Source organism: Anabaena sp. UHCC 0451 (genome assembly GCF_034931405.1).
GTDB lineage: Bacteria > Cyanobacteriota > Cyanobacteriia > Cyanobacteriales > Nostocaceae > RDYJ01.
Genome location: NZ_JAYGHA010000002.1, coordinates 10,973 through 62,648 on the forward strand (window position 1 = coordinate 10,973; position 51,676 = coordinate 62,648).

The following is a 51,676-nucleotide window of genomic DNA, read 5'->3' on the forward strand; positions in this document are numbered from 1 at the left end:
AAAAAAGTGCAAGTTTTTACGAGGTGGAAACTTAAAAACCTTGCATTTAATTGCTACTCAAAGGAAAAATCGCTCCCATCCAACTCTTGAAACTGTTCCCTGTTCCCTGTTCCCTGTTCCCTGTTCCCTGCCCTCACGGAAAGACTTTCTCAGCAAACCCTAATTAGAACTAACCCAGACAATAGAACACTTTAAATTATCCACAAGTCTATTTACCCAAAATACAGATGGGACTAACTGGTTTATATACCAGCAGAATTAAGCTAAAAATAAATCAGCAGAAAAATTAATCAAAAGATACTGGGCATTTTGTCAAACAATTGTTATCTTTCTTAATACAGAGTCACAAGTGTTGAGGACAAATATCAAGCCCTAGTATTTAGATTTTTGGTTTTTCTGTCACCGATATCACATTTACGCGTTGTTTTTTAGGTTTTAACTATGAATCAACCAATTCAGCTTTCCTTAGAACAGCAATTCAGCATCCGTTCATTTGCGACCCAAGTTAAAGACATGAGCCACGAGCAAGCACAAGACTTTTTAGTCAAGCTCTATGAGCAAATGGTTGTGCGTGAGGCAACTTATCAAGAACTTCTCAAACATCAGTGGGGATTAGATTCCGGTCCCACTATGGCATAGAGTAGGTTTGCTTTTGTCGCAGTGGGCGACCTCCTTCTCTTGCTTGGTTACACCAGAGGAAAGAAGCTGGGGATGTTGGGGCGTCAACTTCGATCACCAATACTAAACTGATAGATTCCACTTACTTCAAGAAGGTACAAAGCAGTAGAGGAGAAAACCAATTTTCTCAGCTTTTTCAGCTTTACTCACTGGATGTATCTCTTCACCCTCTTGAGCTAGTAGCAACAATTATTTCACCACCCAAGTTTTGAGCTTTAATATTCTAACTGTCTTTTAAATTTACAAAAGTCGCATATCAAACCATAAAACTATGACAAATTTTTGTGGCTTGTCTAGTTCAAATAGCTTAACCTGCTGATTTGTCATGTTAAGAGTGCAGTGTGATTAAGCTTCATGTCTTATATAACTATAATTTAGGTTAATCAAGATATTTTGTTTACAAAAGTTTACTTTTTTGAAAATTATACTTTTATACCACATACAACATTTTCACCCAGACAGGTCAAAGGATGAACCAGTATTATTTTTTTCTAGTTTGATTAAGATTTGCTGTTTAATCTTTTCATATTCCTGTTTTAGCAAAGTTTTACTCATTTGGGCATCCGCCGATGATGTTGATACTTTGCTGAGTTTTAGCCATTCTTGCAGCCGTTCCCGTTGAATGGGAGCAATACTGGAGACTAGCACATGACTACAACGGCTAGGTGTTTCTTGTGCAAAAAATAACAAGCGATAATAACCAGCATAGTACAGCAAGCGCATGATTTCCTGACCAAAATTGGTTTTAAGATCAAGGTAATAAGGTAGCCATTTAGGTCCATGTTCACGGTTGTAGATAACGGTAATCCATAACACCATGGGGTGGGGAAGAGAAATAAACAGGAATTGATTATAGCGAGTACAAATTAACCGCTTTTTAATTTCTTGTTGAGATAGCATCACCCACAAAGAGGGAGAAAGTTCACCGTTGTGATGAATGGGTTGGGGAAAAACAATATCAGCGATTGGTTTATTTGTTGGCCAAGCAAGCAACCCTGTAACATCGTCATTGATTGTGGATAAGCGTAGTTCCGTTTTGAGTTTTTTTTCAGGTACGGAAGATAATGGTTGTTCAATTATCGTCTTGTATTCAGGTTGGGAAGGAGTTCTGAAGTTATCATGGGTGAGAGCAGTATTTTGAGAATTGGATTGATTGATTTTGTCTTGCTGTTCTACGGCTATTAAGATATTAAGAATTTCTTGAATAGTTTGGGGGCGATCATTGGGTTTTTTTTCCAAACAACTCATCACCAAATCTTGCACTGGCTTTGGTATTGTTAATTTAGGACTAGCCTCAGCAAAAGAGATGGGTTTTTGAAATTTATGGGCTTGATACCAGGCTCCAAATGAATGGCTTGATGGCATCAGAGGCATCTTAGCTGTGAGCATTTCAAACATCATCACACCCAAACTATAAATATCAGAACGACTGTCTAATTCTTTGCCCTCAACTTGTTCGGGAGAAGAATAAGCCAAAGTACCCAAATAAAATTTCGTCTGATCGCCGTCTGATATCATTAATTTGGCAATTCCAAAGTCTAAGACTTTGACTAATTCTCCAAAACTAGGGTCTTGAATCACCAGCATATTGCTCGGTTTAATATCACGATGAATAATTGGGTAAATAGCTCCGTCTACAGGGATACCATTGTGAGCGCACTGTAAACCCAGGCAGATTTGCCGAGCCATGCTTAAGAATCTAGATAAAGTCAGAATTTGGCTGCGGATGACGGTGCTTAAGCTTTGTCCTTGCAAGTATTCCATAACGTAGTATGGGGTATTATTTTCATCTACGCCATAGTCCATAACACGGACAATATGAATGCTTTTTTGACCTAGCAAGGCACAGGTTTTTGCTTCTCGCTCAAAACGTTCTTGCAAACGCATTTTTTCGTTTTGCATTGATAGAGCAAGAAACTTGATGGCAACTGGGACACCTCCCAACAAAATATCCTTAGCACGATAGACCCGTCCCATTGCTCCAGTACCAATTAACTCTTGAAGTTGGTAGCGGTTGCTAAGTAAGCGTCCAGTGTTGGGGTCTGACATAAAAAATTCGACTCCAGTGTTCAAACATCGTGATGCAAATAGCCCTCTTCTGTCACAGGTTAATCATGAATATGCTTATTGGGATTGACGTTCTAGACTGGCCTCCATTGTACTAGTGAGAAAATGACCTGCGAGAATACCGCTAGAAAGGTAGTAACTATCCTCTGAAACCTGGTGTAGAGTTTCAAAACCGCTGCGACGTTCGCGATCGCCTAATACCCAATAACGTTGGACAATCGTATCTGGACATATCCAACCTTCACCTTCAATCTGTCCCAATATATTATGTTGAAGTAAAAATGTATATTGGCGTTCGCCATCATGCAGTCTGCCTTTATATTGACAAGATATTTCTGGGCGATCGCTACCAGGAAATACCAACTTTGTTGCCATCGAAAACCAGTCATCACGATCCCAAACTACCAAAGTCATCCCTTTAAAGCTGACAGGCATACTATTACGTTCCAGCCAACTTCCTTGCATGAGCCAGCGTCCTGGTTCTAATAAAAAACTGTGAGCCACCTTCTAACGTCCTTTAATTGTTTTAACAAGCAATAATAATTAGTAGTTTAGTAGTTCAGTAGTTAAAAGAGTTACAGGAGTTCAGAAGTATGGCTATAGCTGGCGTAAGGACGTAGCATTTATACGCCACGCTCTGCTATCAGCAGGAAGCAGGATGATTATACCCTACACCCCAAATCCACTTCTTACCCAGTTCCCACCTGATGAATTTCCCCTAAAACCACTTCTTGATCTGCTCCAGTCACGGCGGGTAAATTACCAGGAATAGCTAACTGTCTCCAGTAGGCTAAGACAGCAAAAGCGATCGCTTCTTTAAACGCCGCACTTAAGCCGACTTCATCTGTTGTTAAAACTGCTACTGATTCCAACAATAACTCTAATCTATGTTTTAAGTAAAGATTCCGACTACCGCCCCCACACAATAATACCAGTTCTGGCATTCGTGGTAAAAAAGCACGGTAACTATTAACAATCGAAGCAGCGGTTAATTCTGTAATTGTTGCCAGTACATCTGCGGGACTGAGTTGGTAGGCTTGGGAGTCTTGTAAACACTGATGTAGATAAGTTACGCCAAATAATTCACGCCCTGTAGATTTAGGGGGTGGTAAATGAAAGTAATCTTGACTTAGCCATTGTTCTACTAATGGATAGCAAGGAGTACCACTAGCTGCCCATTTGCCATTTTCATCGTAATTTTTAGCACCATTGCTAAAATGTTGCACTGCTAAATCCAAGAGACTATTTCCCGGTCCTGTGTCCCAACCACGAATTTGAGTCAGCCAGTCATCACACCGAGGCGGTATATAAGTAACATTACCAATACCCCCAATATTTTGAATACAACGGCTCTCCTGGGGATGACTGAGTAAATAAGCATCAACTCTAGGAACTAGGGGCGCTCCATGACCACCAACAGCAATATCAGCTACACGGAAATTACTAATAGTAGTAATACCTGTTAAACGAGCAACAACAGCACCACGACCAAGCTGTAAACTATAGCCGAGTGACTGGGGATTGGGTAAAATATTTCCTGAGACGCAAGACCCTGCTGGCCGATGAAAAACAGTTTGACCGTGAGAACCGATTAACGTAGCAGGTGGATGACCAACTTGAATATTTTGGGCAGCTTGGGCAAAAACGAGTGCGATCGCATCATCTATTTCTGCTAATTCTGCCATTGAAACAGCCGCACCAGCACAAATATCTAAAATTCTTTCCCGCAGTTCATCAGGGTAAGGATAGGTTTCACCTGCGAGTAATTCAACTTGCAGATCCAATTCTGTACCGATAATCTCTACTAAGGCAGCATCTATACCATCCACAGATGTGCCACTTATTAAACCTATAACACGAGTCGGTTGCATTTACGGAGATTTTGGGGTGATTGCAAAAGATAGTTTAACTTAAACTGCCACGACTGGGATTTTATTTAACCGTTCTTCTACTGCTACTTGTGAAATAGTCCCCTCTTTATCAGCAATTTCTAAACCACGACGCACTTTTTCAATTACATATAAATGATATTGAATATCCTCAATTGAGCAATCATCTGGAAGTTGCTGTAAAAGAGATTGTACTTGTTCTTTTGTGGTACTCATAGTTTGATTTTGAGTTAATTTGTTTGTTGATTGGCTGGGATTTACCCAGCCAGGTTTTTTAGAAGTTTTAGAAGCTGCTGAAATTAGAAATCGCTTCCTGTATCTTATTCACAACTTCATCTACAGATATCGCTCCTAACTCCCCAGAAGCACGGGTACGAATACTTAAAGAATTGCTTTCTACTTCCTTCGCACCTACTACGGCCATTACTGGTATTTTATCTTTTTCGGCGTTGCGAATCAATTTACCCAAGCGATCGCCACTTAAATCAACTTCTGCTCTAATTCCCAAAGCTACCATTTTCGCAGCAACTTCTTTGGTAAAATCTAATTGCAGATCACCCACAGGTAACAATCTAATCTGCACAGGTGCTAACCACAAGGGAAAATCACCCGCATACTCTTCAATCAAAATCCCTATTAATCTTTCTAAAGATCCAAAAGGTGCGCGGTGAATCATCACAGGACGTTTACGCGAACCATCTTCAGCAACATATTCTAAATCAAAGCGTTCAGGTAAATTATAATCTACCTGCACCGTTCCTAATTGCCATTCTCGTTCTAAAGCATCACTGAAGATAAAATCAAGCTTGGGACCATAAAAAGCCGCTTCCCCAATACCTTCAAAATAATCCATTCCCAATTCTTGCACAGCACGACGAATCGCACCTTCGGCTTTATCCCAAGCTTCATCACTACCAATATATTTATCACTGGCTGGATCACGAAAACTCAATCGCGCTTTAAAATTCTTCAGTTGCAGACTTCTAAACACCGACAAAATCAAATCGACAACATTGAGAAATTCACTGTCTAGCTGTTCGGGAGTCACAAACAAATGAGAATCATCAACGGTGAAACCACGCACTCTGGTTAAACCACCCAGTTCTCCCGACTGTTCATAGCGGTAAACTGTGCCAAATTCCGCCAACCGCATCGGTAATTCCCGATAAGAGCGTAATTCACTCTTGTATATTTGGATATGGAATGGGCAGTTCATTGGCTTGAGGACAAAACCCTGCTCAATAGCTTTTGCTTCCTCATTTTCAGCCATCATCGGAAACATATCTTCCTTGTATTTCTGCCAGTGTCCTGATGTTTTAAATAAATCAACTCTGGCAATATGAGGAGTGACAACAGGTAAATAACCCCGTTTTAACTGCTCTTTTTTCAAGAAGTCTTCTAAAATCGTTCTTAGTAAAGTTCCTTTAGGAGTCCAAAGCGGTAAACCAGGTCCAACTTGATCAGCGAAAATAAACAAACCTAGTTCTTTACCAAGTTTACGATGATCGCGCCTTAATGCTTCTTCTTTGCGGCGTTTATGCTCTGCTAGTTGTTCGGGAGTTTCCCAAGCTGTAGCGTAAATACGTTGTAGTTGGGCTTTGTTTTCGTCTCCGCGCCAATAAGCACCAGCAACGCTTTCTAATTCTATGGCTTTGGGGTTGATGTCTTTGGTATTTTCGACGTGGGGACCGGCGCACAAATCCCACCATTCTTCACCTAAATGATAAATAGTGATGGGTTCTTGTTTGATATCTGCAAGAATTTCTAATTTATACGGTTCTTTGATTTCTTCAATTCGTTTCTGTGCTTCCTCTCGGCTGACTTCTTCCCGTATTAATGGCAGTTTACGGTTAATAATCTTCACCATCTCTTTTTGGATGACCTTTAAATCCTTATCACTAAAGGGTTCGGGATTATCGAAGTCATAATAAAACCCGTTTTCAATCCAAGGTCCAATGGTAACTTGCGCTTTAGGAAACAGCTTTTGTACTGCCATTGCCATTATATGAGAAGCGGTATGGCGAATCTTTTTTAATGACTCTGATTCGCTGGTACGGGGTAAATAGATTTTCTCTGCTGGTTGGGGTTCTTGATTTGGCGACATCGGCTGTTAAACTTTTGGCTTGGTGATTAAAAATAAATTTGACAAAAAATATCTTTACCTGATAATAGTCCACTGGCTATGGTTTCTCCTAATTTATCCCAACCACAAGCTTCTGGCAAAACAGAGAGTGAAAATAGTTAGCGTTAAAAAACGCATATAAATACTAAAGAGAAGATTTTACTTAAAGCTATTTATTAATACTTCTTTAGATATATCTTTTTATATACCTGGAGAACCATACAAATCCTTTGTCCAGTCCCTACAATAATACTTTGTATATCAGATTACAGATTTTATTTTGTCAATAAGATATTTGGGAAAATTAGAGGATTGTTAAGAATCGTAAATAGCGTTAAGATTAAAAAAGATATTTAGAAATATAATTCTCATATATGGGAGATCCTAGTTTACCAAGTCCTGAATTGCTGCAATCAGTCCTAGAGCCATTGTTAGAGGATTTTGAATATTGGTTTACGCGCGATGCCTACGGCGGGCTTCGCCAACGCGTAAATTATTAGAAAATGAGAGAATAGAATTTATCAGTGAACAAGAGCAGCTGGATTTACTCAGTCGAGTTAATCAAGCACAAGCAGAACTAATTACATCTAAGATGCTATTTACTGCAACTGATAAACAAGTTGGGATTGATATGGCAACATTAATGCCTTGGCATCAATTATTAGGCGAATGTTGGAAAGTAGGAATGCGCTACCGTCAATTAAAGCCAGAGTGACCTACAGCGTCACAAATCAGAACGTTAGGATAAAAACCTTAACATTATTTTCATAAAGAAATAATGTATCTCATGTTACAGTGATCTGAATAGGATTACAAAATATCACATCAAAAATAGTTAATCTAACCTTCGCCACCAACATAAATAGTGGGTGAGCGGAAGTTAAGCACTACGATATAAAACTTTAAAACTTGTTACCCTGGGAGGATAATTATATGCTACACCTACTCTACATTCTAGCTTTCACAGTTCTTGCATTTATAGCTGTGGGTAATTTAATTCGCAATCTGATCATGTTTAGTTTTGATAGGGAGCGTCCTTATCCAGCGAATTCCTCTGGGGGTAATCAAGGTGGTTTTGGTTATTATGCAGCAAGAAGACAATCCATACCCCATCCAGAATTATTAGATAACGCAGGTAATTTAATTAAAGAGCCTTTGTTGGTGATGCGTTCAATTAATGTTGAAGATGCGCGTCAACAGTTAGATGCTCTTTATGAATCTTCCCCTGGTCATAAAATTGAGCGTTCAGAAGAAGCTTAATTAATTCATTATTTTTATAATTTGGGAATCTGTAGGGGTTTAGCAATGTGCTTTACCCCAAATTTTTGGGTTTATATAATTAATAAAAAGATGATTGATGATTTATTTTGTCTGAATCAGGATGTCCAGGATTAAAGGATTTATAGGATGGAAATTGACATTTTTATTTTCAATTAAAAAAATCATTTTTTATCTAAGTTATTCAGGGTGAAAAACAAGATTTTTCAGATTTAAGGATTTAGAGAATTTAGTATTGTTTATTTTGTCAGAATCAGGATGTCCAGGATTAAAGGATTTATAGGATTAAGATTGACATTTTTTTTAAAGCATTAATCCCACCAATAAGCAATAACTACACCATCTCGCTGTTCCCAAAATGACTCACCTTCCAAACCACCTTGTAACCTCATTTGTAACCTGCGCTGAAGTCGCAAACCATATTCTTCATTATTACCATCAGTAATATCTACTGAATCTGCACGCCACTTTTTACCCAAATCTAAAAGCTGAGAAACTATAGTATCTTGGTTTTCTGTTAATATGTAGAGAGTATCCGCAGGATAAGAAATAAAGTGAATTATACTTGATTCTGGCATCGGGCGATAATTTGCCATTGCTAATAAAGTATCAACCAAACCACCAAAACTTAAACCATGTTCATCTGGTGCAAAAATCGGTTTGGTAAACAGAAAACTCGCCCATAGATGAGAATTTTCGATAAGATCCTTAATAACCTCCTCTCCATTAAATTGATTAAAGCGACGTTGCCATACTAAGGCTGCAAAAAGTTCCTGGGGACTGTATTCTTGAGCTAGAGTTTGAATTTTAGAGATGTTTAACATAGGGATTTAATTACAGTTTGACTAAATAGGACGATTTTCTCGACCGTGATAAATGCGTAAAATAATCACATCATCCTCAAGAATAACGTAGTGAATTATAAAACCATATTTACCAAAAGAGACTAAAAGTTTTCGTAATCCTGCTATTTCATCTACAATTGCACCCCGTCGCGGATTTTGTTGTAGACTTTCACCAGAAGAAACAATTGCTTGTACTGCGCGTACTGCTGCTTCAGGATTATTAAGTGATATAAAATCGTAATGACGATTTAAGTCATTAATTGCTGTTTCTGTCCAAACTATCTCCGACATTATATTTATTGTTGATTTCCTAAATTATTTGCCCATTTTTTAACTGCTTCATGTTTGACTCCTGAACCTGTACGCAGGTAGGTCTCTAAAGCAGATTTGCTTTGCTCAATCATTTCTGTTTCAGTCAGGGGTTGAAAATTTAATTCTGTATCTATCTCACCATAATCAAGTGATGCTGCTGTTAAATTTTCTTCTTTAGCTAATTCTGTGGCTAAAAATTGAATGGCTTTGATTTTTTCTTGATGAGATAATTTTTGCAGTGAGGGTAAAATTTCTGTTAATGTCATAGAAATATGGGTTAAAAGCTACTTACATTATACTGCGATACCTTTGGTAAGCTACCGCTAACGCTCTTTATTATCCATAACAAAAGAAAGCTATCGCATACTTAGTGAACTCCATAGAATGATTGATTCTGTTTTAATATCATTCCCTAAAGCTTCCGCGAAAGTAGGGGTAATTCATGAATTACCCCTACACTATTGGATCATGTTTTTTGTGGAGTTCTCTTACCAAATTGTTTTTACATGGGGATAATTTAAAATCTTAGCATCACAGGTAACAAGGGGAATTTGATAACGTCTGGCAATAGCAACTAAAATTCTATCTGCTGGATGGATCTTTATGAAAATCGTCTGGTAATTGTGTACTAGCAATTGCATCTATGGGTGATAAAGGTTCTATGACTATACCTGAATGAGTTTTTGCTAACTGATACCATTCATCAATAGGTAAAGGTACAACTAATTTACCAATACTAGATTTAACTGCTACTTCCCAAACAGAAATAGCAGAAACTAATAAGCCATTTTCCGGTTCTTCATGTTGAATAGCTTGTTGTGCTGCTTGTGATAATTGATTGGGTTCATGAAGCCACCACAGCCAAATATGTGTATCTAGTAAAATCATTCTGCTAATGCTTCCCAAAGTTCAGGCATTGGTTCATCAAAATCACTAGCAATGGTAATAGGTTTTCCTCTCAGTGGGTAATTCTTGGTAGTGCTTATTTGTTGTGAATTTGTTTCACTGTTTCCTGCTTTAAATTCTAAAAACTCGATAAATTTTATTAGTTCATTGCGCTGTTCAAGAGGTAATTTTTGGATTTTAGCGATCGCCATTTCTAAAGTTATCATTTCTTCATTTATCCTGGAACTTAAAACTCTTTCTATTTTAGCAAGCGATACCTTTGGTAAGCTACCGCTAACGCTCTCCATTTTCCATAATTAAAGAAAAGCGATCACTCCACAGCACTTTACTATCGCTTTTATTTCCAATACAAAAAGTTATGAAACAAGTTTTAGTAATGCTTCATTAATAATTGTTTGATATCCAACTCCTTGTTTCTCGGCTTCAGATTTTGCCCAAGCAATCACTTGAGGATGTAACCTAATAGAAACAGATTGATATTTTTCTGTTTCACTTTTCGCAGGTCTTCGTCGTCGAGTGTAATTGATACCAAATTGTTCTTGAATAGCTTGTTCAGCAGCTATTACTTTTGATGGAGTAATTCTTCTGGCATGATTAAAAGGAAATTCAGCTTTCTTCTTCATATTGTTGACGCTACAATAGGGATAGCTATATACATTTAATCAGCAGATTCTTGATATTCTTTGATTTTCTCATATAAACTATCAACAGTTTCTTGAGAAAAAAGGGCTTCTTTTAATTGTAAATAATCACCTTCACCTAGTTTACAAGTAGCCAGAAATTTCATTACTTTTGCTGGTTCTAAATGGGTAAGTAAAACCTGCATAACTTCTTGTAAATTTTGCTGTTCGTTAATAACTTTAATTGTCATCTTCTATTTCCAAAATCAAATCTGTTGGGTTAATTACTTGCAATGATAAATCTTGACATCGGTTGATTAATCTTTTATCACTTGTGATAAAATAATTACTTTGAGATGATTCTGCACAAGCAACATGAAGTGCATCAATAGGTTTAACACCTTGCTTTTCTAGTTGTTTTCCTCTAATTCTAATATTTTCATCTACTAATACTCTTAAAGATGCTAGTTGTAAATATCGTTTCATTGATTGCTGGTTAATGGTAACAGGGTTACGACTATTTTCATATTCTAGAACTGAAGAACTAACTAATTCTAGTATTTTTGCTTCTACCATTTGTAAAATTAAAATAACTGCCTGTGTTTCTAGAAATATTTTTGGTTGTGTTTGGTCGTCAAATGGACGATTATAAATACTGGTGTCTAGATAAACCCTGATCATATTACTGTTTTGACATCTTTCTCTATTTTACAGTAATAATAACCTCAGTTGCTAGTTATAGAGAAAAGCGATACCTACGGTAAGCTACCGCTAACGCACATTCCCAACAACAAAAAGGCGATCGCTCTCCATTTTCCATAATTAAAGAAAGTGATCGCACATCATTCCATAAGCAGACAAGCGATCGCTCTTCATTATCCTAAAGAATAGAAAGAGCGATCGCACATTCCCAACAACAAAAAAGCGATCGCACTCCATTCTCCATAACTAAAGAAAAGCGATCGCTTTCCCCCATCTTCCAAAAAAAATTCGCTATTTCATCATCCACAAACCATACCTAAAACGTAGGGGTTTAGCATTGCTAAACCCCGATAAATCATTGACGACTCACCATTATTGTGATAATCAACTATTTATATTTATTTTTCCATTCCCAGTATGCTTGTAGTGGACTAACTGTTGCAGTTCTGACATTTGTTTCTGTACCTGAAGAAACAGAACCACCACCAGCTTTAGTACCAACTGCTAGATGAAAGTGTGCTTTACTGCCTAGTTGGCTACCAACAGCACCAATTTGATCTCCTATTTTTACGGGGTTGTCTTTTTTCCAGTTACCTAAGCTTTGCAAATGACCATAAACCCAAACTCTGCCATTTGCATCTTCAACAGCTATAAAGAAACCATTACTTGATGAATTTTTAGAATCCGTCCATAAGACTTTACCAGCAGTTGCAGCCTTCACGCTGTCTCCCATAGAAGCCTTAATGTCAATCCCTGAATGTGATTTCTTCTCGCTAGTTTTATAACTGGTGTCGTACAAGTAACCAGCATTCATTGTCCGAGAACTTCCTAAAATAGCTGTACTTAAATCCCGGTAAATTTGTTTTATTGAATCTCTGCTTTCTCCATTTGTTAAGTTGCCATCAAAGCGAGTATCATCTCCGGTTTCTACATCCCAATCATTTTCTGTTAATGAGGAAAGTTCAGAATAATAACCTGAAGCAACAACAGAACCATTTTGATCAAAAAGATACTTAACTGGAATACCTCCATAAGCTACTGATTGCCCAGTAATTTGATAAGCATTACCAATAGTATTTCCAGATAAATTATGCGCCCAAACTTCTCCTTTTTCATTAACTACTAAAATTCGATTATCTTGATAGAATACGGATTTTACAAAAACTCCACTTGAAGCAACAGGTGAACCAGACAGACGATAAGCACTACCAATGTTATTTCCAGATAAATTATGCGCCCAAATTTCTCCTGCTTGATTTAGAACTAAAATCCGATTATCTTGCATAAATACAGCTTTAGGAGAAACACCGCCATTAGCAACCCTCGACCCAGAAAGTTGATAAGCGTTTCCAATGGTGTTTCCATTTAAATTATGCGCCCAAATTTCTCCTTTTTCATTAATAGCTAAGATACGATTACTTTGGTCTTGATTTAAGACAAATTTAACAGGTGTTCCACCATTAGCAACACTTGAACCAGAAAGTTTATAGCCACTTCCAACCGTATTTCCTGAAATATCATGCGCCCAAACTTCACCTTGTTGATTAACAACTAAAACACGATAATCTTCAAAGAAAATATATTTAGCAGGAACACCACCATTAGCAATAGAATTGCCAGTAATTCGATAAGCTGTTTCTATATTATTTCCTATATTTTGACCCCAAAGTTCTCCTTTATCATTTATTGCAAAAAGAGTTGGGACTTGAAAAACTTTCAAACTACTAATTTTATCGTTCCAGCCATTACCAACATAAGACTGTGAACTATCCCAAACTATTTTTTGTCCCCCAAAGCTACTATGTTCATAAGCTTCTACTACCCATCCTGGTTGAACAGAAATAGAGGAAATTTTATCATTCCACCAAATATTCCCTAATTCATAAGAACCAGCACCATAAGTTCTTTGCGATCCACCAAAACTACTATGCTCATAAACTTTTACATTCTTCTCAATCCCAACACTCACCCCATCAACAAATAGAAAACCATGATCATCCTCTACCTTTAACACACCCAAATCTGCACTATCTAACGTATTTCCTAGTACCAACTGCGAGAAAATATAACCTTCATCCCCAGCAGCATCTACCACATTAATCCGACTATCTAAATAATGCCCATACTCTTCTAATAACACCCCAGTTACAGCACCAAAATTACCCAAATTATCAACTACAAATTCCTGAGATAAATAAATAGTATTTGTTTCCTTACCATACGCACCATTAAAGGATTGACTAGATACTAATTTTATATTCGGTGCATTAGTAAAATCATTTTCCGCTAAATGTTGCAATATTTGATCAGCCAAATCTTTTTGATAATCTTGACCAAAAGCAACATTAAAGATTACATCAATTTCAGCATTGCTATTTAGTCCAGTCAGGATATCTTTAGTTGCATCAATTGACTGAATAACAGTATCAAAAAACTGTTGCGTATCAGGAAGTAATGGAGAAGAATCAGAGGAATCTAAAGCATATAAAGGATCTTGATAATCGACTAAACCCTTATGGTTGTAGGGGGGGGGTAGAAATAGGACTCTGCTGAAAATCAAATGTTTGCTCAAACATAGATGCTCCTTGATGTAAAGAGTAATAGATTTGCTACCTTTCATTCTATGTGAGCAGATGTAGAAGTCTGTATACTTTATATTAAAGAGTTAGTGAATTTTATTTGTTGAGTAACTGTAACTTCATCTATAAAAACGTAAAAATTGTCACATTAATTCTATCTAAACGCTTGTTATGGCAGTGACTCAACAGGAATAGAACAAGATGAGGTTTGTTCAATCCCTTGTCATTGTTGAATTACAGGCAGTTTTAAGTGTAATCGCGGCTTCTCAGTAATTTGCCGGAATTTATATGAATTATTGATGAAGAGGATTTGGATCTTTTTGTCTGAATCAGGATATCCAGGATTAAAGGATTAACAGGATTCTTTTTACCGCTAATTTCATGATATTTTGATCCTGATGAGAACCTTACACCTTTTTTCTGATCTGGTGAAAAATATCCTACCTCATGACCAACACTGACATTCACTGTCAACTTAGTAGTATAGCCCAGCAATTCCAAATTTTTGAATGTGTTTCCTGCGCTATTGCGTTGCGGAAATTTCTAATTGATCAGAAAATTCCTGGTAGAGAGATTAGTTTGTTTACAGGGAGTACAGAAGACCCATTTTGTAATATTTACCATGAAATTCTACAACAAAACATCTCAATCAACGGTAGACATTTTGCCATTGCTGTAGAAATTAATGGACAAGAACTCATATTTGACAACATTCACCCCGAAGGAATTTCTAGGGTAAACTGGATAAATAACGTCTATTGTGCTGCACAAGATTTAGGTGGAGAATTTCAAATTACTGAAACAGAATTTTAAGGTGGAGGAATATCATGGTTGATTTGTATGATTTAATTCGTAATATTCAGAAACGTCCGGCTATGTATTTAGGAAGAGCAAATATCACGAATCTTCGTACTTTTATAGCTGGTTACTGTTTTGCACGTCGCCAAATGGGAATACCTCAAACAGCACAAGAACAAAAATTTTCAGAATTTCCAACTTGGATTCAACAGAAATTTAGTATTGTTTCTCATCAAACATGGGATCAAATTATTCTGTTTTTTTCCACAGATGAACACAGTGCTTTAGAGAAATTTTTTCAACTATTTGACGAATTTACTCAAGCTGAGGTTGTTTATGAACAGCAAACTCCTCTACAGGAAAGTTTGGTAAATACATAACTTTGAAAGTAACTTTCAGAATCAGGATATCCAGGATTAAAGGATTTACAGGATGTTTTTCATAAAATCTGCGTTTATCTGCGTTTATCTGCGTTCAATTATTCTAATCCCCAGATCCCCGACTTCTTCAAGAAGTCGGGGATCTATAAACAAAATTTAAGCTTCAATTACCACTCGCAAATTACCCCGTTTTTTCGCAACTCGACAAGCGGTAGTGCTACCAACTCGCTCAAATTCTAAATCAAGAATCGTCGCACCAACACGCAAATTATGCAATGATAAACGATTAATTGATTCTGGCAAAGCCGGATCAATAATTCGTAAACAATTATTCTGTGCGTCTGGAACTAAATTCACCATCATTTGCAATAATTGAAAGATGCTACCTGTAGCCCAAGCTTGCGGTGTACAAGCAACAGGATATTGTACAGGAGTATTATCCCCATTCAGTTCATAACCACAAAATAGTTCTGGTGGACGTTGATAAGATTGCTGGGAAGTCATATTAAACAAACCTTGAAATAACTCCAAAGCTTGATCAATTAAACCGAGCGATCGCAATCCCATTGCAATCAGAGAATTATCATGCGGCCAAACAGAACCAATGTGATAACCCATGGGATTATAAGCCGGAGACAAACTACTTAAAGTTCTAATTCCCCAACCATTAAACATATCAGGCGCTCCCAATCTTTCCGCCACACTATAGGCTTTTTCTGGGGTAAAAATCCCCAAAGATAAACAATGCCCAGGATTAGAAGTAATACTATCTACTTGATTTCCTTCCCCATCTAAAGCCAAAGCACAAAAATCTTGATCTTCAATCCAAAAATCTTTATTAAATCTAACTCGGAGATTTCTAGCTTCGTCTTGCCAACGTTCTGCTAAATCCAGGCGCTTTTTCATCTTCGCAATTTCTGCTAATTTGATTTTCGCAGCATAGACATAAGCTTGCACCTCACAAAGAGAAATTGAACCTTGAGCTAATTCCCCTTTCCTGTTAACAATACAATCACCAGAGTCTTTCCAACCTTGGTTAACCAAACCACCTTTTGATTTACGAGCATAGCTGAGATAGCCAGTTTCTTGAAGATTAATATCAATCCAATCCATTGCAGCTATAGCATTTTGCCAAAGTGCTTCTAGAGTTTCTTGATCATTAGTCCAAGCATAGTAATCAGCATACAGCATCAACCATAAAGGAGTCGCATCCACTGTTCCGTAATAAGGTGTATGGGGAATTTCTTGACAACGTGCTAATTCTCCCATTCGTAACTCATGTAAAATCTTCCCTGGTTCTTCTTCCCGCCAATTATCTTCTTTTTTACCTTGATATGTTGCTAACAGCATCAAAGTTTCTTTAGCAATTTGCGGATTTAACATCAAAGTTTGGGAAGCGGTAATAATAGAATCCCGTCCAAACAAAGTGGAAAACCAAGGAACACCGGCGGAAACAGTTTTCTGCTTGCCAAAAGATTGGCGTAACAAATACATATCGCCTTCAGCCCTTTCAATCACTCGATTGAAAAGACTTTTATCCGAGCTAATGCGGGTAATTTGTTGTACCCAATTTTGCTCTTCCATCAATTCAGAAGCTTTTGCTTGTGCCAAAGTTGTAGCAGCATTCACACCAGAACTGGGCTGATTATTGGTTAACTTCTGCAACCGATAACCCAGTTTTTTAGTTTCGTGAGAAGCTAACTCTAACTGCCAAACAGCAGTGTAACCTTGGAAATAATCTGGTTGTTGATGTTGGAATTGTATTCGGGATTCCATCACCGCACCATCTAAACCTTGATAAGCCAGTATCAGGGATTCTTCCCTGTGTGTTTCTAGGAGTGCGACACCATCAACTATTTTTGCTAACTGTTTTGGCTCTACTAACCGTAACAATTTACCCCGTTGTTTGCGGTTATGACCCCGGACTTCAAATAAATCCACAAAATCCGCATCAAAGCTGAGACTGAGTTCAAAAGTGATGCTGGAGGTGCTGTAGTTAGAAACTTCTATTTCTTCAAATAGTGCGCCATTGAGTACCAATTCCCGACGAATACCAATAGTATCAGCCTTGAGGTGATTGTCAATTTTCGGGTTAGTACATAAGACAGAGAGCGCAAACCCTTTATCAGCAGTGCTACTCAATAAAACAGGCGATCGCCCATTAATCTGCAATTCTAAACGACTCAAAAACCGGGTATCAGCACAAAACAACCCCATGCTGGGATTACCATCCTCAAGAGAACAACTAGAAATGTTCCCTATCGTATCTGTCACCAAAAACAAATCATCATCTTTAACCGTCAAAGTTGGCTGTGGTCTTTCACTGACAACACAAGGCCATTCTGGAATAGGTACTTGTTCTGCGGGAATAAAAGTTTTTCCATCGAGGACGATTTTATCTGGGGTTATCAACGTATCCGGTGTCATGAGCCAAATTTCCCTATACAGGACTGGGGATTGGGGATTGGGAATTGGGGATTGGTGAGAAAAATCGTTACCTATTCCCTGTTACCTGTTCCCTTCTTTTCCAATTACCAAATCTCTATAAATCTATACCTTTTGAATCTGAAGTCAAGGCTGAAAACTGGTGATTTTTAAGTGATTTATGCGTTGATGAGCATTGAGAGATACTAGAACTGGAAAATACTCATAAATATGTTTAGTTAATGTTTAGTTAAAAAAATTTTGAGTTTTGTCAAGGGTCAGCCGTACCCAAACTTACCAAGGTCTTTTTTAGGTATTGGCTCAATAAGTAGGGGTAACATTTCCATGTTAGCAGGCTATTTATCAAACTTGCTGATTAAAAACAAAACCACACTGGTTTTAAAAGTGAGAAAACAGAAGTATATTCGGTAGGACTAGTGAGCGCGTAATATGAGTTATGCCACTCAGACCCTCAAAGTTACTCAGGCTTGGGATACTTTTATGTCTCTTGTGGCTACTATTCGTAAGTTGGGTATCAGCTTTTTTGAATATATCCGTGACCGCATTTCTCAGCTTGGGATATTCCAACTGAACCAAAATGATATTCCCGTAAAAATCAAAACCAACAACAATACCACAACTTGAGAATTTACAGCTTTACCCCAAATCAGAAACTCATTAAAACATGAAAAATCAAATCATCACCAATGACTTTTTCTCCTCAACTATTTTTAGGGTGAGCCTATTTAGCTTATATTTACCAATTACCCTAAATACTGGAATTAGTCTTGCTGCACCAGCCGCAGCACTAAAAAAATGGGAGTTTAACCCCAAAACGCAACAACTAGAAATTACTCTTTCCGCAGCTATAAAACCTGAATATTTCTATCTTGATCAACCCCCACGATTAGTTGTAGATTTACCTAATACCCAATTAGGCAATGTTAATACACAAAAAAATTACTCTGGAACAATCCATAAAATTCGCGTTTCTCAATTTAGCCCTAATATTACGCGTATTGTTATTGATTTAAAACCAGGAAATTTTATTGATGTCAACCAAGTAAAACTCCAACCCATTTCTTCAAAAAATCCCACTCGCTGGGTAATACGCCCCATTATCTCCCCTAATCACACGTCTTTAATCAATCAGCCTTCCCCATCCTCTTTGATGACTCTTCCACCACCAGCCAGCAATTTACCCCTGAGTCAACAACCTTTTGTAATTGTACCACCTCCTAATTCTCAAGACCCTGCTCAACTATCTAACTTAATTATTCTCCCAACTAATTCTCCAAAATCTTCAGAGAATTCCAATACCATTACCATCCCTAATTCTTTACCCAACCTTCCTAATTCCCAAAACTATACAGATCCAATTTTCAACACTCCCATAATTGAATTTGGTCAACCATTACCCATTCATAAATAAAAAGTCAAAAGTCAAAATAGGAAATAGGAAATATTTATTTTTCTCGTGACTCCTGACTTCTGAATTATTAAGTTTTTAGAATCTTTCTGTTTCCTGATTTGGTGCCACTGCGCCTGGTTGAGATAAGAAGAAATTTTGAGCAGATTCATTCTGATATATACACCTAATATCTGGCTTTTCACTGTTTAAATCGCCAGTAAAACCAAAAGTATTCAGGCGGTTTTTACATTCTCTTACCTGATCTGAAGTGACAAGTTTTTTATTTTCTAATATTGCCCAGTTATTTTGTCGGATTACACATCCAGGACGTATATTTGGCTGGGCTACATAGACATTAAAAGGGTTAAGAGTTACAAACAATCTAGCATCCATCACCATCGCACTAGCTCCATACTGCACACAAATTTCCGGGTTTGGTGCTTTAGTATCAATAAATTCACGGGAAGCCACATTTGATGGACTCAATGTGCTTGTAGAACTAAAAGCAATACCAATCCCAATACCCAAAATCAGCACCCCTCCCAAAATTGCAATGGTGGTGAAATTAAATAGAGGGGACTGCAACACAGAGGGTTTAGAAGTAGTATTAGTAGCTGATCTACCAGTTGATTTACGTCTCATTTTTGTTTGATCACCTTTGCGCCAACTTGAGGAGGGAGTCGTTTGTTCTCTTCCTACTTCAGTATAGTATTCGTTCACTGGTTGCAGACATTATGCGATCGCTTAAATATCCTCTGCAAATACAGCGCTTTTTTATTAAATTGCCAAGAGTGAGCATCTAACAAGTGTTTATACTTAAATAATTAGCAAAAAAATCCTGGGTTTTCCCAGGACATTTTAGTTTTTTCTGTTATGATTATGAAATGTGAGATGTACCTGGTTATACCTGAAACTTCACCCTCAGAATACCCAGTAATCGAACTTCAAGACAGTTATCGGTGTTTATTCGGCACTGATAACTGTTGTCTTTAATCTTTTTCTGGTTACAGTTAAGCCTATACCAGCAAGAGCAAAAAGCCCCAACAATGTACTAGATTCGGGAACTCGTGTTTGGTGAACTGATTGTTTGATCACTGAGATACTTGCAAAGCCCCCATTAGCCACTACAGCAATATCTTTGCCAACCGATATTTTCTTTTGATGGGGATTTAGATCTTCAATTACCGAATCAAACGGCGAAACTGATGTAGCCAGTAGATTCACTGAGCCAGTACCAGGATCAAGGAGATCAACTGTATCAACAATTGTTATAAACGGATTACCGACATGACTCACCCCATAAATGTCAAGTTCTAAATCAACCTTCGTAATCCATTGCTTAGGGTCAAGCACTGTGACATCATACTTAAAAGTTGTGTCGATTGCCTGATTTTCACTAACAGTCCAAAAAGGGCTTTGAAAAACCAGGTTATACGCGCTATCAACTATTTCTCCGAATACCGCAATTTGGTTGCTCTGAGGTCCAGTAGCATTACCGAAGTTAACAGTCGAAAAATCCCGAAAATTATCAAAGAGTTTGTCACCAAGTTGATAAGAATTTCCCGCCAGTAGATCACTAAGTAGGACATTGCCATTTAGAATTGCCGCTTGAGCAGAAGCTGACAGCATAGCCACCGTAGCCAGAGTAGCAGTTATTCCCACTGCCAAAGATTTTGCCGCTTTGTGTAATTTCATACTTATTGTTCCTTAACTCAGTTGTCTGGATGAGAAAAATTTACTTAAAGGTCCGCTCTTCTTAATTTAAAAAGAGAAGGACTTTCTGCATTAAAGACACTTTTTATCTCAGTATCCTAATCATAGAATAGATAACTTGAATGTCTAACTCTAGAAGTCTGTATCTATTGTCAATAAGTTAAGACAATGAAACCTCTTCATTCGACATTACAGTGGCTTTTAGCAGTACGTAAGTATCTTTAGATATATATCCAAAGATTGAGATGAAGATGTTATCTATCTAGAGTACATCTACATATAAATACTAGCTGCCTTTATCTAATCTTTTCGGACTTTACAGGATCTTTATTCTGTTAAGCAACGTAAATATTTATGGGTCACTGACAAAGACCCCACTTAAGAAATTTTACTGAACTCCAAAAAATCACCACATATTACTATAGAGAAAATTAGTGAACAGAAAAATTACTTATTTATAGATTGCTGAGGATGTTAACAAATATTACAATGTCAAACATTTGACCATACAAAAATTCATATTTTTGCCAAAATTTGCTAGTATCGATAACTTATATTTATATATTTATTTTCAGAGTTGTAACCTGAAGTTCACAACAAATTCACATAAACTTCATAAAGTCGCACTCACTCAGAAAAGACACCATCTCGTTTGCAGGGGGGGGTTTCCCACCCCTACAGTGCTAACTAGCTAACAGAGTTTTTTCTAGCGGAGTCCATCGGAAATAGCGATCGCCACCCCGTTCAATTACCACTTTTACTCGTGGTTCTAGCTTCGGCAAATTCGCCAAATACTCCACTTCCTGATCAGAAAGAATATGTCCCTCAATAATCCACAGCAATAGACCCTTAGACTTAGGTGGTAGCTGTTCCAGATGAGAACTGATTATAGGTGGCAAATAATATACTTCACCCACCGCTGCACCACTACCAGTGCTTTTTTTACCCAGATGAGGCGGCCTTACACCATGAACTCCAGTCAGATAGGCCCCAACATCTCCTAGACCCCTGGCAGTAATGTGAAGGTTAATATAGCCAGTAGCCCGTAATCGACGACGATAACGACCTTCATAGCCTCCCTCCAAAGGAACATATACACCCAGAGCGCCAAATTTTTCCAAATCCCGGATTAAACCGTTGCCAGTGGTAATTAGTGCCATAGATTTTCGTCTTATCCCACTTAGATATCTCTATTATTCACCCTTTGATGGTAGATTAAGTTAGATTAAGGCACAGAATTTTAGCAATATAGGCATTGAGCGCAGGAGAGTTTCCCCATTCCCCACGTTTCTTACACCTCTTGCAAAATCAACGCATTGACATACTCCCCGCCCTAAAAGTACGGGGATTCTGGGTTCAAACAACAGTTGCAGGTATAGCCCGTCTTACACTATCTCGCCCAACAGACAATGCCCTGCCTGTTTGTACTATTCTATCAAAAAGTCGCCCTAGAAGGGCGAGGAACCTCAAACCCATGTTTTTGGTAAACTACTAGACAAAAATAAATCAATGATTTATATTATTAGATTGTGACCAAACAGTAAAATCAGACTAGCTATCTTAGTGATCACTATCCACCAGCATGAGCATCATCATGATGATTTAAAATTCCTCAAGAATAATCTGGTGGAAATGCACAAGAGACTGCTAAACTAAAAAAGCTTTTAGGTCAAAATCAGGAGCGAATGGCTATCAACCCACAGCCAAATTAAAGCTCCAGCCCATGTTCACTCCCGCAGCCCCTGAAAAAAGGCAAAACCTCAAACATCAAGTTTCAGGTATTATATAGAAGTAGATCCTGAAGAGTAAATTTCAGGAAACGGAAACTAAGTAAAAAACACTTAAGTCCTACTACAACCGGAGAGTGCCAGAGCAATCGCTTGGACGAAAGCATTGCTGCACAAAGCGCAAAGCAATAACGTCTTGATTGATTCCAAAAGTAACACTTTTTCATCAGGAAGGTAATTATTGCCATCCTGCTCAAAAAGTGAATGAAAATAAACGGACTCATCAAACAGTAGGGAAAAAGTTTGTTGTGTCATAAAGGATTTGCACTGTCTAACGCCAGTCCAAATTTGGGAGGAGATTCCCCCCAGTAACGACGCTGACAAAATTACTTCCCCAATAAGTCCGCGTCCAAGGTCAGCAACTAGATAAGGAGAACCAGTTACTGTGTCTGTAGGTATTCTCGGCACCAAGCTGGGCATGACCCAAATCTTTGACGATGCAGGAGTATCAATTCCTGTCACCGTAATTCAAGCCGGGCCATGCACTGTTACACAAGTTAAAACAAAGCAGACCGACGGTTATGCTGCCATCCAAGTTGGCTATGGCGAAGTTAAACCCAAGGCTTTAAATAGACCACTGCTAGGTCATTTAGCAAAATCATCTGCCCCAGCACTGCGACACTTGAATGAGTATCGCACTGATACCTCTGGTGATTATGCTTTAGGACAAGAAATTAAGGCAGATATTTTTAGTGCAGGACAAATTGTAGATGTAATCGGTACAAGTATCGGTCGTGGTTTTGCAGGCAACCAGAAGCGTAACAACTTCGGTCGCGGTCCCATGTCACATGGTTCCAAAAACCACAGAGCGCCCGGTTCCATTGGTGCTGGTACAACTCCTGGTCGTGTTTATCCCGGCAAACGGATGGCAGGACGGTTGGGAGGTTATCGGGTCACAATTCGCAAACTGACAGTAGTGCGAGTAGATGCAGAACGCAACCTCATACTAATTAAGGGAGCTATTCCTGGTAAACCAGGTGCATTAGTGAATGTTGTACCCACAAATAAAGTTGGTAGAAAATAGTTTTAGTTGTTTAGCTGTCAGCATCAACTGACCACTGGCAACCGACAAAGGACAAAAAGATGGTTGAGAGTGTAGTTAAAAATTGGCAAGGAGACCAAGTTGGCCAGACCAGCTTCGAGTTGCGAGTTGCCAGAGAAGAAACAGCGGCGCACATAGTACACCGCGCCCTGGTTAGGCAAATGACCAATTCTCGCCAAGGTACAGTCAGCACCAAAACTCGTTCCGAAGTACGAGGTGGAGGTCGCAAACCTTGGAGACAAAAAGGTACAGGTCGCGCTCGTGCAGGTTCTATCCGTTCACCTTTATGGCGTGGTGGTGGTGTAATCTTTGGACCAAAACCCAGAGACTTTAACATCAAACTCAACCGTAAAGAACGACGTTTAGCACTGCGGACAGCATTCGTTAGTCGCATCGATGATTTGATTGTTGTAGAAGAATTTAGCAACGAACTACAACGACCCAAAACCAAGGAAATGGTAGCAGCATTAGCCCGTTGGGGAGCAGCACCAGAACAAAAATCCTTGTTAATTTTGTCCGAAATTTCAGAAAACGTACTTTTGTCAGCCCGCAACATAGAGAATTTAAAGCTAATTGCCGCTGACCAGTTAAATGTTTATGATTTGCTGCACGCTGACAAAATTGTAGTTACATCCGCAGCTTTAGAAAAAATTCAGGAGGTCTACAGTGGTTAAGTTTGACCCCCGTAATCTTGCTGACTTGGTACGTCGCCCAATTCTGACCGAAAAGGCGACAATCATGATGGAGCAAAACAAATACACCTTTGAAGTAACTCCAAAATCAACCAAGCCACAAATTAGGGCAGCAATTGAAGACCTGTTTCAAGTCAAAGTTGTCAAAGTCAATACCTCCTTACCACCACGTAAAAAGCGCCGCGTTGGTAAGTTTATCGGCTTTAAGCCTCAATATAAGCGAGCTATTGTCACCGTCGCATCTGGGGACGAAGACAAGATTAGACAAGTTCTGTTCCCAGATGTTTAAGAATTTTAGATTTTAGATTTTAGATTTTCAAATAGGCTGGTAAATAATCACCTAGAAATAATCAAAAATCGAAATCAATAAAATTCTCAATCCCAAATCGAAAATAATCCAAAATTACTTATGGGTACTCGTTCTTATCGCCCTTATACCCCCAGTACTCGCCAAGTTATCATCTCCGACTTTGCGGAAATCACTAAAACTGAGCCAGAAAAATCATTAACTGAATCAGTACATCGTCCCAAAGGTCGGAACAATCAAGGGCGGATAACCAGCCGTCGTCGGGGAGGCGGACACAAACAGCTATACCGGATTATCGACTTTAAGAGAGATAAACGCGATATTGCAGCTACAGTAACAGCAATTGAATATGATCCTAACCGGAATGCACGCATCGCTCTAGTTCAATATGAAGATGGCGAAAAGCGTTATATTCTACACCCTAATGGCTTGAAAGTAGGAACAAGCATTATTGCTGGTGTTGATGCTCCTTTTGAAGATGGTAATGCCTTACCTTTGTGGAAGATTCCTTTGGGTACTAACGTTCACAACGTGGAAATGACTCCGGGTAAAGGCGGTCAAATTGTCCGTGCTGCTGGTGCTACAGCCCAAGTTGTGGCTAAAGAAGGTAATTATGTAACTCTCAAGTTGCCTTCTGGTGAAGTTCGCCTGATTCGCCGTGAATGCTACGCCACCATTGGACAAGTAGGCAACACTGACGCGAGAAACCTGAGTGCGGGTAAAGCCGGACGCAATCGCTGGAAGGGTCGTCGTCCCAAGGTCAGAGGTAGCGTTATGAACCCAGTTGACCACCCACATGGTGGTGGTGAAGGTAGAGCGCCCATCGGTAGATCTGGACCTGTAACACCTTGGGGTAAACCAACTTTAGGTGCTAAAACCCGCAAACGGAAGAAAGCAAGCACTAAATTAATTATCCGTCGCCGTCGTAAGTCTTCTAAACGTGGTCGCGGTGGCCGTCAATCTTAGAATTTTAGATTTTAAATTTTGGATTTTAGATTGAATCTACTTGTAGGTCTCCAAATAATCATCCAAAATTCAAAATTCTCAATCAAAAATTGAAAATCAAAAATTGAACTATGGGTCGTTCTCTAAAAAAAGGTCCGTTCGTTGCTGATCACTTACTTAGTAAGCTGGAAAAGCTGAACGCTAAAAACGAAAAGCAAGTCATTAAAACTTGGTCAAGAGCCTCGACAATTTTACCTATGATGGTAGGGCATACCATAGCTGTTCATAATGGAAAACAGCACGTTCCAGTGTTTGTTAACGAACAGATGGTAGGACATAAGTTGGGTGAATTTGCCCCAACACGTACCTACAGAGGTCATGGGAAAAGTGATAGAAAATCAGGCAGGTAAGCTGTCATTAGTCAGTAGTCAGTGGTTAATAAAAAGCAATTGACACCTAGCAACTGACAACTGGCAAAATGGAGAAAATTATGGCAACTGATACTACAGAAGTTAAAGCGATCGCTCGGTTTATACGCATTTCTCCCTATAAAGTGCGTCGTGTACTTGACCAAATCCGGGGGCGCTCATATCGTGAAGCACTCATCATCCTGGAATTCATGCCTTACCGAGCTTGCGATCCAGTATTAAAGGTGCTAAGAAGTGCAGCCGCTAATGCCGAGCATAACGCAGGCTTAGATCGGACAGAACTAATCATTACTCAAGCTTTTGCTGACCAGGGTCCAGTTCTGAAACGGTTTCAACCCAGAGCGCAGGGACGAGCTTACCAAATTCGCAAACCGACGTGTCATATCACTGTAGCTGTCGGTGCTGGTGCTGCTAAATAAGCAAAAACAGACACAAGTAATTGCGTACAGTAAGAAATTTTAGAGGAAGCATTTGTGGGACAGAAAATTCATCCAGTCGGTTTTCGTCTGGGTATTACACAAGAACATCAATCTCGGTGGTTTGCAGTTCCTGACCGTTATCCTGAACTGCTACAAGAAGACTACAAACTCCGTAAATACATAGAGCAAAAATTGGGCAGAGCCGCTCAAAACAATGCTGGTATTTCCGAAATCCGCATTGAGCGCAAAGCTGACCAAATCGATCTAGAAGTACGGACAGCTAGACCAGGTGTAGTAGTAGGTCGGGGTGGACAAGGTATAGAATCACTTCGTACCGGACTCCAAGAAATGTTGGGTAGCAACCGTCAAATTCGCATTAACGTAGTTGAAGTTCAACGAGTTGATGCTGATGCCTACTTGATAGCAGAATACATTGCTCAACAATTGGAACGCCGTGTTTCCTTCCGTCGGGTGGTTCGCCAAGCTATTCAACGCGCCCAAAGAGCCGGAGTGCAAGGAATAAAAGTTCAAGTTAGTGGTCGGCTTAACGGTGCAGAAATTGCCCGGACAGAGTGGACACGTGAAGGGAGAGTACCTCTACATACCCTACGGGCTGACATTGACTATTCTTACTGCACAGCCCAAACAGTTTACGGAATTTTGGGCATTAAGGTTTGGGTATTCAAGGGTGAAATTATTCCTGGACAGGAAGAAACTTCAGCCCAACCAACAACTAGGGAACGCGAACCTCGTCGCCGTCAACAACAACGCCGTCGCCAGCAATTTGAAGACAGATCCAATGAAGGGTGATAGGTCATGGGTGATAGGTAGTAGGAAATAAAAACTAATTACCAATTACTAATTACCATTTACCGATTACCATTTACCAATGAGTAAGTCATGTTAAGTCCTAGAAGAACTAAATTCCGCAAACAACAACGCGGACGTATGGAGGGTCTAGCCACCCGTGGTAGCAGCCTCAACTTTGGGGATTTTGCCCTCCAGGCACAAGAACCTGCTTGGATTACTTCCCGGCAAATAGAAGCTTCCCGTCGGGCTATGACACGTTATATTCGCCGGGGTGGTAAAATCTGGATTCGGATTTTTCCTGATAAACCTGTTACCATGCGTCCCGCAGAAACCCGGATGGGTTCTGGTAAGGGTAATCCCGAATTTTGGGTAGCTGTCGTGAAGCCAGGCCGGATTTTATTTGAAATCGCTGGTGTTTCCGAAGAAATAGCCCGTGAAGCCATGCGATTGGCTGATACTAAGTTACCGATTAAGACCAAGTTTATTGTGCGCTCTCAACCACAGGAGCAGGAGTAGGTTATGCCTCTTCCCAAGATTTCAGAAGCTAGAGAATTAAGTGACGAAAAGCTGTCTGAGGAAATAGTCGCTGTGAAAAGACAACTATTCCAGCTACGCTTGCAAAAAGCTACTAGACAGCTAGAAAAACCCCACCAGTTCAGACACGCTCGCCATCGCCTCGCCCAACTGCTGACAGTAGAGGGAGAACGCCAACGGGCAGCAAGTCAATCGACTCAGGAAGAAAAGTAGGAGATTATGGCAGTCAAGGAACGAGTTGGCTTGGTAGTGAGTGATAAAATGCAGAAAACAGTGGTAGTCGCTGTGGAAAACCGCGCTCCTCACCCCAAGTACGGCAAAATCATAGTTCAAACCCGGCGCTATAAGGTTCACGATGAAGATAATCACTGCAAAGTGGGTGATCGTGTGCGTATTCAGGAAACTCGACCCCTGAGCAAAACCAAGCGTTGGCAGATTACAGAAATCCTCAACGCTAAAGCTACAACATAAAATAGTTGTTATCAAATTAACAACTCTATCTGGGAGACTAAGTTGTGATTCAACCCCAATCTTATCTGAATGTCGCAGATAATAGCGGTGCCAAAAAACTAATGTGTATCCGCGTATTAGGTGCAGGTAATCGCCGCTACGGTGGCGTGGGCGATAAAATTATCGCTGTTGTTAAAGAGTCCTCACCCAACATGGCTGTGAAAAAGTCTGATGTTGTGGAGGCTGTAATAGTTCGTACTAGAAAAAGTATCAATAGGGACAGCGGCATGAGCATTCGTTTTGATGATAACGCCGCAGTCATCATCAACAAAGATGGTAATCCTAGAGGTACACGGGTATTTGGACCTGTAGCACGAGAATTACGCGATAAAAACTTTACTAAAATAGTTTCTCTCGCGCCGGAGGTACTGTAATGCCAAAGCCACAACCGAAAGTTTTTCATAAAATGCACGTTAAAACTGGCGACACTGTACAAGTGATTGCTGGTAAGGATAAAGGTAAAGTTGGTGAAGTAATCAAAGCACTACCCCAACTCAGTAAAGTCCTTGTCAAAGGTGTGAATATCAAGACCAAGCACGTTAAACCTCAGCAAGAGGGAGAATCTGGGCAGATAGTTACCCAGGAATTTCCTATTCATAGCTCTAACGTCATGCTTTATTCCACCAAGCAAAACGTCGCTAGTCGCGTTTGTTATACTTTCACCTCCGAAGGCAAGAAAGTAAGAATGCTCAAAAAAACAGGCGAGATTTTAGATAAATAAGCCTTTGAGGTGAGATTTTAGATTTCCATAGATTTCGATATTTTTAATCCAAAATCCAAAATCTAAAATCCAAAATCTAAAATTCCCTGACCAAGCCCAGGGATAATAAGGACAGAGAACTATGGCGACAACCAGACTCAAAAATTTATACCAAGAGACAATTGTCCCTAAACTAACCCAACAGTTTCAGTATACCAATGTACATCAAGTACCGAAGGTAATCAAAATAACTATTAACCGGGGTTTGGGAGAAGCTGCTCAAAATGCTAAAGCATTAGAAGCATCTTTAAACGAAATTGCACTGATCACCGGTCAAAAGCCAGTGGTGACAAGGGCTAAAAAGGCGATAGCTGGCTTCAAAATTCGTCAAGGTATGCCAGTAGGCATCATGGTGACTCTCAGAGGCGAACGGATGTATGCTTTTCTCGACAGACTAGTTAGCCTATCACTACCTAGAATCCGTGACTTTCGTGGTATTAGCCCCAAAAGCTTTGACGGACGGGGTAATTATACTCTGGGTGTAAGAGAACAGCTGATTTTTCCAGAAGTCGAGTATGACAGCATCGATCAAATCCGTGGTTTAGATATTTCTATCATTACCACAGCGAAAAACGACGAAGAGGGTCGTGCTTTACTTAAAGAAATGGGAATGCCCTTTCGCGATCAATAAGTTCATCTAAAGAGGGAATGATGGCGGCTAACGACACAATTGCAGATATGCTGACGCGCATCCGCAATGCTAACCTGGCAAGGCATCAAAATACACAAGTGCCAGCTACAAAAATGACTCGTAGTATTGCCAAAGTACTACAAGAAGAAGGCTTTATTGCTGAATTTGCAGAATCTGGAGAAGGGATCAAGCGTAACCTAGTGATTTCTCTGAAATACAAAGGTAAAAATCGTCAGCCCATAATTACAGCTTTAAAGCGTGTAAGTAAACCAGGTTTGCGCGTTTATTCCAACAGAAAAGATTTACCCAGAGTACTAGGCGGTATCGGTATCGCCATTATTTCTACATCCAGTGGGATTATGACTGACCGCGAAGCGCGTCGTCAGAACTTGGGTGGTGAAGTGCTTTGCTACGTTTGGTAGTCGTCAAATGCCTCCGGCACGCATTCGCGAACGTCAATAATCAGTTCAACCTAAAACTGATAAATGACAAATGACAAATGACAACTAACAAATGACAACTGACAAAGGACAAAGGACAAAATTAAGTCATGTCTCGTATTGGTAAACGTCCAATTACTGTTCCCGCCAAAGTACAAGTGGCGATTGATGGCACAAAGGTAGTGGTGAAAGGTCCAAAAGGAGAACTTTCTCGCAATCTACCTGTTCATGTCTTAGTTTCCCAAGAAGGGGAAACATTATTGGTGACACGTCGGGATGAAACCCGTATTTCTAGGCAGATGCACGGTTTAAGCCGCACATTGGTTGCCAATATGGTCGAAGGAGTTTCCCAAGGTTTTCAACGTCGGTTGGAAATTCAAGGGGTAGGTTATCGAGCTCAAGTTCAAGGACGTAACCTAGTGTTGAATATCGGTTATAGCCATCAGGTACAAATTGAGCCACCAGAGGGGATTCAGTTTGCTGTAGAAAACAACACTAACGTCGTTGTTAGTGGCTATGACAAGGAAATTGTAGGTAACACAGCAGCTAAAATTCGTGCTGTTCGTCCACCAGAACCATACAAAGGTAAAGGCATTCGCTATGCCGGTGAAGTGGTCAGACGCAAGGCTGGTAAGACTGGTAAGGGTGGTAAGAAGTAAACATGAAACTTACTCGTAGAGAATCAAAACAGCGCCGTCATCGGCGTGTACGTGGTAAAATCAGCGGCTCGGCAGAGCGACCACGTCTAGCTGTATTTAGGTCTAATGAGCATATTTATGCTCAACTGATCGATGATACGCAACATCAAACCATCGTGGCAGCATCCACCGTAGAACCAGAGTTGAAATCTAATTTATCTTCTGGAGCTAACTGTGATGCGTCAGCGCAAGTTGGTAAGTTGATAGCAGTGCGATCATTAGAAAAAGGTATCACCAAAGTCGTTTTTGATCGTGGTGGCAACCTTTATCATGGTCGCATCAAAGCACTGGCTGAAGCTGCACGCGAAGCTGGTTTAGATTTCTAAAGTTATTAGGCATCGGAAATTAGGTATTGGCGAAAACTAATGACTAATGACTAATGACTAATGACTAATGACAACTAACGTTGAGAGAGCATTGATTATGGCAACGGGTCGTCGTAAAGCAAACAAGGCGAAAAAAGAAGAAACTAACTGGCAAGAACGGGTGATTCAAATCTCTCGTGTTAGTAAAGTCGTCAAAGGTGGTAAAAAACTCAGCTTCCGCGCAATTGTAGTCGTTGGTAACGAGCGAGGCCAAGTTGGTGTGGGAGTTGGTAAAGCGTCTGATGTAATTGGTGCAGTCAAAAAAGGTGTCGCAGATGGTAAAAAACATCTCATAGACATTCCTATTACTAAATCCAATTCCATTCCTCATCCTATTAATGGAATTGGTGGAGGCGCTAAGGTAATTATGCGTCCAGCTGCACCTGGTACAGGTGTAATTGCGGGTGGTGCAGTTCGGACTGTATTAGAGTTAGCAGGAGTACGTAACATTCTTGCTAAACAATTAGGCTCTAATAATCCTCTGAATAATGCTAGAGCCGCTGTTAATGCTCTATCTACACTGCGGACATTTGCTGAAGTCGCTGAAGATCGGGGCATTGCCATCGAGAATCTCTATATTTAGTAACGCTTTAAATATGGGATTTTCTATCTAAAATCCACAAGCAAAACGAGATTATCAATCCCAAATCTAAAATCGCAAATCAAAATGAGACTCAACGATGTTAAGCCTCAAAAAGGCTCAAAAAAACGCCGTAAGCGTGTAGGTAGAGGTATTTCTGCCGGTCAAGGCGCTAGTGCAGGTCTGGGTATGCGGGGTCAAAAATCTCGCTCTGGTAGCAGCACTAGACCGGGATTTGAAGGTGGTCAGCAGCCCTTGTACCGTCGTATACCCAAACTCAAGGGCTTTCCTGTCGTTAATCGTAAATATTACACTACGATAAATGTAGAGAAGTTGGCCTCCCTACCTGCTAATTCAGAAGTAACTTTAGTTTCCTTAAAAGATGCGGGTATTGTTACATCTGTCAAGGGACCATTGAAAATTTTGGGGAATGGGGAATTGGGCGTTCCGCTCAATGTACAAGCAGCAGCTTTTACAGGACAAGCTCGTAGCAAAATTGAGGCAGCTGGCGGGAGTTGTCAAGTATTAGACTGAGCCAGGACGGAGCATCCCAAGCTAGTCAACTCGCTTCCAGCGCCTGGTTCACTATAAAGGTAGCACTCTATGATCAGTCGAGACAAAGCCCCAACGGCTCAAGAAACTTTTATGCAGATGGCGCAAGCAGCTGGACTAAGAGGTAGGCTGCTTGTCACTGTCGGTATTTTAATTTTGGTTCGCCTGGGCATCTTTTTACCAGTACCAGGAATTAATCGCGAGAGATTTGCAGAAGCTATATCTGGCAATAATTCCATCTTCGGTTTATTAGATATATTTTCGGGACGGGGACTCTCTACTTTAGGCGTATTTGCTTTGGGGATTTTGCCCTTCATCAATGCGTCAATTATCATCCAATTACTGACTGCGGCTATTCCTTCTTTAGAAAATTTACAGAAAAATGAAGGAGAAGCAGGTCGGCGGAAAATATCGCAAATTACCCGCTATGTGACTGTAGTTTGGGCAATTGTTCAAAGTGTGGCTTTTTCGGCATTGTTCCTGCAACAATTTGCTTTGAATCCAGGTCCAATATTTGTAGCGGAAACAGCGATCGCTCTCACTGCTGGTTCAATGTTCGTGATGTGGGCATCAGAACTGATCACAGAACGTGGTATTGGTAATGGCGCATCTTTGTTGATTTTTGTCAATATTGTGGCTTCTTTACCAAAATCTTTAGGCGATACCATTGACTTAGTACAAGTTAAGAAGGAAGTAGTTGGCCAGGTGATTGTACTGGTACTAGTTTTTCTAGCCACCATTGTTGGTATTGTGTTTGTACAGGAAGGGATGCGTCGTATACCGATTATTTCGGCTCGTCGCCAAGTAGGACGTAGAGTATTAGCAGAACAGCGTAGCTTTTTGCCTTTACGTTTAAATCAAGGTGGTGTAATGCCGATTATTTTTGCTGCGGCTATCCTCAGTTTGCCACTGCTAATTGCCAACTTTACTAAAAATACTGATTTGGCAAATATAGTTAACACCTATCTGAGTCCTAGCGGTTCAGGTTCTTGGGTTTATGCTTTGGTTTACATGGTTTCTATTATCTTCTTTAGCTACTTCTATTCTTCCTTGATTCTCAACCCCGTAGATGTGGCACAAAACTTGAAGAAAATGGGTTCTAGTATTCCTGGTATTCGTCCTGGCAAGGCTACTAGCGAGTATATTGAGCGTGTTAGCAACCGACTGACTTTTTTAGGATCGCTTTTTTTAGGTTTAGTGGCAATTATCCCTACAGCTATAGAAAGTACCTTAAATGTCCCCACTTTTAGAGGTTTGGGTGCTACCTCTTTGTTGATTTTAGTGGGCGTTGCAATTGATACAGCAAGACAGATTCAAACCTACGTTATCTCTCAACGCTATGAAGGAATGGTGAAACAATAGTGACGCGATTAATCTTCTTGGGACCACCAGGGGCAGGTAAAGGAACTCAAGCTAAAAGTCTGGCTGAATTTTTGCATATTCCCCATATATCTACTGGCGACATTTTAAGGCAAGCCATTCTCGACCAAACAAATTTGGGCTTAAAAGCGCAAAGCTATATGGATAAGGGTGATTTAGTCCCTGATCAACTGGTAGAAGATATGGTCAAGGAACGTCTGAATAAAGCAGATACTGAAGCAGGTTGGATTCTCGATGGCTTTCCTCGCACAGTTGCCCAAGCAATTTTTTTAGGGGAACTATTGGTGAACATTAGTCAGGGTCAGGAAAAGGTAGTTAACCTTGATGCACCCGATGAAGTTGTCATCGCTCGGTTACTGGATCGGGGACGTAAGGATGATACTGAAGCAGTGATTCGCCATCGTCTAGAAGTTTATCGCCAAGATACTGCACCGCTCATTAAATATTATGGCAATCTCCATAAACTTTTGACTGTTAATGGCAATCAGTCCCAAGAAGAAGTCACGACTGAATTAAAAAACGTCATAGTTGCTTAAGGGGAAATTCAGGGGAATAATAGGAGCATAGAAAATAAGGCAAGCAAGACAAGGAATAGTTAAGCGCCTTTTCCTGGTCCCTAATCCCCAATCCCCAGTACCCATTCCCTTTTAGCTAAGATATATTAATAAACTGTTGATATATTTCGCAAGTTATGTTTTTGTACCGATTGCATGAGTAGCAATGGAACAGAAGATTGTTGAGTTGAGGAAAAAACAAATTGTCTAAACAAGATTTAATTGAAATGGAAGGAACTGTCACCGAGTCATTGCCCAATGCAATGTTTCGTGTTGACTTGGACAACGGGTTTAATGTCCTAGCACACATTTCCGGTAAAATTCGCCGTAATTACATCAAAATTTTACCAGGAGATCGGGTCAAAGTGGAGTTAACTCCTTATGACCTGACAAAAGGCAGAATCACCTATAGACTACGGAAGAAGTAAACATTATGTAGAAAATCTTACCATAAATCAGCTTTTTTGGGATTTACCCATTTACTTAACTGAAATAATTTCTCTAGAAATGCTATAATTTACTATTTGGAGTCAATTAGAAAAGGCATGAAAGTCAGAGCCTCAGTCAAAAAAATCTGTGAAAAGTGTAACGTGATCAAACGCCGTGGTCGCGTCATGGTGATTTGTGAAAATCCGAAACACAAGCAACGTCAAGGATAGGACTCTGATTACCAGCATCTGGTGCAGTCCAAAATCACCATCAAAACCAAAGGACGTGATTCATCACGTTTTGGTAACTGCGATTAAGAACAAAAGAGGGAGATACTAATTGTGGCACGGATTTCGGGAGTAGACCTTCCCCGCGACAAGCGCGTTGAGATTGGTCTGACTTACATTTACGGAATTGGGTTATCAAGGTCGCATGAAATCCTAGCGGCTACAGGCGTAAACCCAGACACCCGCGTTAAAGACTTAACTGATGCTGATGTAGCAGCCCTGAGAGGCGAAATAGAAAGCAACTATCAAGTTGAAGGAGACTTACGCCGCTTAGAGGCGATGAACATCAAGCGCCTAGTTGATATTGGTTGTTATCGAGGCCGTCGTCATCGCATGGGCTTACCCGTGAGAGGACAAAGAACCCGCACTAACGCCAGAACCCGACGCGGGAGAAGACAGACAGTGGCTGGGAAGAAGAAAGCTCCTGGCAAATAATTTTTCTTGGCTTGCTCATCCAAGCAAGTTTTACCTTAAATTCACCAAACAAATATGGCGAGACAACCAACTAAAAAATCCGGGAGCAAAAAGCAGAAACGGAACGTACCCAACGGCATTGCCTACATTCAGTCTACTTTCAACAATAGCATTGTCACCATTACCGATCAAAATGGAGATGTCATCTCCTGGGCAAGTGCTGGTTCTAGTGGATTTAAGGGGGCAAAAAAGGGAACTCCCTTCGCTGCACAAACCGCAGCTGAAAGTGCCGGCCGTCGAGCCATAGATCAAGGAATGCGTCAAATTGAGGTCATGGTCAGTGGACCTGGAGCCGGTAGAGAAACTGCCATCCGGGCGCTACAAGGGGCAGGACTAGAAATTACGCTGATTCGGGATATTACTCCTATTCCTCACAATGGCTGCCGTCCACCCAAGCGCCGTCGAGTTTAAATATCAAATTTAAGCATCTTCATGTAGGCGGAAGTTAATGCTAAGGAAAATCACCTCAAAGGATGACTGGGACTTCATAGATTATCAACTGCTTTAGCAGAATTAATACTTGTCAGTCTCAGATCCATAAGGTGAATAGGAAGCAAATCAGCTCTTCCTAGAGGGAGGGCTGCTAAACTTTCGACCATCCGCAATATTATTCAGTGCCTGCTGCTTAAATTGGGAGATCAAACTTTAAGACTCTTAGATTTTGGCAGTTTGATCAACCACAGATACAGATCAGATCATAAAGTGAATTCGAGAGGCAAATCATTTGTCTGCTAGCAGCACCTTAAAAGGGAGGCTACTCCGTGGCGCAGTTTCAAATTGAATGTGTAGAGTCTAATAATGAGGAAAGTCGGAGCCATTACAGTAAATTTGTTCTGGAACCGCTAGAACGTGGTCAAGGAACAACAGTAGGCAACGCGTTGCGGCGGGTTTTACTTTCCAATTTAGAGGGGACAGCAGTTACAGCCGTACGTATAGCTGGGGTGAATCATGAGTTTGCCACAGTTCCCGGTGTGCGGGAAGACGTGCTGGAAATCCTCATGCGAATGAAGGAAGTCATCCTCAAAAGCTATTCCTCTCAACCCCAGATTGGTCGGTTACTCGTGAACGGTCCGGCAACGATCACAGCCGCACATTTTGATTTACCCAGTGAAGTAGAAGTTATTGATCCAACTCAGTATGTAGCTACCATAGCCGAAGGTGGCAAGCTGGAAATGGAATTTCGGATCGAGCGCGGCAAAGGTTATCGCACTGTCGAGCGGGGAAGGGAAGAAGCCACTTCTTTGGATTTTCTGCAAATTGATTCAGTGTTTATGCCAGTGCGAAAAGTCAACTATAGCGTTGAAGAAGCACGTGGAGATGGAACACTCAAAGATCGATTACTATTAGAAGTTTGGACTAATGGCAGTCTTTCCCCCCAAGAAGCACTATCTTCATCTGCGGGAATTTTGGTAGATTTATTCAACCCGTTGAAAGATATCTCCCTGGAACCAACAGATACAGGTTCAGAAATTCCAGACGATCCTACTGCTCAGATTCCCATTGAAGAATTGCAGCTTTCTGTCCGGGCTTATAACTGTCTCAAACGAGCGCAGGTTAACTCCGTGGCGGATTTGTTGGACTATACCCAAGAAGACCTCCTGGAAATCAAAAACTTTGGTCAAAAGTCAGCGGAAGAGGTAGTAGAAGCTTTACAGCGCCGATTAGGTATTACTTTGCCGCAAGAGAGAGGATCTAAGCCTAGTTAAGTCAAACCGTTAATAATTCATAGTGCATTATCATGCGTCACCGTTGTCGAGTCAAAAAACTCAGTAAACCAGCTGACCAGCGCCGCGCTCTGTTGCGATCGCTAACCACCGAACTAATTCGGCATGGTCGAATTACTACAACTTTAATCCGTGCTAAAGTTCTGCGGAGTGAAGTTGAAAAGATGATTACCCTCGCTAAAAATGGCTCTTTAGCATCCCGTCGTCAGGCTTTGGGTTACATCTATGATAAACAACTAGTTCATGCTTTGTTTGAGCAAGCACCTACTCGATATGGCAACCGCCAGGGTGGTTATACTCGCATTCTGCATACTATCCCTCGTCGTGGCGATAATGCGGAAATGGCGATTATTGAATTAGTTTAAGGCAATAGGGAATAGGGAATAGGGAAAATATAAATTACACATGATAGAACTATTGCCTTTTGCCTTTTGCCTTTTGCCTCTTGCCTTTTAGCAAAACCAGTATGTTAGAAAGCCGCCAGCCAATACCAACTTATCGAGTAGCCTTGGTCATTCAGTATCTAGGTACTAACTTTCATGGCTGGCAACGGCAAAAGGTGCAGCGAACTGTCCAAGAAGAGATAGAAACAGCTATAGCTACTGTTCTGGGGTATCATGTGACACTCCACGGCGCAGGGCGAACCGATGCCGGAGTTCACGCGGCTGCTCAAGTAGCCCATTTTGATGCGACAGGTTTAATTCCCGCGCACAAGTGGGCAAAAGTTCTGAACAGTTATCTACCCCCGGATATATTAATTAGGGCTTCGGCGGTTGTAAATGATCGTTGGCACTCTCGCTTTAGTGCAGTGTTTCGACGGTATAGATACACAATCCATACTGAAGCTCTACCAAACTTGTTTGTGAACTCCTTCAGTTGGCATTATTATTATGCTCCCTTGGATGAATCTTTAATCCAAGCTGCCCTTAAACCTCTGCTGGGAAAACATCATTTAGCTGCTTTCCATCGTGCAGGATCAGCGCGATCGCATTCCTGGGTAGAAGTACAAGCAGCAGAATGTCATCGAAAAAATCCATTTATCCATATTGAAATTCAAGCAAATGGATTTTTGTATGGCATGGTGCGGCTGTTGGTAGGGATGCTGGTAGAAGTAGGTTCTGGACAGCGATCACTCGATAATTTCACTGAGATATGGAAACAAGAACGCCGGGAAAAAGTGAAATATGCCGCACCACCCCAAGGCTTATGCTTGTTAAGAGTAGGGTATCCAGATTTTCCGTTTCCCCCGGAAGTTTGGTACGACACCCTACCATATTTAGTGTTTGGTCATGATGGAAAGATGACAGGTGACAGGGAACAGGGAACAGTGGAGAATAACCACTGACAACTAACGACTGACAACTGACAACCAGCAACTGACCAAGAACAAAAACAAAGGAAAAATAACAATGAGTAGTAAAACTTACGTTCCTCCTCAAGCATCCCTTGAGCGAGATTGGTACATAGTAGATGCCGCCGATAAACGCCTTGGCCGACTAGCCAGCGAAATTGCTATGGTTTTAAGAGGCAAAAGAAAAGTCGAATACACACCTCACTTAGACACAGGTGATTTCGTTGTTGTCATCAACGCCGAAAAGGTGGCAGTTACAGGTAAAAAGCGGACCCAAAAAGTTTACCGTCGCCATTCCGGTCGTCCTGGTGGGATGAAGACAGAGACCTTTGCTAAACTACAACAACGCCTACCAGAACGGATTTTAGAACAAGCTGTTAAAGGTATGTTGCCTAAAAATAGCTTGGGTAGGCAATTATTCACAAAATTGAAAGTCTACGCTGGTCCTATACATCCCCATGCAGCGCAGCAACCAAAAGAACTCATTATTAATACAATTCCGGGAGAAAACTAATGCAAATAGCAGAAGCTAATAGCGGTCGTGCCGTATATTGGGGTACTGGTCGCCGCAAATCCGCAGTGGCACAAGTACGCCTAGTTCCAGGCGCAGGTAAGTTTGTCGTCAATGGCAAAGATGGAGAATTATATTTCCAATTTAATGCTAACTATTTAGGGTCTATTAAAGCGCCCTTAGAGACTTTAGGATTAGAAAGCGAATATGACATTTTGGTAAAAGCGGTAGGTGGCGGATTAACAGGTCAAGCTGATTCCATTCGCTTGGGTGTTGCTCGTGCTTTATGTCAGCTAGATCCCGATAATCGCTCACCTTTGAAAACCGAAGGCTACCTAACTCGTGACCCACGAGCTAAAGAACGTAAAAAATACGGTTTACACAAAGCTCGGAAAGCACCTCAATACTCCAAACGATAGGCGACTGGGGACTGGGGACTGGAAACTGGGCAATTTTCTTAACCATCACTTCTAATCCTTAATCCCGTTGAAAACCTGAAAGTTATAATTGATATAGATTCACCACACAAGAAACAATGGCTAAATCTGATATTCATCCCCAGTGGTATCCAGAGGCAAAAGTCTACTGCAACGGTCAAGTTGTCATGACTATTGGCTCTACTAAACCCGAACTACACGTAGATGTTTGGTCTGGAAACCACCCATTTTACACAGGCACTCAGAAAATGATTGACGCTGAGGGTCGAGTTGAACGCTTCCTTCGCAAATATGGTATGTCCAGCGAGCAGGGCGACAAAAACAAAAAGTAGCTGGTTGGCTGTAGCTTTTAACGACGACCCTGCATTGATGTAGGGTCGCTTGTCATTTAATGCAGTAGCCACACTTGTTATTTTTTAGGAGCAATCGCACGCGTCATGGCTGAATCATACCTGCTGGAGAAACTTAAATCTGTTGAACAAACCTTTCATGAATTAACTCGTCGCCTGGGCGACCCTGATACGGCAAAAAGCCCTGATGAGTATCAAAAAATAGCCAAGTCTCGTTCTTCTTTGGAAGAAGTAGTTAATACCTACGAAACTTGGAAAACTGCCCAGGAAGAATTAACAGGGGCGCGTCAGGTACTCAAAGAAGCAAATAGTGATCCAGAGTTGCAAGAAATGGCAGCTTTGGAGGTAAATGAACTAGTAGAAAAACTGGAATACTTAGAAAGTCGCTTGAAGGTGTTGCTGCTACCCCGTGACCCCAATGATGATAAAAACATCATGCTGGAAATTCGCGCTGGGACTGGTGGTGATGAAGCGAGTATTTGGGCTGGAGATTTGCTGCGGATGTATTCCCGTTATGCTGATACTCAAGGTTGGAGAGTGAAGCTAGTCAGCGAATCTCTGGGTGAAATGGGGGGCTTCAAAGAAGTTATTCTAGAAATTCAAGGCGATAGCGTTTACAGTAAGCTAAAGTTTGAAGCTGGTGTACATCGTGTGCAACGCGTACCTGCTACAGAAGCTGGGGGAAGAGTTCACACTTCAACAGCTACTATCGCTATTATGCCGGAAGTGGATGATGTGGAAATTCATATTGACCCCAAAGATATTGAAATGAGTACAGCACGTTCTGGTGGTGCTGGCGGTCAAAACGTCAACAAGGTGGAAACAGCTGCTGACTTGTTCCACAAACCAACTGGAATCAGAATTTTCTGTACAGAAGAACGCAGCCAGTTACAAAACAAAGAACGGGCGATGCAAATTCTGCGGGCGAAACTTTATGAAATGAAGTTAAGGGAACAACAAGAGGCTGTAACTTCGATGAGGCGATCGCAAGTAGGTACAGGTTCTCGTTCTGAAAAAATCCGCACCTACAATTATAAAGATAGTCGCGTAACTGATCACCGTTTAGGTCAGAATTTCACGCTTAATCCTGTCTTGGAAGGTGATTTAGAAACAGTTGTTCAATCTTGTATTTCTCAAGACCAACAAGAGCGTTTGGCAGAATTAGCTGCCTCTAACAACTAATCCTTACATTTAAATATCTCAGAAAACCGCTTATTTTGTTGTTTATTTTTACATTAATAGGCGGTTTTTTCTTGCTTTTGTTTCGCGCAATCTCTCTTAGAGATCCCGTAGGGTAGGCACAAAGAAAAGTTTTCGGCGAATATAATTCGCTACTACACAAGCGAAGTCCACCTTCGTGGACTAAGGAATTAATAACAAGCTTAAACTAATAAAACGTTCGGGATATGGATTGAAAAACTTTGAAAATTTCCGAATTAGATGCTTATTAAATTGGCATTTCGGTTAATAGTTTAGCATAACAAGTACCGAAGAACCAAAATTTTCCATTCTCAATTTATAGTTCCATTGTTTAAAGAGATTAAGTTCTAGTGGAATCAGTAGAGGCGCATTGATATCGCCGTTAAGATTATTTATTTGGTCTTAAGAATCCCCGTCTCTTTAGAGCGGGGAGTGTCAACAACAATCCGGGTATCTGTACAGTCTACCGGCTACCAGGAACTCTTAACCCGCGACGCTCAAGCACATCCCGCACCTGTGGACTAGGAGTGTAATTATAACCGTAGCTAGAACGCTCTGAGTCATCCATTACCTGCGGTGTCAGCAACACAATTACCTCTCTGCGTTCATTAGTTCTGTCTGTTTTTCTAAACAGCGAACCAAGGATGGGAATATCACCCAAGATGGGCAGCTTGGTAATACTGGTTCTATCTTGATCCTGAATGATTCCAGACAGAATAAGTGTTTGACCATCTCGTAGACGGATTAAACCAGATTCCAGGGTTCTTGCGGCTAATAGAGTGATCGTACCATCAATTGTGGATGCGGTACTACCTATACCAGACACGGTGGGTGCAACAGACAAGGAAACAAAACCATTATCATCAATTCTTTCGACTTTAACTGCCAGACTTAGTCCTGCTTCCTTGATGATTGGTTCTCTTAAATCTGCCGTTATTCTAATCCCACCGTATACTTCTGAAATTAACTTAACTGTGGCTTCCTGTCCTTCTTGAACTATGAGGGTTGGATCAGTTAGAATTTTGGCATTGTCAGTTCTTACTTGAGCCTGTAGACTGGCTAAAAAACGTTTGGGATATTGGAATAAAGTTGGTACTTCATAAGTAAATTTAGCAGGAGTTGTACCAGTGGCAGCAGTGATTTCTGTAATCCCAGCTTGTAGAGGATTGTTAGTAGTTCCAAAAGAAGGACGAACCCCCTGACCACTAACCTGTCCAAACGGTGCATTAGTTTGAGGGTCAAGAAACGGTTTTGCCTCAACACCTGCTGGAAAGGGCGCTCCCGTCACAGTTGGAGATAATACGCTGCCAACAGTAGCTTCTTGACTAGGTGGATTCACACCACCAAAATTAAACGCTGCTGCACCACCGTCACTGACAAAGAAACTATTCCCAAGACCAAAAGAAAAGCTGGCATTAGACCCTTGCAGACCGGAAAGATTCACATCAATAATTTTGACATTCACCACAACTTGACGACGACGGACATCAAGCTGAGTGAGTTGAGACACTGCCATCTCAACTATCTTAGGATTTCCAACTAAGGTGACAGAATTTGTCCGTTCGTCTCCAGATGCTTGCAACCCTCTGAGTAAGGGTACTGAGTCTTTATAGTCAATTCGTTGAGTCTCAATTTTTGTTTCCGTAGTCGTCTGAGTTTCAGTGATTGCGGCATTAGCAGCACCACCAACAGGCACAGCATTAACGCTGGTAACAAGTCGTTCACGACTCACCGCACTTTCAGCACCTAAGGCCACCAAAAAGTTTAAAGCCACATCTACCGTTACCTGATTGAGTCGCAAACTCCGCATCACATTATCACGGGTGGTATTAGGAAGTTTAGCCCCGACAAAAATCGTTCTCCCACTGCGGTTAGCTTCTAACCCACTCAAGCGCAAAACATAGTTAAATACATCTTGCACAGGTTCATTTTCAATATCTAAAGAAATTGTCTGACTACTGGTAGCAGCACCTGGTGGACCTCCAGCAGGTGGCGCTGCTGCTGCTCCTTCAGCCCCAATATAAGCGAGGTTCAAACCAGCAGCACGAGCTAAAAGTGACAAAACTTCTCTCACTGGTGCATCGCGCAACACCAAACGAGGTACTCGTTCCTGTGTTCCTAAATCAATACTACTGGGAGAAGTATCAATATTAGATACTGTAATATCTCCCACTGGTGGGGCGACTGCTCTAGGTAAAAAAGGAGGCGCTACGTTATAAGGTTGATTTGGTCCTGCTGGTTGTGCAGGTTTACCATCAATAGATACTTGTGGGTTAGGGACTAGTATCTCTGGCTTTTTACCTGATTCGGCTGGAGTAGCAGCAGTTATGGTTTCTGATGTGGTACTTGGTGTTGTAGATGCTGCTGTTGCGTCTCCATTGCTAAGAAAGCCAAGAGTTAAATTGTTATCTTTGCGAACAACAGGCTGACTAGAAGGAGCGTTATCATTGCCCATCACGGTAACGCGCACACTATTAGCATCTAACTGATTAACTTCTACAAATACTATTCCCGGTGCGGGGTTTTCTTGACGGAAACTCTTACCTTCGGGTAAACGCAGTTGAGTATTAATAATATCTGCGACTAAGGCTTTATCTCTTTTTGTGGTGAAAATCTGGGGTTTGCTACCAGAAGATGTTTTTAACATTACACTAATTCCCCCATCAGCGGGATTTAGTTTCACTTCAGTAATTTCGGTGGTCTGTGCCAAAACAGGCTGCGCTGCTAAAAGGATACAAGCAGCCGCGCTAGAAATTAAAACATTACTATGAACTTGTTTCACAGTTCATTCCTCACAATTAAATAAAAAACAGTCTGTATATCTACTAGTTAACCAGAAGTCCAAAAGTAACCTATTGTACATTAAATTTGCATTCAAGTTACAAATTAGGACTCAGGATTTTTGATGCTTACTTCTGCGGTGGAGCGGCTTTTGCTGCTTCATCTGCTGCTATTTCTGCCTGTTCTTCCGCAGTCAATGGCATTAATGCCACTAAATTAAAAGAAGTTGACAGTTTGCCGATTTCAGTTCGCACTGCTGGCTTTTTGTCATCTGCCTTGTCTACCTCTGGAGGCACTAATTTGGAGTCATATTCTTGAACTAGTAACAAAGGCTGTAAACGCTCAATATTACGCATGATTGCCTGGGTTTGTTCAAAGTTACCTTCAATTTCTACCTCGATCACCTGGCGTTTGAGCTTGTTGTTAACCTTTTCTCCCAGACTACTATCAGTAATTATCTCTGCCTGATCTCCTGATGGTACAAACCTTTTGAGTTTGGCTCTAATACCATTATTTCCCAGAGTTTGAGTATTACTGGAATCTACTAAGCGACTGGTATCAATCAGCAATGTATCCAAACTTTTTTCATTAGCAAATAAGGCTAAAACTTGGGTTTGTTGCTGTTTGGTCTGAGCTAATTCTGCTTTTACCTTGGGAGCTTGTTGAGATTGGGATCTCTTTTGTTCTACTTCTCCTTGCAGAGCATTATTTTTGGTTTGTAACTGTTGGTAATTATCCCATGCGGGCATGACCATGTTTACTATCATATAAACAGCGCCCAGAAACCCCAAACCACCAACAATCACACCTATGATTTTTGGTGTGAAAGTTATACCAAAGGCGGTAGGATAGGATGATGAGACATCATCAAAATTGTTACTTTTAGAAAAATTTAAATCATCACTAAATGTCATTTGGCAATTGCTCCTGTTTTTTGCAGGCTACGAATCCTATCAACTAATCCAACTGTGCCTTTTTGTTCTAACTCACGCATTAATTCAGATGCTGGTACATTACTTAGACTGACTTTAATAGTGTATTTAACCACTTGAGGGGGTTTGATTTTTACTTCAGATTTAGTTTCGGGTGGAATAGCACCAGTTATTGGCGGTGCATCCATTAACTCTGCTGTACTAATTCGGCTTTCGGCTGCATTCAATAACTTGGATTTTCCCATACTCAGTAGAAAATCATTGACATCAGCAAAAGAGCGAGCATAGCCATTAATTTCTAGTAACCCGGCAGGATTGATAGGTGGTTTATCTTTTTTGGCGGGTTGGCTGTTGTTATTGGCTATTAGCACAGGCGGAATTTGCTTGATATTTTCAACCTGCACATTTGCTGGAATGCGATCGCGAAAATCTTGTAACATAGCTGACCAAGGACGAATCTGATCAAACACTGTTACTAAAGCTTGTGTTTGATCTTTAATACCAGCGGTTTCTGCCTTGATTTTGTTAATGTCGGCTATTTTACCGTCTAACTCTTTACCTTCCTGTTCTAGTTTCTGTATTGCTTGTTCTAAGCCAGCACTTTGGCCATTTAAAAACAGCAACACACCAAAAACCAAAGCGGGAAAACATAAACCTACACCAACTCCCAAAAACGCTGGGACTAATTCCTCTACGTTAATTGGTGGTCTGGGTGGTTTTTCGGCAATCTCAGCAGGTGAGCGGTCTTTAAGAAAGTTAATATCTAGACTGTACATTTTGTTATGCCTCCCGCATTCCTAAACCAAGCACTATCCCCAAACCAGGACGTTGCACTGGGGGATATTTTTCAGCTTCTACCTGCAAAGATAAATCTCTAATTGGATCTATTTGAGTGGTGGGAAAACCTAATCGTTGAGTAAAGAATTCATCCAGCTGTTGCAGTCCTCCACCCATGCCAGCGAGTAGAATCTGTGCGACTTCTAAGCCTTCACTCTGATTGATATAAAAATCAATAGAACGGCGCAGTTCATCCGATAACTCCCCCAATACTTTCAACATCGGACCCATACCTGGATTAGCGCCAGTTAGGCCAGTTTTTCCACTATCTAGAGGCTGTGCTGGAATAGTCATATCCATCAACATATCCATCTCTCGTGATGTGGGTAAATTCATCGCCCTAGATAAAGCTGCTTGCAGCTGATATGTACCGATGGGAACAGTCCGCGAAAATTGTGGTACTCCATTGATAATGATGGCAATTTCAGTGCTGTCAAATTCAATATCAACCAAAACTGCTGCTTCTTGTGGTCCAAATAACCGCAACTGATCACGAATAGTCCGAATTAGGGCAAAACTGTTAATTTCTAAAACATCAACCGCTAATCCAGCCTCAGCAAAAGTATTAATATAGGTATTTGTCACTTCTTTGCGAGTGGCAACCAAAAGAACTTGTACTTTTTCAATGCCATCTTCGTCTACAAAGTACCCCAATTTTTGATAATCTACATCAGCTTCCTCTCGTGGATAAGGCAAATACAATGCGGCCTCATGGTTAAGTACCATCTCACGTAACTCTTTATTATCCAACTCTGCTGGTACAGGGATAACACGGACAATGGCATCTCGTCCAGGTATACAGGTGGCAACACGGGAAGCTTTAATTTTCTTTTCCGCCATTGCCATCTGGATAAGTTCCGCCATCCGGGGAGAATCATTAATTTGACCGTCAATAATTATACCTTCTGGTACGGGAATTGTGGTCAAAGATTCTATTTTTAAACCTTGGCGTTGCTTACGCATTTGCACTATGTTCATTCGATCTGGTGCTAGTTCGATACCAACACCTTTCTTAGATTTACCAAGGAAATTACCAATCTTACTAAAATTACTAAGATTACTGAGATTACTGAAGACGTTTACCACAGTTTTACTCACTAGACTACTAAAATGGACAATTTTGAGAAAAAGGAGGCAGCAGACAGAAGGTAAATTCTTCAATTTTGAATTCATTTATCTTCCTCTCTTCCCTGTCACCCATCATCTATCCCTTAACTAGTAACGGATGTTCTTGCTAAGTAATCTATATAGCCTATAATCTCGACATTTCTGCATAAGTTTTTCCACTCTGTTAACCGTCAAAATATTATCATGATGATTCGATCGCAAAAATTTCAACAACTAACTGTTTGGGCGCTACTTGGCTTACTGGCTACTTGGGTGGTAAGTTGCAGCACAGGTGATGTCAGCAAAACCACAAAGTCAGCTACTTCAGAAACTGCAACTATTGAGTTTTGGACAATGCAACTCCAACCGCAATTTACCAATTACTTCCAAAGTCTGATTACAAACTTTGAATCACAAAACCCCAGTATAAAAGTAAAATGGGTGGATGTGCCTTGGGCAGCAATGGAGAACAAGATTTTAACAGCTGTCTCCGCAAAAACGCCACCAGATGTTGTTAACCTTAACCCAGATTTTGCTTCCCAACTAGCCGGACGAAATGCTTGGTTAGATTTGGATGCAAAAATCCCTAATCAAGTTCGTTCTTCCTATTTGCCTAATATTTGGCAAGCTAGTACCCTTGATGGCAAGAGTTTTGGCATTCCTTGGTATCTCACCACGAGGTTAACTATTTATAACACTGATTTGTTAAAAAAAGCGGGTATAACAAAACCACCTGCAACTTATACAGAATTAGCGTCAGCAGCAGCACAAATTAAAGATAAAACTCGTAAATACGCCTTTTTTGCCTCTTTTGTCCCCCAAGATTCTGGTGAAGTTTTAGAATCTTTTGTCCAAATGGGAGTTACTTTATTAAATGCTGATGGTAAAGCGGGTTTTAATACACCACAAGGAAAAGCAGCTTTTCAATATTGGGTAGATTTGTATAAGAAGGGATTACTACCTAAAGAATCATTGACACAAGGCCACCGTCATGCAATTGATTTATACCAATCTGGAGAATCTGCTTTTTTAGCTTCTGGTCCGGAGTTTCTTAAAACTATTTCTAATAATGCACCAGAAATAGCTAAAGCTTCGGCTATAGCACCCCAAATTACAGGAGATACAAATAAGAAAAATGTGGCTGTGATGAATTTAGTTATTCCCCGCGCTACTAAAAATCCAGATGCAGCAGTGAAATTTGCCTTATTTGTGACTAATGACGAAAATCAATTAGCTTTTGCTAAAGCTGCTAATGTTTTACCTTCAACGGTTAAAGCATTATCTGATAGTTATTTTAAGGAAGTTCCTGCTAATGCTTCAACTGTAGAAAAAGGACGTATTATCAGCGCCCAACAAATGCAAACAGCGGAAGTTTTAACTCCGAAAATGAAGGATTTTAAAGTCTTACAAAAGGCAATTTATGAAAATCTCCAAGCTGCAATGTTGGATGTAAAAACTGTAGATAAAGCTGTCGAAGATGCAGCACAACAATGGGATAATCGGTAATCGGTAATTGAGGATTGGGGATTGGGGATTGGGGATTGGGGATTGGTGACTAGAAGAGAATAATTTTCTATCTATTCCCTATTCCCTAAAAAATATCCTATCAGATAGAGAGAACCACATAAAACAACTAAGTTATCTGTGTTATCTGTAGAGGTAAAAGCAGCATCTAAAGCTAAAAACACATCTGAATAGGTGCTGCAAAAACCTAAATTTGGGCAAGTTTCAAAGGCTATTTTTTTTAACTCATCAAGATTGGCATAATTACTATCAGGAACTGGTACTAAATATAATTTATCTCCTGTTTTTAGTAATGCTTGAAAAATGTCAGCATGATCTTTAGTGGCTAACATTCCCATTACCCAAGTTATATTTTTCTTATTAAAACTATCTACATAATTTCTTAGAACTGCTGCTGCTGCTGGGTTATGTGCGCCATCAATCAACAATTGATAATTTTTATCATGCTTTTTCCATCTGAACCATTGCATTCTTCCTGGCCATTTTGTTTTTCCTATCCCATTAATAATGGCAGATTCGGAAATTTGCCAGCCTTGTTGTTGTAATATTTCTAAAGTTGCTAAAGCCAAAGCTGAATTTGTTAATTGAATTTGTCCTTTTAATGGTAAAAGATATTTAATTGTAGATTTCGATTCTTCTATTTTCTCCCCATCTCCCCATCTTTTATATTCTGCCCATCCGGGGTTAATTTCTTTTGCAGGTTGAGGGGTAAAAATAGGACTTTGTAATTCTAAACTGCGAGATATTACGACTTTCTCGGCATCTGCTGGTAATAGTCCCATGACTACAGGACATCCAGCTTTAATAATACCAGCTTTTTCTCTAGCAATATCTGCAACTGTTGGACCTAGTTGTTGCCAGTGTTCCCGGCTTATAGAAGTAATAACTGTGACTAGAGGCTGATTACAAACATTAGTCGCATCTAAACGCCCTCCTAGTCCTACTTCTACCACGGCAATATCAACTTTTTGTTGTGCAAAATATAACCAAGCTGCTGCGGTAATTACTTCAAACTGAGTCGGCGATTCTTGCTCTTTGTCAATAGCAGCTTGAACTTGTAGTATTAATTGAGAGAAATTTTCTAGGTCGATTGGCTGTTCATTTATACAAATGCGCTCTGTCCAATCTACCAAATGGGGGGAAGTGTAGCGTCCTGTGCGATAACCAGCTTCAGTCAATATGGAGGAAAGATAAGCACAAACAGAACCTTTACCATTAGTTCCAGCAACATGAATGACAGGAACTTGATGATGGGGATTTCCCAGATTTGCCAATAACTTGACAATGCGTGATAGTCCGAGATTAACACCAAAGTGTTGAAAGGGTTGGAGCAATGAGTCGATATTCACGGTAATTGGGAATTGGGAATTGGGAATTGATAAATAAGTATAACTCATTACCCATTACCCATTACCCATTACCCGAATTAAGCTTCTTTGCTTAAAAAGTTTTGTACTTGTCTGATAGCAGCAGCCCCTATATTAAAAGCAGCCCAACCTGCTGCAATGGCGAGTGGTGCTAATACGATGACTACACGGGTATCAATGTCCATATTTAGAAGCCTCTGTTAAGTAGAAATTAAAGTTTTGTCAACAGTTATCAATTTTTATTTTGATCTGAAGTGGGGTATTTTTCCAAGGGTAAGTGTAAAGAATGATTAAGTTGGTAATTGGTAATTGGGGATTGGGGATTGGGGATTGGGGATTGGGGATTGGGGACTTGGAATAGAAGAAAGTTCTTCTCCCCATCTCCCCATCTCCTCTGCGCTCTTTTCTGTCACCTGTCATCTGTCATCTGTCACCTAATGAAAACCAATATCAGTCCCCTTACCGGCGTGAACTAGGGCTAATTTATGGTACTTTTGGGCGTGTTCGATAAGTTCTGTGGCTTCGGTGTCTGTGAGTTGACGGACAATCTTAGCGGGGATACCTACTACTAAGGAAAATGGAGGTATGTCTTTGGTTACTACTGCACCAGCGCCAATGATGCTACTATGACCAATTCTGACCCCATTTAAAATAATTGCGCCAATGCCAATTAAACAACCACGTTCAATATGAGCAGAATGTACCACGGCACGATGTCCTATAGTGACATGATCTTCTAAGATTGTGGGCAGACCAGGATCACAATGTAAAATAGCTCCATCCTGAATGTTTGTGCATTCGCCAATTTCAATGCGTTCTACATCTCCCCTAACTACTGCACCATACCACAGGCTTACCCCTGCTGCGATGTTGACTGAGCCGACAACAACGGCATTGGTTGCGATAAAAGCAGCTTGAGAAAAATCGGGAGATGTCCAGTAGGAAACAGTAGACACGATAGAATATTGATATGGTACCCAGGAACACTGGAAAAACTCCAACCTTTGAGGCTGGTTGCACAATAAGGATATCACAGCTGTTTTGTTGGTTCGCTAAGGAAAGACCTGCTGAAAATCGCTTTGACTGCAACTCATTGTTGCGCGTTGCACTGAGCAGCTAACTCAAGGTAACGGAGTCAGAGTGTTAAATCCAACCTATTGGTGCTGGTAAAAATAAAATTATGCTTGTACACACTTCATGATGAATCCAGGCTTACAGTACCCAATATTTGGCCCTGAAATACAGTGTCCCCACTGTCGCCAAAATATTCCCGCGCTGACACTAACTGATACTTATCTTTGTACACGTCATGGCGCTTTTGAAGCGAACCCGAAAACTGGGGAGTTGGTACATCTTCAGTCGGGTCGTCATTGGCGTAGGTGGAATAATGAATGGTATCGACAACATACTCATCCTGATGGTATTCGCTTTGAAATTCACGAAGCGTTAGATAAGTTGTATACTCAAGGATATAGAGCTACAAGGGTGATTATTGCCCAACGCTATCAGGAGTTGATGAGTGGCTATTTGGAACGCAGTAGTCCTTGGCGTTCTGGACAACCAGATTCTGGTGTTGCTCGTTTGTATGGCTTACCAGTGGAGTTTGGTCCTGATCCTGCTCAAGAACCTTGTTGGGATGTGATTAATTTTGATTTGGATAAAGAGCCTGGTGTCCCAGTGCGTTATCCTTATTTTCGATTGTTTGAATAAATATGGCTATTTTAGATTTTAGGTTGTAGATTTATCCTCAATCATAAAATCTAAAATTCTATGCACCATGCTTCTATTCGGACTGCTAATATTCACCGTGCGATCGCTTTCTATGAGCAGTTAGGATTTACGGTTGGCGATCGCTTCACTACAGGTTATACTTTAGCTTGCTGGATGGAAGGTTTGGATAGCCGCATTGAATTGATCCAAATTCCCCAGCCTAAACCAGCCCCAGATGCTTTTGCAGATGAGCATTATGTGGGGTATTATCATCTTTCTTTTGATTTAACTGAAACTGTACCAGATTTACACAGTTGGTTATCAGATTTAAAGGAGAGAATTTCTGTAGTATCTGAGTTGCAACCCCTCACAATTCTTTTAGAACCAACTCAACAACAAATCGGCGATCGCATTTTAGAAGTCGCTTTCATCGCCGACGCTGATGGCTTACCTTTGGAGTTTATCAGGTTTTTGTCAAATATAGGGAACAGGAAATA

At 40.5% G+C, this 51,676-nt stretch carries 66 protein-coding genes and 2 pseudogenes; 42 read left to right on the forward strand and 26 right to left on the reverse strand.

All coding sequences use genetic code 11. The features are described 5' to 3' along the window. The first annotated feature begins 441 nt into the window (after positions 1-441). Positions 442-639, forward strand: coding sequence for an NblA/ycf18 family protein (locus VB694_RS01485; protein ID WP_323358551.1), 198 nt, complete (start codon positions 442-444; stop codon positions 637-639). A 489-nt stretch (positions 640-1,128) separates the two neighbouring features. Here the strand turns inward: VB694_RS01485 and VB694_RS01490 are convergent, their stop codons facing one another. The 5 genes from VB694_RS01490 to thrS form a co-directional block, all read right to left on the reverse strand. Next, positions 1,129-2,727 (reverse strand): serine/threonine-protein kinase, encoded by a 1,599-nt coding sequence (locus VB694_RS01490; protein WP_323358552.1) that lies wholly within the window; start codon positions 2,725-2,727, stop codon positions 1,129-1,131. Between the two features lie 75 nt (positions 2,728-2,802). Continuing rightward, complete coding sequence (locus VB694_RS01495) at positions 2,803-3,249, reverse strand: hypothetical protein (RefSeq protein WP_323358553.1); 447 nt, start codon at positions 3,247-3,249, stop codon at positions 2,803-2,805. 185 nt (positions 3,250-3,434) lie between these two features. Then, positions 3,435-4,616 carry an anhydro-N-acetylmuramic acid kinase gene (locus tag VB694_RS01500; RefSeq protein WP_323358554.1) on the reverse strand — a complete coding sequence of 394 codons (1,182 nt, stop codon included), beginning with the start codon at positions 4,614-4,616 and terminating at the stop codon, positions 3,435-3,437. A gap of 39 nt (positions 4,617-4,655) precedes the next feature. Continuing rightward, positions 4,656-4,850: a hypothetical protein gene (locus tag VB694_RS01505; RefSeq protein WP_323358555.1), complete on the reverse strand. Its 195-nt coding sequence runs from the start codon at positions 4,848-4,850 to the stop codon at positions 4,656-4,658. A 67-nt stretch (positions 4,851-4,917) separates the two neighbouring features. Then, positions 4,918-6,738 (reverse strand): threonine--tRNA ligase, encoded by a 1,821-nt coding sequence (thrS, locus tag VB694_RS01510; protein WP_323358556.1) that lies wholly within the window; start codon positions 6,736-6,738, stop codon positions 4,918-4,920. A gap of 392 nt (positions 6,739-7,130) precedes the next feature. On the opposite strand from thrS, the pseudogene VB694_RS01515 reads away from it, so the two are divergent. Further along, positions 7,131-7,471 (forward strand): annotated as a pseudogene (locus VB694_RS01515) (DUF2605 domain-containing protein). A 218-nt stretch (positions 7,472-7,689) separates the two neighbouring features. Next, complete coding sequence (locus VB694_RS01520) at positions 7,690-8,016, forward strand: DUF2973 domain-containing protein (protein WP_323358557.1); 327 nt, start codon at positions 7,690-7,692, stop codon at positions 8,014-8,016. A 329-nt stretch (positions 8,017-8,345) separates the two neighbouring features. Here VB694_RS01520 and VB694_RS01525 read toward each other — a convergent pair whose 3' ends face one another. The 9 genes from VB694_RS01525 to VB694_RS01565 all read right to left on the reverse strand — a co-directional run bounded on the left by VB694_RS01525 (position 8,346) and on the right by VB694_RS01565 (position 14,039). Next, the gene (locus VB694_RS01525) at positions 8,346-8,858 is read right to left on the reverse strand and encodes a hypothetical protein (RefSeq protein ID WP_323358558.1); all 513 of its coding nucleotides are present in this window, start codon (positions 8,856-8,858) and stop codon (positions 8,346-8,348) included. Between the two features lie 21 nt (positions 8,859-8,879). After that, positions 8,880-9,170 (reverse strand): type II toxin-antitoxin system RelE/ParE family toxin, encoded by a 291-nt coding sequence (locus VB694_RS01530; RefSeq protein WP_323358559.1) that lies wholly within the window; start codon positions 9,168-9,170, stop codon positions 8,880-8,882. Between the two features lie 5 nt (positions 9,171-9,175). Beyond that, on the reverse strand, positions 9,176-9,457 hold the full coding sequence (locus VB694_RS01535) for a hypothetical protein (RefSeq protein WP_323358560.1): 282 nt from the start codon (positions 9,455-9,457) through the stop codon (positions 9,176-9,178). A gap of 316 nt (positions 9,458-9,773) precedes the next feature. Next, positions 9,774-10,079: a type II toxin-antitoxin system VapC family toxin gene (locus VB694_RS01540; RefSeq protein WP_323358561.1), complete on the reverse strand. Its 306-nt coding sequence runs from the start codon at positions 10,077-10,079 to the stop codon at positions 9,774-9,776. Continuing rightward, a complete protein-coding gene (locus VB694_RS01545; RefSeq protein WP_323358562.1) occupies positions 10,076-10,384 on the reverse strand; it encodes a DUF2281 domain-containing protein in 309 nt (102 codons plus the stop codon). Before VB694_RS01545 ends, VB694_RS01540 begins: the two co-directional genes overlap by 4 nt. A gap of 69 nt (positions 10,385-10,453) precedes the next feature. Continuing rightward, a complete protein-coding gene (locus VB694_RS01550) occupies positions 10,454-10,720 on the reverse strand; it encodes a BrnA antitoxin family protein (protein ID WP_323358563.1) in 267 nt (88 codons plus the stop codon). A gap of 35 nt (positions 10,721-10,755) precedes the next feature. After that, complete coding sequence (locus tag VB694_RS01555) at positions 10,756-10,968, reverse strand: hypothetical protein (RefSeq protein WP_323358564.1); 213 nt, start codon at positions 10,966-10,968, stop codon at positions 10,756-10,758. After that, positions 10,958-11,398 carry a PIN domain-containing protein gene (locus tag VB694_RS01560; protein ID WP_323358565.1) on the reverse strand — a complete coding sequence of 147 codons (441 nt, stop codon included), beginning with the start codon at positions 11,396-11,398 and terminating at the stop codon, positions 10,958-10,960. The genes VB694_RS01555 and VB694_RS01560 overlap by 11 nt, the downstream gene beginning before the upstream one ends. 409 nt (positions 11,399-11,807) lie before the next feature. Continuing rightward, positions 11,808-14,039 carry a peptidoglycan DD-metalloendopeptidase family protein gene (locus VB694_RS01565; protein WP_323358566.1) on the reverse strand — a complete coding sequence of 744 codons (2,232 nt, stop codon included), beginning with the start codon at positions 14,037-14,039 and terminating at the stop codon, positions 11,808-11,810. 406 nt (positions 14,040-14,445) lie between these two features. Between VB694_RS01565 and VB694_RS01570 the strand changes: the two genes are divergently transcribed. Together VB694_RS01570 and VB694_RS01575 are read left to right on the forward strand one after the other, a co-directional pair. Further along, on the forward strand, positions 14,446-14,811 hold the full coding sequence (locus VB694_RS01570; RefSeq protein ID WP_323358567.1) for a papain fold toxin domain-containing protein: 366 nt from the start codon (positions 14,446-14,448) through the stop codon (positions 14,809-14,811). 14 nt (positions 14,812-14,825) lie between these two features. Continuing rightward, entirely contained in the window at positions 14,826-15,176 is a 351-nt protein-coding gene (locus tag VB694_RS01575; RefSeq protein ID WP_323358568.1) for a hypothetical protein, read from the forward strand. A gap of 156 nt (positions 15,177-15,332) precedes the next feature. Here VB694_RS01575 and VB694_RS01580 read toward each other — a convergent pair whose 3' ends face one another. After that, entirely contained in the window at positions 15,333-17,603 is a 2,271-nt protein-coding gene (locus VB694_RS01580) for an amylo-alpha-1,6-glucosidase (RefSeq protein ID WP_323358569.1), read from the reverse strand. Positions 17,604-18,050: 447 nt separating this feature from the next. On the opposite strand from VB694_RS01580, the gene VB694_RS01585 reads away from it, so the two are divergent. Together VB694_RS01585 and VB694_RS01590 are read left to right on the forward strand one after the other, a co-directional pair. Then, on the forward strand, positions 18,051-18,245 hold the full coding sequence (locus VB694_RS01585) for a hypothetical protein (RefSeq protein ID WP_323358570.1): 195 nt from the start codon (positions 18,051-18,053) through the stop codon (positions 18,243-18,245). 40 nt (positions 18,246-18,285) lie between these two features. Continuing rightward, entirely contained in the window at positions 18,286-19,032 is a 747-nt protein-coding gene (locus VB694_RS01590; RefSeq protein WP_323358571.1) for an AMIN domain-containing protein, read from the forward strand. A 75-nt stretch (positions 19,033-19,107) separates the two neighbouring features. Here VB694_RS01590 and VB694_RS01595 read toward each other — a convergent pair whose 3' ends face one another. The 4 genes from VB694_RS01595 to VB694_RS01610 form a co-directional block, all read right to left on the reverse strand. After that, a complete protein-coding gene (locus tag VB694_RS01595) occupies positions 19,108-19,653 on the reverse strand; it encodes a DUF3172 domain-containing protein (protein WP_323358786.1) in 546 nt (181 codons plus the stop codon). A gap of 321 nt (positions 19,654-19,974) precedes the next feature. Further along, on the reverse strand, positions 19,975-20,706 hold the full coding sequence (locus VB694_RS01600; RefSeq protein ID WP_323358572.1) for a PEP-CTERM sorting domain-containing protein: 732 nt from the start codon (positions 20,704-20,706) through the stop codon (positions 19,975-19,977). 701 nt (positions 20,707-21,407) lie between these two features. After that, complete coding sequence (locus VB694_RS01605; protein WP_323358573.1) at positions 21,408-21,884, reverse strand: NAD(P)H-quinone oxidoreductase subunit N; 477 nt, start codon at positions 21,882-21,884, stop codon at positions 21,408-21,410. A gap of 681 nt (positions 21,885-22,565) precedes the next feature. Continuing rightward, positions 22,566-22,931, reverse strand: coding sequence for a hypothetical protein (locus VB694_RS01610; RefSeq protein ID WP_323358803.1), 366 nt, complete (start codon positions 22,929-22,931; stop codon positions 22,566-22,568). Here VB694_RS01610 and rplC point away from each other — a divergent pair. The 32 genes and pseudogenes from rplC to VB694_RS01770 all read left to right on the forward strand — a co-directional run. Then, on the forward strand, positions 22,897-23,535 hold the full coding sequence (gene rplC, locus VB694_RS01615) for a 50S ribosomal protein L3 (RefSeq protein WP_323358574.1): 639 nt from the start codon (positions 22,897-22,899) through the stop codon (positions 23,533-23,535). The genes VB694_RS01610 and rplC overlap by 35 nt on opposite strands. A gap of 59 nt (positions 23,536-23,594) precedes the next feature. Continuing rightward, positions 23,595-24,227: a 50S ribosomal protein L4 gene (rplD, locus tag VB694_RS01620; protein ID WP_323358575.1), complete on the forward strand. Its 633-nt coding sequence runs from the start codon at positions 23,595-23,597 to the stop codon at positions 24,225-24,227. Beyond that, positions 24,220-24,534, forward strand: a complete 315-nt coding sequence (locus VB694_RS01625; protein WP_323358576.1) for a 50S ribosomal protein L23 — start codon at positions 24,220-24,222, stop codon at positions 24,532-24,534. Before rplD ends, VB694_RS01625 begins: the two co-directional genes overlap by 8 nt. Positions 24,535-24,654: 120 nt before the next feature. Further along, on the forward strand, positions 24,655-25,518 hold the full coding sequence (gene rplB / locus VB694_RS01630) for a 50S ribosomal protein L2 (RefSeq protein ID WP_323358577.1): 864 nt from the start codon (positions 24,655-24,657) through the stop codon (positions 25,516-25,518). Positions 25,519-25,628: 110 nt separating this feature from the next. After that, positions 25,629-25,907, forward strand: a complete 279-nt coding sequence (rpsS, locus tag VB694_RS01635; protein ID WP_323358578.1) for a 30S ribosomal protein S19 — start codon at positions 25,629-25,631, stop codon at positions 25,905-25,907. Between the two features lie 80 nt (positions 25,908-25,987). Then, positions 25,988-26,344: a 50S ribosomal protein L22 gene (gene rplV / locus VB694_RS01640; RefSeq protein WP_323358579.1), complete on the forward strand. Its 357-nt coding sequence runs from the start codon at positions 25,988-25,990 to the stop codon at positions 26,342-26,344. Positions 26,345-26,398: 54 nt separating this feature from the next. After that, entirely contained in the window at positions 26,399-27,154 is a 756-nt protein-coding gene (rpsC, locus tag VB694_RS01645) for a 30S ribosomal protein S3 (RefSeq protein WP_323358580.1), read from the forward strand. A gap of 90 nt (positions 27,155-27,244) precedes the next feature. Beyond that, positions 27,245-27,670, forward strand: a complete 426-nt coding sequence (gene rplP, locus VB694_RS01650; RefSeq protein WP_323358581.1) for a 50S ribosomal protein L16 — start codon at positions 27,245-27,247, stop codon at positions 27,668-27,670. A 3-nt stretch (positions 27,671-27,673) separates the two neighbouring features. Then, the gene (gene rpmC / locus VB694_RS01655; protein WP_323358582.1) at positions 27,674-27,901 is read left to right on the forward strand and encodes a 50S ribosomal protein L29; all 228 of its coding nucleotides are present in this window, start codon (positions 27,674-27,676) and stop codon (positions 27,899-27,901) included. A gap of 6 nt (positions 27,902-27,907) precedes the next feature. Next, the gene (gene rpsQ, locus VB694_RS01660; RefSeq protein WP_323358583.1) at positions 27,908-28,159 is read left to right on the forward strand and encodes a 30S ribosomal protein S17; all 252 of its coding nucleotides are present in this window, start codon (positions 27,908-27,910) and stop codon (positions 28,157-28,159) included. A gap of 44 nt (positions 28,160-28,203) precedes the next feature. Then, entirely contained in the window at positions 28,204-28,572 is a 369-nt protein-coding gene (rplN, locus tag VB694_RS01665) for a 50S ribosomal protein L14 (protein ID WP_323358584.1), read from the forward strand. Next, positions 28,572-28,919 (forward strand): 50S ribosomal protein L24, encoded by a 348-nt coding sequence (gene rplX, locus VB694_RS01670; protein ID WP_323358585.1) that lies wholly within the window; start codon positions 28,572-28,574, stop codon positions 28,917-28,919. Before rplN ends, rplX begins: the two co-directional genes overlap by 1 nt. Positions 28,920-29,040: 121 nt before the next feature. Next, on the forward strand, positions 29,041-29,589 hold the full coding sequence (gene rplE, locus VB694_RS01675) for a 50S ribosomal protein L5 (RefSeq protein WP_323358586.1): 549 nt from the start codon (positions 29,041-29,043) through the stop codon (positions 29,587-29,589). Positions 29,590-29,609: 20 nt separating this feature from the next. Beyond that, on the forward strand, positions 29,610-30,011 hold the full coding sequence (rpsH, locus tag VB694_RS01680; protein WP_323358587.1) for a 30S ribosomal protein S8: 402 nt from the start codon (positions 29,610-29,612) through the stop codon (positions 30,009-30,011). A gap of 128 nt (positions 30,012-30,139) precedes the next feature. Further along, a complete protein-coding gene (gene rplF / locus VB694_RS01685) occupies positions 30,140-30,688 on the forward strand; it encodes a 50S ribosomal protein L6 (protein WP_323358588.1) in 549 nt (182 codons plus the stop codon). Positions 30,689-30,690: 2 nt separating this feature from the next. Next, positions 30,691-31,053: a 50S ribosomal protein L18 gene (rplR, locus tag VB694_RS01690; RefSeq protein ID WP_323358589.1), complete on the forward strand. Its 363-nt coding sequence runs from the start codon at positions 30,691-30,693 to the stop codon at positions 31,051-31,053. Positions 31,054-31,150: 97 nt separating this feature from the next. Further along, positions 31,151-31,675: a 30S ribosomal protein S5 gene (gene rpsE, locus VB694_RS01695; RefSeq protein WP_323358787.1), complete on the forward strand. Its 525-nt coding sequence runs from the start codon at positions 31,151-31,153 to the stop codon at positions 31,673-31,675. A gap of 84 nt (positions 31,676-31,759) precedes the next feature. After that, entirely contained in the window at positions 31,760-32,206 is a 447-nt protein-coding gene (gene rplO / locus VB694_RS01700) for a 50S ribosomal protein L15 (protein WP_323358590.1), read from the forward strand. 69 nt (positions 32,207-32,275) lie between these two features. Further along, positions 32,276-33,586 carry a preprotein translocase subunit SecY gene (secY, locus tag VB694_RS01705; protein ID WP_323358591.1) on the forward strand — a complete coding sequence of 437 codons (1,311 nt, stop codon included), beginning with the start codon at positions 32,276-32,278 and terminating at the stop codon, positions 33,584-33,586. After that, entirely contained in the window at positions 33,586-34,140 is a 555-nt protein-coding gene (locus tag VB694_RS01710) for an adenylate kinase (protein ID WP_323358592.1), read from the forward strand. The genes secY and VB694_RS01710 overlap by 1 nt, the downstream gene beginning before the upstream one ends. A gap of 221 nt (positions 34,141-34,361) precedes the next feature. Beyond that, on the forward strand, positions 34,362-34,586 hold the full coding sequence (gene infA, locus VB694_RS01715) for a translation initiation factor IF-1 (protein WP_006276978.1): 225 nt from the start codon (positions 34,362-34,364) through the stop codon (positions 34,584-34,586). Between the two features lie 117 nt (positions 34,587-34,703). Beyond that, positions 34,704-34,817 (forward strand): 50S ribosomal protein L36, encoded by a 114-nt coding sequence (rpmJ, locus tag VB694_RS01720; protein ID WP_013191489.1) that lies wholly within the window; start codon positions 34,704-34,706, stop codon positions 34,815-34,817. A 111-nt stretch (positions 34,818-34,928) separates the two neighbouring features. Beyond that, entirely contained in the window at positions 34,929-35,309 is a 381-nt protein-coding gene (gene rpsM, locus VB694_RS01725) for a 30S ribosomal protein S13 (RefSeq protein WP_323358593.1), read from the forward strand. 54 nt (positions 35,310-35,363) lie between these two features. Then, positions 35,364-35,759, forward strand: a complete 396-nt coding sequence (gene rpsK / locus VB694_RS01730; protein ID WP_323358594.1) for a 30S ribosomal protein S11 — start codon at positions 35,364-35,366, stop codon at positions 35,757-35,759. A 350-nt stretch (positions 35,760-36,109) separates the two neighbouring features. Continuing rightward, positions 36,110-37,054 carry a DNA-directed RNA polymerase subunit alpha gene (locus tag VB694_RS01735; protein ID WP_323358595.1) on the forward strand — a complete coding sequence of 315 codons (945 nt, stop codon included), beginning with the start codon at positions 36,110-36,112 and terminating at the stop codon, positions 37,052-37,054. 32 nt (positions 37,055-37,086) lie between these two features. Continuing rightward, positions 37,087-37,437 (forward strand): 50S ribosomal protein L17, encoded by a 351-nt coding sequence (gene rplQ, locus VB694_RS01740; RefSeq protein WP_323358596.1) that lies wholly within the window; start codon positions 37,087-37,089, stop codon positions 37,435-37,437. A 101-nt stretch (positions 37,438-37,538) separates the two neighbouring features. Beyond that, the gene (gene truA, locus VB694_RS01745; protein WP_323358597.1) at positions 37,539-38,417 is read left to right on the forward strand and encodes a tRNA pseudouridine(38-40) synthase TruA; all 879 of its coding nucleotides are present in this window, start codon (positions 37,539-37,541) and stop codon (positions 38,415-38,417) included. 64 nt (positions 38,418-38,481) lie between these two features. Beyond that, the gene (rplM, locus tag VB694_RS01750; RefSeq protein WP_323358598.1) at positions 38,482-38,937 is read left to right on the forward strand and encodes a 50S ribosomal protein L13; all 456 of its coding nucleotides are present in this window, start codon (positions 38,482-38,484) and stop codon (positions 38,935-38,937) included. Further along, positions 38,937-39,353 (forward strand): 30S ribosomal protein S9, encoded by a 417-nt coding sequence (gene rpsI, locus VB694_RS01755; protein WP_323358599.1) that lies wholly within the window; start codon positions 38,937-38,939, stop codon positions 39,351-39,353. Before rplM ends, rpsI begins: the two co-directional genes overlap by 1 nt. A 116-nt stretch (positions 39,354-39,469) precedes the next feature. Then, positions 39,470-39,703: a 50S ribosomal protein L31 gene (rpmE, locus tag VB694_RS01760; RefSeq protein ID WP_323358600.1), complete on the forward strand. Its 234-nt coding sequence runs from the start codon at positions 39,470-39,472 to the stop codon at positions 39,701-39,703. A 105-nt stretch (positions 39,704-39,808) separates the two neighbouring features. Further along, the gene (gene prfA / locus VB694_RS01765) at positions 39,809-40,903 is read left to right on the forward strand and encodes a peptide chain release factor 1 (protein WP_323358601.1); all 1,095 of its coding nucleotides are present in this window, start codon (positions 39,809-39,811) and stop codon (positions 40,901-40,903) included. Between the two features lie 184 nt (positions 40,904-41,087). Further along, positions 41,088-41,189 (forward strand): annotated as a pseudogene (locus VB694_RS01770) (transposase); the annotation flags it as partial. A gap of 195 nt (positions 41,190-41,384) precedes the next feature. Here VB694_RS01770 and VB694_RS01775 read toward each other — a convergent pair. The 4 genes from VB694_RS01775 to pilM all read right to left on the reverse strand — a co-directional run bounded on the left by VB694_RS01775 (position 41,385) and on the right by pilM (position 46,557). Further along, the gene (locus VB694_RS01775) at positions 41,385-43,703 is read right to left on the reverse strand and encodes an AMIN domain-containing protein (protein ID WP_323358602.1); all 2,319 of its coding nucleotides are present in this window, start codon (positions 43,701-43,703) and stop codon (positions 41,385-41,387) included. 127 nt (positions 43,704-43,830) lie between these two features. Then, positions 43,831-44,616: a pilus assembly protein PilO gene (locus VB694_RS01780; protein ID WP_323358603.1), complete on the reverse strand. Its 786-nt coding sequence runs from the start codon at positions 44,614-44,616 to the stop codon at positions 43,831-43,833. Beyond that, positions 44,613-45,410, reverse strand: coding sequence for a PilN domain-containing protein (locus tag VB694_RS01785; protein ID WP_323358604.1), 798 nt, complete (start codon positions 45,408-45,410; stop codon positions 44,613-44,615). The genes VB694_RS01780 and VB694_RS01785 overlap by 4 nt, the downstream gene beginning before the upstream one ends. Positions 45,411-45,414: 4 nt before the next feature. After that, positions 45,415-46,557 (reverse strand): type IV pilus assembly protein PilM, encoded by a 1,143-nt coding sequence (gene pilM / locus VB694_RS01790; protein ID WP_416233460.1) that lies wholly within the window; start codon positions 46,555-46,557, stop codon positions 45,415-45,417. Between the two features lie 228 nt (positions 46,558-46,785). Between pilM and VB694_RS01795 the strand changes: the two genes are divergently transcribed. Next, the gene (locus VB694_RS01795; RefSeq protein ID WP_323358789.1) at positions 46,786-48,084 is read left to right on the forward strand and encodes a sugar ABC transporter substrate-binding protein; all 1,299 of its coding nucleotides are present in this window, start codon (positions 46,786-46,788) and stop codon (positions 48,082-48,084) included. 71 nt (positions 48,085-48,155) lie between these two features. Here VB694_RS01795 and VB694_RS01800 read toward each other — a convergent pair whose 3' ends face one another. The 3 genes from VB694_RS01800 to VB694_RS01810 form a co-directional block, all read right to left on the reverse strand. After that, positions 48,156-49,499: a folylpolyglutamate synthase/dihydrofolate synthase family protein gene (locus VB694_RS01800; protein WP_323358605.1), complete on the reverse strand. Its 1,344-nt coding sequence runs from the start codon at positions 49,497-49,499 to the stop codon at positions 48,156-48,158. 29 nt (positions 49,500-49,528) lie between these two features. Beyond that, positions 49,529-49,654, reverse strand: coding sequence for a photosystem II protein Y (locus VB694_RS01805; RefSeq protein ID WP_323358606.1), 126 nt, complete (start codon positions 49,652-49,654; stop codon positions 49,529-49,531). Between the two features lie 249 nt (positions 49,655-49,903). After that, positions 49,904-50,425, reverse strand: a complete 522-nt coding sequence (locus VB694_RS01810; protein WP_323358607.1) for a gamma carbonic anhydrase family protein — start codon at positions 50,423-50,425, stop codon at positions 49,904-49,906. 241 nt (positions 50,426-50,666) lie between these two features. Between VB694_RS01810 and VB694_RS01815 the strand changes: the two genes are divergently transcribed. Together VB694_RS01815 and VB694_RS01820 are read left to right on the forward strand one after the other, a co-directional pair. Then, the gene (locus VB694_RS01815; RefSeq protein WP_323358608.1) at positions 50,667-51,179 is read left to right on the forward strand and encodes a TIGR02652 family protein; all 513 of its coding nucleotides are present in this window, start codon (positions 50,667-50,669) and stop codon (positions 51,177-51,179) included. A gap of 60 nt (positions 51,180-51,239) precedes the next feature. After that, positions 51,240-51,676: VOC family protein (locus tag VB694_RS01820; protein WP_323358609.1), on the forward strand; the 437-nt coding region annotated here is incomplete at its 3' end.

Excerpts from the sequence above, each read along its gene's own strand:
- VB694_RS01485 (WP_323358551.1), top strand. The coding sequence starts at position 442 with ATGAATCAACCAATTCAGCTTTCCTTAGAACAGCAATTCAGCATCCGT.
- VB694_RS01490 (WP_323358552.1), bottom strand. The coding sequence starts at position 2,727 with ATGTCAGACCCCAACACTGGACGCTTACTTAGCAACCGCTACCAACTT.
- VB694_RS01500 (WP_323358554.1), bottom strand. The coding sequence starts at position 4,616 with ATGCAACCGACTCGTGTTATAGGTTTAATAAGTGGCACATCTGTGGAT.
- VB694_RS01505 (WP_323358555.1), bottom strand. The coding sequence starts at position 4,850 with ATGAGTACCACAAAAGAACAAGTACAATCTCTTTTACAGCAACTTCCA.
- thrS (WP_323358556.1), bottom strand. The coding sequence starts at position 6,738 with ATGTCGCCAAATCAAGAACCCCAACCAGCAGAGAAAATCTATTTACCC.
- VB694_RS01520 (WP_323358557.1), top strand. The coding sequence starts at position 7,690 with ATGCTACACCTACTCTACATTCTAGCTTTCACAGTTCTTGCATTTATA.
- VB694_RS01525 (WP_323358558.1), bottom strand. The coding sequence starts at position 8,858 with ATGTTAAACATCTCTAAAATTCAAACTCTAGCTCAAGAATACAGTCCC.
- VB694_RS01530 (WP_323358559.1), bottom strand. The coding sequence starts at position 9,170 with ATGTCGGAGATAGTTTGGACAGAAACAGCAATTAATGACTTAAATCGT.
- VB694_RS01535 (WP_323358560.1), bottom strand. The coding sequence starts at position 9,457 with ATGACATTAACAGAAATTTTACCCTCACTGCAAAAATTATCTCATCAA.
- VB694_RS01540 (WP_323358561.1), bottom strand. The coding sequence starts at position 10,079 with ATGATTTTACTAGATACACATATTTGGCTGTGGTGGCTTCATGAACCC.
- VB694_RS01545 (WP_323358562.1), bottom strand. The coding sequence starts at position 10,384 with ATGGAGAGCGTTAGCGGTAGCTTACCAAAGGTATCGCTTGCTAAAATA.
- VB694_RS01550 (WP_323358563.1), bottom strand. The coding sequence starts at position 10,720 with ATGAAGAAGAAAGCTGAATTTCCTTTTAATCATGCCAGAAGAATTACT.
- VB694_RS01555 (WP_323358564.1), bottom strand. The coding sequence starts at position 10,968 with ATGACAATTAAAGTTATTAACGAACAGCAAAATTTACAAGAAGTTATG.
- VB694_RS01560 (WP_323358565.1), bottom strand. The coding sequence starts at position 11,398 with ATGATCAGGGTTTATCTAGACACCAGTATTTATAATCGTCCATTTGAC.
- VB694_RS01565 (WP_323358566.1), bottom strand. The coding sequence starts at position 14,039 with ATGAAAGGTAGCAAATCTATTACTCTTTACATCAAGGAGCATCTATGT.
- VB694_RS01570 (WP_323358567.1), top strand. The coding sequence starts at position 14,446 with ATGACCAACACTGACATTCACTGTCAACTTAGTAGTATAGCCCAGCAA.
- VB694_RS01575 (WP_323358568.1), top strand. The coding sequence starts at position 14,826 with ATGGTTGATTTGTATGATTTAATTCGTAATATTCAGAAACGTCCGGCT.
- VB694_RS01580 (WP_323358569.1), bottom strand. The coding sequence starts at position 17,603 with ATGACACCGGATACGTTGATAACCCCAGATAAAATCGTCCTCGATGGA.
- VB694_RS01585 (WP_323358570.1), top strand. The coding sequence starts at position 18,051 with ATGAGTTATGCCACTCAGACCCTCAAAGTTACTCAGGCTTGGGATACT.
- VB694_RS01590 (WP_323358571.1), top strand. The coding sequence starts at position 18,286 with ATGAAAAATCAAATCATCACCAATGACTTTTTCTCCTCAACTATTTTT.
- VB694_RS01595 (WP_323358786.1), bottom strand. The coding sequence starts at position 19,653 with ATGAGACGTAAATCAACTGGTAGATCAGCTACTAATACTACTTCTAAA.
- VB694_RS01600 (WP_323358572.1), bottom strand. The coding sequence starts at position 20,706 with ATGAAATTACACAAAGCGGCAAAATCTTTGGCAGTGGGAATAACTGCT.
- VB694_RS01605 (WP_323358573.1), bottom strand. The coding sequence starts at position 21,884 with ATGGCACTAATTACCACTGGCAACGGTTTAATCCGGGATTTGGAAAAA.
- VB694_RS01610 (WP_323358803.1), bottom strand. The coding sequence starts at position 22,931 with ATGCCCAGCTTGGTGCCGAGAATACCTACAGACACAGTAACTGGTTCT.
- rplD (WP_323358575.1), top strand. The coding sequence starts at position 23,595 with ATGGTTGAGAGTGTAGTTAAAAATTGGCAAGGAGACCAAGTTGGCCAG.
- rplB (WP_323358577.1), top strand. The coding sequence starts at position 24,655 with ATGGGTACTCGTTCTTATCGCCCTTATACCCCCAGTACTCGCCAAGTT.
- rpsS (WP_323358578.1), top strand. The coding sequence starts at position 25,629 with ATGGGTCGTTCTCTAAAAAAAGGTCCGTTCGTTGCTGATCACTTACTT.
- rplV (WP_323358579.1), top strand. The coding sequence starts at position 25,988 with ATGGCAACTGATACTACAGAAGTTAAAGCGATCGCTCGGTTTATACGC.
- rplP (WP_323358581.1), top strand. The coding sequence starts at position 27,245 with ATGTTAAGTCCTAGAAGAACTAAATTCCGCAAACAACAACGCGGACGT.
- rpmC (WP_323358582.1), top strand. The coding sequence starts at position 27,674 with ATGCCTCTTCCCAAGATTTCAGAAGCTAGAGAATTAAGTGACGAAAAG.
- rpsQ (WP_323358583.1), top strand. The coding sequence starts at position 27,908 with ATGGCAGTCAAGGAACGAGTTGGCTTGGTAGTGAGTGATAAAATGCAG.
- rplX (WP_323358585.1), top strand. The coding sequence starts at position 28,572 with ATGCCAAAGCCACAACCGAAAGTTTTTCATAAAATGCACGTTAAAACT.
- rplE (WP_323358586.1), top strand. The coding sequence starts at position 29,041 with ATGGCGACAACCAGACTCAAAAATTTATACCAAGAGACAATTGTCCCT.
- rpsH (WP_323358587.1), top strand. The coding sequence starts at position 29,610 with ATGGCGGCTAACGACACAATTGCAGATATGCTGACGCGCATCCGCAAT.
- rplF (WP_323358588.1), top strand. The coding sequence starts at position 30,140 with ATGTCTCGTATTGGTAAACGTCCAATTACTGTTCCCGCCAAAGTACAA.
- rplR (WP_323358589.1), top strand. The coding sequence starts at position 30,691 with ATGAAACTTACTCGTAGAGAATCAAAACAGCGCCGTCATCGGCGTGTA.
- rpsE (WP_323358787.1), top strand. The coding sequence starts at position 31,151 with ATGGCAACGGGTCGTCGTAAAGCAAACAAGGCGAAAAAAGAAGAAACT.
- rplO (WP_323358590.1), top strand. The coding sequence starts at position 31,760 with ATGAGACTCAACGATGTTAAGCCTCAAAAAGGCTCAAAAAAACGCCGT.
- secY (WP_323358591.1), top strand. The coding sequence starts at position 32,276 with ATGATCAGTCGAGACAAAGCCCCAACGGCTCAAGAAACTTTTATGCAG.
- rpmJ (WP_013191489.1), top strand. The coding sequence starts at position 34,704 with ATGAAAGTCAGAGCCTCAGTCAAAAAAATCTGTGAAAAGTGTAACGTG.
- rpsK (WP_323358594.1), top strand. The coding sequence starts at position 35,364 with ATGGCGAGACAACCAACTAAAAAATCCGGGAGCAAAAAGCAGAAACGG.
- rplQ (WP_323358596.1), top strand. The coding sequence starts at position 37,087 with ATGCGTCACCGTTGTCGAGTCAAAAAACTCAGTAAACCAGCTGACCAG.
- truA (WP_323358597.1), top strand. The coding sequence starts at position 37,539 with ATGTTAGAAAGCCGCCAGCCAATACCAACTTATCGAGTAGCCTTGGTC.
- rplM (WP_323358598.1), top strand. The coding sequence starts at position 38,482 with ATGAGTAGTAAAACTTACGTTCCTCCTCAAGCATCCCTTGAGCGAGAT.
- rpsI (WP_323358599.1), top strand. The coding sequence starts at position 38,937 with ATGCAAATAGCAGAAGCTAATAGCGGTCGTGCCGTATATTGGGGTACT.
- rpmE (WP_323358600.1), top strand. The coding sequence starts at position 39,470 with ATGGCTAAATCTGATATTCATCCCCAGTGGTATCCAGAGGCAAAAGTC.
- prfA (WP_323358601.1), top strand. The coding sequence starts at position 39,809 with ATGGCTGAATCATACCTGCTGGAGAAACTTAAATCTGTTGAACAAACC.
- VB694_RS01780 (WP_323358603.1), bottom strand. The coding sequence starts at position 44,616 with ATGACATTTAGTGATGATTTAAATTTTTCTAAAAGTAACAATTTTGAT.
- VB694_RS01785 (WP_323358604.1), bottom strand. The coding sequence starts at position 45,410 with ATGTACAGTCTAGATATTAACTTTCTTAAAGACCGCTCACCTGCTGAG.
- VB694_RS01795 (WP_323358789.1), top strand. The coding sequence starts at position 46,786 with ATGATTCGATCGCAAAAATTTCAACAACTAACTGTTTGGGCGCTACTT.
- VB694_RS01800 (WP_323358605.1), bottom strand. The coding sequence starts at position 49,499 with ATGAGTTATACTTATTTATCAATTCCCAATTCCCAATTCCCAATTACC.
- VB694_RS01805 (WP_323358606.1), bottom strand. The coding sequence starts at position 49,654 with ATGGACATTGATACCCGTGTAGTCATCGTATTAGCACCACTCGCCATT.
- VB694_RS01815 (WP_323358608.1), top strand. The coding sequence starts at position 50,667 with ATGATGAATCCAGGCTTACAGTACCCAATATTTGGCCCTGAAATACAG.